The sequence below is a fragment of the Rheinheimera lutimaris genome (assembly GCF_013283795.1).
GTDB classification, from domain to species: domain Bacteria; phylum Pseudomonadota; class Gammaproteobacteria; order Enterobacterales; family Alteromonadaceae; genus Alishewanella; species Alishewanella lutimaris.
In genome coordinates this window covers 115,344-172,619 of the sequence record NZ_JABSOD010000004.1, presented here as the reverse complement: position 1 = coordinate 172,619, position 57,276 = coordinate 115,344, and the positions used below count along the sequence as shown (strand labels likewise).

General features: G+C 49.9%; 53 protein-coding genes and 8 tRNA genes (2 of these 61 running past the window's edge). 35 read left to right on the top strand and 26 right to left on the bottom strand.

Features of this window, described 5'->3' with window-relative positions; translation table 11 throughout:
* The 6 genes in view from HRH59_RS05410 to HRH59_RS05385 are tightly spaced (at most 14 nt apart) and all read right to left on the bottom strand, a layout consistent with a single transcriptional unit that may run on beyond the window.
* Positions 1-1,079, bottom strand: the 5' portion of a protein-coding gene (locus HRH59_RS05410; protein WP_173500252.1) for an XrtA/PEP-CTERM system amidotransferase. Its footprint begins 817 nt before the window's first position; only the first 1,079 of its 1,896 coding nucleotides appear in the window; its start codon is at positions 1,077-1,079; the stop codon falls past the left edge of the window.
* A 4-nt stretch (positions 1,080-1,083) separates the two neighbouring features.
* Positions 1,084-2,271, bottom strand: a complete 1,188-nt coding sequence (locus tag HRH59_RS05405; protein WP_231702403.1) for a TIGR03088 family PEP-CTERM/XrtA system glycosyltransferase — start codon at positions 2,269-2,271, stop codon at positions 1,084-1,086.
* On the bottom strand, positions 2,268-3,803 hold the full coding sequence (xrtA, locus tag HRH59_RS05400; protein ID WP_173500251.1) for an exosortase A: 1,536 nt from the start codon (positions 3,801-3,803) through the stop codon (positions 2,268-2,270). Before xrtA ends, HRH59_RS05405 begins: the two co-directional genes overlap by 4 nt.
* Before the next feature lie 4 nt (positions 3,804-3,807).
* On the bottom strand, positions 3,808-4,836 hold the full coding sequence (locus HRH59_RS05395) for a FemAB family XrtA/PEP-CTERM system-associated protein (RefSeq protein WP_173500250.1): 1,029 nt from the start codon (positions 4,834-4,836) through the stop codon (positions 3,808-3,810).
* 14 nt (positions 4,837-4,850) lie between these two features.
* Complete coding sequence (locus tag HRH59_RS05390) at positions 4,851-5,699, bottom strand: XrtA system polysaccharide deacetylase (RefSeq protein ID WP_173500249.1); 849 nt, start codon at positions 5,697-5,699, stop codon at positions 4,851-4,853.
* 5 nt (positions 5,700-5,704) lie between these two features.
* The gene (locus HRH59_RS05385) at positions 5,705-7,114 is read right to left on the bottom strand and encodes a TIGR03013 family XrtA/PEP-CTERM system glycosyltransferase (protein WP_173500248.1); all 1,410 of its coding nucleotides are present in this window, start codon (positions 7,112-7,114) and stop codon (positions 5,705-5,707) included.
* A gap of 186 nt (positions 7,115-7,300) precedes the next feature.
* On the opposite strand from HRH59_RS05385, the gene HRH59_RS05380 reads away from it, so the two are divergent.
* Genes HRH59_RS05380 through HRH59_RS05365 form a run of 4 tightly spaced genes read left to right on the top strand, consistent with a single transcriptional unit; the run spans position 7,301 to position 12,091 of the window.
* On the top strand, positions 7,301-7,933 hold the full coding sequence (locus HRH59_RS05380) for an XrtA/PEP-CTERM system exopolysaccharide export protein (RefSeq protein WP_173500247.1): 633 nt from the start codon (positions 7,301-7,303) through the stop codon (positions 7,931-7,933).
* Between the two features lie 51 nt (positions 7,934-7,984).
* Positions 7,985-9,580, top strand: coding sequence for an XrtA system polysaccharide chain length determinant (locus HRH59_RS05375; RefSeq protein ID WP_173500246.1), 1,596 nt, complete (start codon positions 7,985-7,987; stop codon positions 9,578-9,580).
* Positions 9,577-10,476: an XrtA-associated tyrosine autokinase gene (locus HRH59_RS05370; RefSeq protein ID WP_173500245.1), complete on the top strand. Its 900-nt coding sequence runs from the start codon at positions 9,577-9,579 to the stop codon at positions 10,474-10,476. Before HRH59_RS05375 ends, HRH59_RS05370 begins: the two co-directional genes overlap by 4 nt.
* Positions 10,451-12,091, top strand: coding sequence for a TIGR03016 family PEP-CTERM system-associated outer membrane protein (locus HRH59_RS05365; protein ID WP_173500244.1), 1,641 nt, complete (start codon positions 10,451-10,453; stop codon positions 12,089-12,091). Before HRH59_RS05370 ends, HRH59_RS05365 begins: the two co-directional genes overlap by 26 nt.
* 22 nt (positions 12,092-12,113) lie before the next feature.
* On the opposite strand, the gene HRH59_RS05360 is transcribed toward HRH59_RS05365, so the two are convergent.
* Entirely contained in the window at positions 12,114-13,115 is a 1,002-nt protein-coding gene (locus tag HRH59_RS05360; protein ID WP_173500243.1) for an ExeA family protein, read from the bottom strand.
* A 343-nt stretch (positions 13,116-13,458) separates the two neighbouring features.
* Between HRH59_RS05360 and HRH59_RS05355 the strand changes: the two genes are divergently transcribed.
* The 8 genes from HRH59_RS05355 to HRH59_RS05320 all read left to right on the top strand — a co-directional run bounded on the left by HRH59_RS05355 (position 13,459) and on the right by HRH59_RS05320 (position 14,275).
* A tRNA-Ala gene (locus HRH59_RS05355) sits at positions 13,459-13,534 on the top strand.
* A 13-nt stretch (positions 13,535-13,547) separates the two neighbouring features.
* Positions 13,548-13,623: transfer RNA gene (locus tag HRH59_RS05350), tRNA-Glu, on the top strand.
* A gap of 34 nt (positions 13,624-13,657) precedes the next feature.
* Positions 13,658-13,733, top strand: a tRNA-Asp gene (locus HRH59_RS05345).
* 34 nt (positions 13,734-13,767) lie between these two features.
* Positions 13,768-13,843: transfer RNA gene (locus HRH59_RS05340), tRNA-Asp, on the top strand.
* A 34-nt stretch (positions 13,844-13,877) separates the two neighbouring features.
* Positions 13,878-13,953: transfer RNA gene (locus HRH59_RS05335), tRNA-Asp, on the top strand.
* Positions 13,954-13,987: 34 nt separating this feature from the next.
* Positions 13,988-14,063, top strand: a tRNA-Asp gene (locus tag HRH59_RS05330).
* A 30-nt stretch (positions 14,064-14,093) separates the two neighbouring features.
* A tRNA-Glu gene (locus HRH59_RS05325) sits at positions 14,094-14,169 on the top strand.
* A gap of 30 nt (positions 14,170-14,199) precedes the next feature.
* Positions 14,200-14,275 (top strand) — tRNA-Glu (locus HRH59_RS05320).
* A 45-nt stretch (positions 14,276-14,320) separates the two neighbouring features.
* Here the strand turns inward: HRH59_RS05320 and HRH59_RS05315 are convergent.
* Positions 14,321-14,929 (bottom strand): arylesterase, encoded by a 609-nt coding sequence (locus tag HRH59_RS05315; RefSeq protein ID WP_173500242.1) that lies wholly within the window; start codon positions 14,927-14,929, stop codon positions 14,321-14,323.
* Here HRH59_RS05315 and HRH59_RS05310 point away from each other — a divergent pair.
* Positions 14,928-15,638 carry an ABC transporter ATP-binding protein gene (locus tag HRH59_RS05310; protein ID WP_173500241.1) on the top strand — a complete coding sequence of 237 codons (711 nt, stop codon included), beginning with the start codon at positions 14,928-14,930 and terminating at the stop codon, positions 15,636-15,638. The genes HRH59_RS05315 and HRH59_RS05310 overlap by 2 nt on opposite strands.
* Positions 15,628-18,111 carry an ABC transporter permease gene (locus HRH59_RS05305; protein WP_173500240.1) on the top strand — a complete coding sequence of 828 codons (2,484 nt, stop codon included), beginning with the start codon at positions 15,628-15,630 and terminating at the stop codon, positions 18,109-18,111. Before HRH59_RS05310 ends, HRH59_RS05305 begins: the two co-directional genes overlap by 11 nt.
* On the opposite strand, the gene HRH59_RS05300 is transcribed toward HRH59_RS05305, so the two are convergent.
* From HRH59_RS05300 to HRH59_RS05280, 5 genes are all read right to left on the bottom strand, one after another.
* Positions 18,108-19,004 carry a TIGR01777 family oxidoreductase gene (locus tag HRH59_RS05300; protein ID WP_173500239.1) on the bottom strand — a complete coding sequence of 299 codons (897 nt, stop codon included), beginning with the start codon at positions 19,002-19,004 and terminating at the stop codon, positions 18,108-18,110. The genes HRH59_RS05305 and HRH59_RS05300 overlap by 4 nt on opposite strands.
* 52 nt (positions 19,005-19,056) lie before the next feature.
* Positions 19,057-19,422, bottom strand: coding sequence for a dihydroneopterin triphosphate 2'-epimerase (folX, locus tag HRH59_RS05295; protein WP_173500238.1), 366 nt, complete (start codon positions 19,420-19,422; stop codon positions 19,057-19,059).
* Between the two features lie 98 nt (positions 19,423-19,520).
* The gene (locus HRH59_RS05290) at positions 19,521-20,828 is read right to left on the bottom strand and encodes an ATP-binding protein (RefSeq protein WP_173500237.1); all 1,308 of its coding nucleotides are present in this window, start codon (positions 20,826-20,828) and stop codon (positions 19,521-19,523) included.
* Position 20,829: 1 nt separating this feature from the next.
* Complete coding sequence (locus HRH59_RS05285) at positions 20,830-21,507, bottom strand: response regulator transcription factor (RefSeq protein ID WP_173500236.1); 678 nt, start codon at positions 21,505-21,507, stop codon at positions 20,830-20,832.
* Positions 21,507-21,764 (bottom strand): PepSY domain-containing protein, encoded by a 258-nt coding sequence (locus HRH59_RS05280; protein ID WP_173500235.1) that lies wholly within the window; start codon positions 21,762-21,764, stop codon positions 21,507-21,509. The genes HRH59_RS05285 and HRH59_RS05280 overlap by 1 nt, the downstream gene beginning before the upstream one ends.
* A gap of 357 nt (positions 21,765-22,121) precedes the next feature.
* Between HRH59_RS05280 and HRH59_RS05275 the strand changes: the two genes are divergently transcribed.
* Positions 22,122-22,436, top strand: a complete 315-nt coding sequence (locus HRH59_RS05275; RefSeq protein ID WP_173500234.1) for a ComEA family DNA-binding protein — start codon at positions 22,122-22,124, stop codon at positions 22,434-22,436.
* Between the two features lie 54 nt (positions 22,437-22,490).
* Here HRH59_RS05275 and HRH59_RS05270 read toward each other — a convergent pair whose 3' ends face one another.
* The 8 genes from HRH59_RS05270 to HRH59_RS05235 form a co-directional block, all read right to left on the bottom strand.
* Entirely contained in the window at positions 22,491-23,711 is a 1,221-nt protein-coding gene (locus HRH59_RS05270; protein ID WP_173500233.1) for an EAL and HDOD domain-containing protein, read from the bottom strand.
* Positions 23,712-23,821: 110 nt separating this feature from the next.
* Positions 23,822-25,294, bottom strand: coding sequence for a sodium/proline symporter PutP (gene putP, locus HRH59_RS05265; RefSeq protein ID WP_231702410.1), 1,473 nt, complete (start codon positions 25,292-25,294; stop codon positions 23,822-23,824).
* 242 nt (positions 25,295-25,536) lie between these two features.
* Positions 25,537-27,198, bottom strand: a complete 1,662-nt coding sequence (locus HRH59_RS05260) for a BatD family protein (protein ID WP_173500231.1) — start codon at positions 27,196-27,198, stop codon at positions 25,537-25,539.
* Positions 27,192-29,009: a VWA domain-containing protein gene (locus HRH59_RS05255; protein ID WP_173500230.1), complete on the bottom strand. Its 1,818-nt coding sequence runs from the start codon at positions 29,007-29,009 to the stop codon at positions 27,192-27,194. The genes HRH59_RS05260 and HRH59_RS05255 overlap by 7 nt, the downstream gene beginning before the upstream one ends.
* The gene (locus HRH59_RS05250; protein ID WP_173500229.1) at positions 28,999-29,991 is read right to left on the bottom strand and encodes a vWA domain-containing protein; all 993 of its coding nucleotides are present in this window, start codon (positions 29,989-29,991) and stop codon (positions 28,999-29,001) included. The genes HRH59_RS05255 and HRH59_RS05250 overlap by 11 nt, the downstream gene beginning before the upstream one ends.
* On the bottom strand, positions 29,984-30,463 hold the full coding sequence (locus tag HRH59_RS05245; RefSeq protein ID WP_173500228.1) for a DUF4381 family protein: 480 nt from the start codon (positions 30,461-30,463) through the stop codon (positions 29,984-29,986). The genes HRH59_RS05250 and HRH59_RS05245 overlap by 8 nt, the downstream gene beginning before the upstream one ends.
* Positions 30,456-31,391 (bottom strand): DUF58 domain-containing protein, encoded by a 936-nt coding sequence (locus HRH59_RS05240; RefSeq protein ID WP_231702402.1) that lies wholly within the window; start codon positions 31,389-31,391, stop codon positions 30,456-30,458. The genes HRH59_RS05245 and HRH59_RS05240 overlap by 8 nt, the downstream gene beginning before the upstream one ends.
* 10 nt (positions 31,392-31,401) lie before the next feature.
* Positions 31,402-32,355: an AAA family ATPase gene (locus HRH59_RS05235; protein ID WP_173500226.1), complete on the bottom strand. Its 954-nt coding sequence runs from the start codon at positions 32,353-32,355 to the stop codon at positions 31,402-31,404.
* Between the two features lie 199 nt (positions 32,356-32,554).
* On the opposite strand from HRH59_RS05235, the gene fadI reads away from it, so the two are divergent.
* The 3 genes from fadI (at position 32,555) to HRH59_RS05220 (ending at position 36,299) form a co-directional block, all read left to right on the top strand.
* Positions 32,555-33,865, top strand: a complete 1,311-nt coding sequence (gene fadI / locus HRH59_RS05230; RefSeq protein WP_173500225.1) for an acetyl-CoA C-acyltransferase FadI — start codon at positions 32,555-32,557, stop codon at positions 33,863-33,865.
* Entirely contained in the window at positions 33,865-35,994 is a 2,130-nt protein-coding gene (fadJ, locus tag HRH59_RS05225; protein WP_173500224.1) for a fatty acid oxidation complex subunit alpha FadJ, read from the top strand. The genes fadI and fadJ overlap by 1 nt, the downstream gene beginning before the upstream one ends.
* Positions 35,995-36,101: 107 nt before the next feature.
* The gene (locus tag HRH59_RS05220) at positions 36,102-36,299 is read left to right on the top strand and encodes a hypothetical protein (RefSeq protein WP_173500223.1); all 198 of its coding nucleotides are present in this window, start codon (positions 36,102-36,104) and stop codon (positions 36,297-36,299) included.
* Positions 36,300-36,325: 26 nt separating this feature from the next.
* Here HRH59_RS05220 and hdfR read toward each other — a convergent pair whose 3' ends face one another.
* The gene (hdfR, locus tag HRH59_RS05215; protein ID WP_173500222.1) at positions 36,326-37,186 is read right to left on the bottom strand and encodes an HTH-type transcriptional regulator HdfR; all 861 of its coding nucleotides are present in this window, start codon (positions 37,184-37,186) and stop codon (positions 36,326-36,328) included.
* 129 nt (positions 37,187-37,315) lie between these two features.
* Between hdfR and maoP the strand changes: the two genes are divergently transcribed.
* Positions 37,316-37,663: a DUF413 domain-containing protein gene (maoP, locus tag HRH59_RS05210; protein ID WP_173500221.1), complete on the top strand. Its 348-nt coding sequence runs from the start codon at positions 37,316-37,318 to the stop codon at positions 37,661-37,663.
* Between the two features lie 59 nt (positions 37,664-37,722).
* Here the strand turns inward: maoP and HRH59_RS05205 are convergent, their stop codons facing one another.
* Together HRH59_RS05205 and HRH59_RS05200 are read right to left on the bottom strand one after the other, a co-directional pair.
* On the bottom strand, positions 37,723-39,972 hold the full coding sequence (locus tag HRH59_RS05205; protein ID WP_173500220.1) for a putative bifunctional diguanylate cyclase/phosphodiesterase: 2,250 nt from the start codon (positions 39,970-39,972) through the stop codon (positions 37,723-37,725).
* Positions 39,973-40,006: 34 nt separating this feature from the next.
* Entirely contained in the window at positions 40,007-42,802 is a 2,796-nt protein-coding gene (locus tag HRH59_RS05200) for an insulinase family protein (protein WP_173500219.1), read from the bottom strand.
* Between the two features lie 205 nt (positions 42,803-43,007).
* Between HRH59_RS05200 and sixA the strand changes: the two genes are divergently transcribed.
* Entirely contained in the window at positions 43,008-43,496 is a 489-nt protein-coding gene (gene sixA / locus HRH59_RS05195) for a phosphohistidine phosphatase SixA (protein ID WP_173500218.1), read from the top strand.
* A 2-nt stretch (positions 43,497-43,498) separates the two neighbouring features.
* Here sixA and smrB read toward each other — a convergent pair whose 3' ends face one another.
* Positions 43,499-44,041 (bottom strand): endonuclease SmrB, encoded by a 543-nt coding sequence (smrB, locus tag HRH59_RS05190; RefSeq protein WP_173500217.1) that lies wholly within the window; start codon positions 44,039-44,041, stop codon positions 43,499-43,501.
* A gap of 53 nt (positions 44,042-44,094) precedes the next feature.
* On the opposite strand from smrB, the gene prmB reads away from it, so the two are divergent.
* The 13 genes from prmB (at position 44,095) to HRH59_RS05125 (ending at position 55,101) form a co-directional block, all read left to right on the top strand.
* Entirely contained in the window at positions 44,095-45,045 is a 951-nt protein-coding gene (gene prmB, locus HRH59_RS05185) for a 50S ribosomal protein L3 N(5)-glutamine methyltransferase (protein WP_173500216.1), read from the top strand.
* An 18-nt stretch (positions 45,046-45,063) separates the two neighbouring features.
* Positions 45,064-46,167, top strand: coding sequence for a chorismate synthase (gene aroC, locus HRH59_RS05180; protein ID WP_173500215.1), 1,104 nt, complete (start codon positions 45,064-45,066; stop codon positions 46,165-46,167).
* A gap of 8 nt (positions 46,168-46,175) precedes the next feature.
* Positions 46,176-47,333, top strand: a complete 1,158-nt coding sequence (locus HRH59_RS05175; protein ID WP_173500214.1) for an MFS transporter — start codon at positions 46,176-46,178, stop codon at positions 47,331-47,333.
* Between the two features lie 96 nt (positions 47,334-47,429).
* On the top strand, positions 47,430-48,560 hold the full coding sequence (locus tag HRH59_RS05170; RefSeq protein WP_173500213.1) for an ATP-NAD kinase family protein: 1,131 nt from the start codon (positions 47,430-47,432) through the stop codon (positions 48,558-48,560).
* Position 48,561: 1 nt separating this feature from the next.
* Complete coding sequence (locus HRH59_RS05165; RefSeq protein ID WP_173500212.1) at positions 48,562-48,852, top strand: YfcL family protein; 291 nt, start codon at positions 48,562-48,564, stop codon at positions 48,850-48,852.
* Positions 48,853-48,954: 102 nt separating this feature from the next.
* Positions 48,955-49,572: an FKBP-type peptidyl-prolyl cis-trans isomerase gene (locus HRH59_RS05160; protein WP_173500211.1), complete on the top strand. Its 618-nt coding sequence runs from the start codon at positions 48,955-48,957 to the stop codon at positions 49,570-49,572.
* Positions 49,573-49,701: 129 nt separating this feature from the next.
* Positions 49,702-50,169 (top strand): GNAT family N-acetyltransferase, encoded by a 468-nt coding sequence (locus tag HRH59_RS05155; RefSeq protein ID WP_173500210.1) that lies wholly within the window; start codon positions 49,702-49,704, stop codon positions 50,167-50,169.
* 129 nt (positions 50,170-50,298) lie between these two features.
* A complete protein-coding gene (locus tag HRH59_RS05150) occupies positions 50,299-51,360 on the top strand; it encodes a hypothetical protein (RefSeq protein WP_173500209.1) in 1,062 nt (353 codons plus the stop codon).
* A 1-nt stretch (position 51,361) separates the two neighbouring features.
* A complete protein-coding gene (locus HRH59_RS05145; protein WP_173500208.1) occupies positions 51,362-51,898 on the top strand; it encodes a hypothetical protein in 537 nt (178 codons plus the stop codon).
* A gap of 384 nt (positions 51,899-52,282) precedes the next feature.
* Positions 52,283-52,852 carry a GNAT family N-acetyltransferase gene (locus HRH59_RS05140; protein WP_173500207.1) on the top strand — a complete coding sequence of 190 codons (570 nt, stop codon included), beginning with the start codon at positions 52,283-52,285 and terminating at the stop codon, positions 52,850-52,852.
* 20 nt (positions 52,853-52,872) lie between these two features.
* Positions 52,873-53,490, top strand: coding sequence for a DUF6602 domain-containing protein (locus HRH59_RS05135; RefSeq protein ID WP_173500206.1), 618 nt, complete (start codon positions 52,873-52,875; stop codon positions 53,488-53,490).
* Positions 53,491-53,683: 193 nt separating this feature from the next.
* The gene (locus HRH59_RS05130) at positions 53,684-53,998 is read left to right on the top strand and encodes an ArsR/SmtB family transcription factor (protein ID WP_173500205.1); all 315 of its coding nucleotides are present in this window, start codon (positions 53,684-53,686) and stop codon (positions 53,996-53,998) included.
* Between the two features lie 47 nt (positions 53,999-54,045).
* On the top strand, positions 54,046-55,101 hold the full coding sequence (locus HRH59_RS05125; protein ID WP_173500204.1) for an alkene reductase: 1,056 nt from the start codon (positions 54,046-54,048) through the stop codon (positions 55,099-55,101).
* 73 nt (positions 55,102-55,174) lie between these two features.
* Here HRH59_RS05125 and dsbB read toward each other — a convergent pair whose 3' ends face one another.
* Complete coding sequence (gene dsbB, locus HRH59_RS05120; RefSeq protein WP_173500203.1) at positions 55,175-55,711, bottom strand: disulfide bond formation protein DsbB; 537 nt, start codon at positions 55,709-55,711, stop codon at positions 55,175-55,177.
* 173 nt (positions 55,712-55,884) lie between these two features.
* Between dsbB and fadR the strand changes: the two genes are divergently transcribed.
* Both fadR and HRH59_RS05110 read left to right on the top strand, forming a co-directional pair.
* Entirely contained in the window at positions 55,885-56,601 is a 717-nt protein-coding gene (gene fadR, locus HRH59_RS05115) for a fatty acid metabolism transcriptional regulator FadR (protein ID WP_173500202.1), read from the top strand.
* A 150-nt stretch (positions 56,602-56,751) separates the two neighbouring features.
* Positions 56,752-57,276: the 5' end (the start) of an aminotransferase class V-fold PLP-dependent enzyme gene (locus tag HRH59_RS05110; protein ID WP_173500201.1), read on the top strand. Its footprint extends 1,716 nt past the window's final position; 525 of the gene's 2,241 nt are visible here — the first part of the coding sequence; it begins with the start codon at positions 56,752-56,754; the stop codon falls past the right edge of the window.

The following is a 57,276-nucleotide window of genomic DNA, read 5'->3' as shown; positions in this document are numbered from 1 at the left end:
GTAACGTGCTGCCTGGCAAGTTGGCATACTCTGTAAGTTGGAATGGCAGAGCTGTCGGCATAGGGTTCATCGTAAAGCCCGGCCAGTTTGTCCACCAGCGAGAAATCATTGCCGTCAACCAACCCGGTGCGGTGATTAGTATGGTATTGGCTTGCTACCTTATTGGCATAATCGCTTTCATCAAAGCGCTTATCATCAAAACCGATAGAGCAGGTATTAACCGCTTTGTCCTGCTGTAATTGTGCCATCAGCGCCACGATGGCACTGGAGTCTACGCCGCCGGATAAAAAGGCACCCAGTGGTACCTCGGCAATTAAGCGGATATCTACTGCTTCTTTCAGCCGGGGGAGCAGTTGCTCCTGCACCTCTGTGGCGGAAAGCGCCGGTGCTGAAAAGTCGACATCCCAGTACTGTTGTTGCTGTATTGTCTGTGGTTGTCGTTTATCCAGCAATAAATAGTGGCCTGGGTTGAGCTTAAAGGCATTAGCATAAATAGTATTCGGTTCGGCGATATAGCCAAAAGTGAAATACTGCTCGATACCCGGGTAATACAGCGCCTTATTAAATTGCGGGTGAGCGGTGATCACTTTTAATTCTGAGCCGAACAGTAACTTATTGCCCGGTAATAATGCGTAAAACAGCGGTTTAATACCTAAACGGTCGCGGGCAAGAAACAATTGTTGTTTATTGCGATCCCAAATGGCGAACGCAAACATGCCGCGAAAATGCTGAACGCAGTCTACGCCCCATTCTTCCCAGGCATGCACTATGGTCTCGGTGTCACCGTGCGTGGCAAAAACATGGCCTTTGGCGGTCAGTTCGGTGGTGAGTTCGGCAAAGTTATATATTTCACCATTAAACACCACGGCGACATCGCCGGTTTCGTTAAACAAGGGTTGATGGCTGCCGGCGATGTCAATAATAGACAGGCGGCGATGGGCCAACCCCAGTCCGGCTTCATAATGGAAGCCATCCGCATCCGGTCCGCGGTGAGACTGTATGGTATTCATCCTGGTCAGGATGTTGCTGTCAACCTGCTCATTATCCTGCAGGTGTAAAATGCCGGCGATACCGCACATAGTGTTAACCTTCCTCTGGTGTTAAAGCTTTCTGGTACAGCGCCTGATAACGGCTAACCATAGACGTAATACTAAACTGTTGTTCTGCTGCTCTGCGTGCGGCGGATGCTGCTGCAGTCAATTGTGCCGGTTGTTGATAACAATGCAGCATCTGCTGTTTTAGCGCCGGTAGATCGTCCGACGGCACCAACCAGCCATTATCGCCATGACGGATTAAATCCGGATTGCCGCCAACGGCGGTGGCGATTACCGGCAGGCCGCTGGCCATGGCCTCAAGCACGGTATTGGAAATGCCTTCAGCCAATGAGGGTAAAACAAACACTGAGCAGCCTGGCAAAATGGCAGCCACATCATCGCGGTTACCCGGTAACCAGCATTGCTGCGCTAATCCGGCTTGCTGCAGCTGCTGCCACAGTGTTTGGCGATATTCACCCTCGCCAATAATCACCAGCGCGGTAGCGGTTGAGAATTGCTTATTTTCAAGGCAAAGCTCTGTATAGGCGTTAACCAACAACGGATGGTTTTTTACCGGCACCATGCGTCCGACACTGACAAAAATAAGCCGTTGGCCGGTGTGTAAAAAGTCAGGCAGGGCGCTGTCGGCCGCGGCCGGGGTAAACTTGTTTGTGTCGACACCGTTGCAAATTAAATTCAGTTTGGCCGGAGCAACCTTAATGCGTTGTTGCAGGTAGCGCAGATTCTCCTGCGACAGGCTGACATACTGGTGGATCAGCGGTTTAAACAGGCGCTTAAGCCAGATATATTTACGGTTAACTCCGGCTAAATCCTTGATATCCCAGCCATGTTCGCCATGGACCCGGTAAGGTACTGCGGCCAGCATTGCGCTGAATTGGTACTCCAGCGCGGCAATATTGCGGCTGTGGCAGATATCGGGCTTTAAGCGGCGTAATAACCGGTAACAGCGCAGGAATGAACCGATATCATGGCCCGGGTTCTTATTCAGCGTATAAATGGCGACATCGTCATGGCTGATGCGCTGAAAAAAGCCGGCGTCGTAGTCGGTCAGGCAAATAATGCTGTGCCGGAATAACTGCCTGTCTAATTGGTTAATCAGGTTAACCACACCATTTTCCAGCCCGCCGGTGCGAAAACTCCAGACAATATGGCAGATATGCAGCCGCTGTGTGGTATTGCTAACGGCCATGCCGGCAACTTTGACCTCAGCTGTCATGGCCGGCTATCCAGAGCCGTGAGTACGGTATGCTGTGCGTTGATGTTATTAGCTTGTTTTATCAGCGGCAATTGCTGCTGTAACTGCAATTGCAATTGTTGTCTGGCATCGGCCACGTCGCTGACATAATTGATACTAAGCGCATAAAAGCTGCCATGCTGACTGATATGGAATACCTTTCCCAGCGCTTGAGCCACAGTAATAAGATAAGGGTTAGCAGAAAAATAGTCACCACTGCCATACCAATACCACAATAGTTTGCGGCTGCCGTCATTAGCGCGTAAGTCAAACTCCTGCACCTGTAGTTGCTGATCCGCTAAGTCGAGCCATTGTCGTTGCTGGCCGGCCGGTGTCCAGTGTGCGCGCTGGTAAGGCTGGTTGTGCCAGCTTACTAACTTAGCATTATCAACATGTTGATAAAAAGCGCTGTAAAACCAGATGTCTTGCTGATTATGCCGCCATTTGCCGGACAGCGATGCTGAGCTGTCGATAAACTGTGGTTGGTTTATATCGGCCGGTACCGCAGTCAGACCATTTTGCAGTACTTGCAGGTTGTATACCGGGGCTGCGGTCAGCGCCGGCCGCAAATAGCCGGCAGTAAAAGGCAGTGACAGTAACAAAGCTGCCAAAGTGGCATGCAGCAAGGGCGAGCCGGTGCGCACAGTGCTGACTGTTTCCGGCGTGGCGGGAGCCCGATCAGCCCAAAAACTGCCGATATAAAACATCAGAAAAATAATTACGCCGAAAAACAGCCAGCCGTAGATCAGATGGTCAACACCGACAGCATGTTTCATGTCTGTCAGGTGAGCAATTAACACGATACCGAAAGCTCTGATGCCGTTGGCAAGGATTGGCACCAATATCGACGCCAGACAAAAAGCCAGCTGTTTGTACCAGCTACGGTAATTAAGGTAGGCATACAATGTCCCCAGAGCGAAAGACGCTATCAGATAACGTACCCCTGAGCAGGCCTCTGCTACCAGAAATAAGCCGGTTGGCGTGCTTAAATACAAACCTTCGCGGTACACAGGAATATTTGCCAAACGCAGCGCCGCCACAGTGATATCGGCGGTGATTAATTGCATTGGTGCCACCAGAGCATCACCCATTGGCACGGCAAAAATCAGGTAAGCCAGAGGAAAGATTAACAGGCTGAGCAATTGACGACCGCAGCATAACCAAACCAGTATCGGCAGCATCAGTACTACAGCCAATTGCTTTACCACATTGACGTTGACGGCATCGGCAAAAAACCACGCCAGCAATAACATGGACAGCGGCAGGGCTGCAACTAACGAGCTGCTCAGTGCCGTGGCGGCAATATGCCGGCGCTTTTGCCAAATCAGATAAGCGCTGATAGGAAAAATCAGAAAGCCATGGGCAAAGGTGTCGGAGCGTTGCCAGATTTCTACCATTGAGCTTAACGTAGACCAAAAGCAGATTAACCATAGCAGCAACAGCGCTGATAAACCGGCGTAATGATGGTTAACGTATGCTTTGGTTGGCGCATTATCTTGCGGCGTTACAGGCATACCGTTATCCCAGATAGCGTGAAAGTTTAGGCCCCAGCCATTGGCTGGCAGCCAGCGGCAGGTGTTGCCACAGCTTAATAAACAGCTGATACTTAGGGTTATTCGGGCTGATGTCCGGCAAAGCCGCAGCTTTAACCAGGTGGTACTGATAGGGCAACTCTACCGGCTGCATACCCCAGTGTCGCTTGTAATGGTAAGCGCCGGAGTCAAGTTTACTGCGGCCGAAATCATAGCTGTTGCAGGCTTTGTCCATCCGCGCGTGACACATTAATTGGTAATACATGTAGTCATTGCTTTTTAATAGCTTGGCATCGGCGGTGCCGCCGCCGTAGTAAGGCAAGACTTCATTTTTAAAGTAAAAACTTAATACTGATGACACCGCTTTGTGTTGTCGTCTTACTGTGAGGATTTCGGTGTGCTGAGGAAATACCTCACTGATTTTGCGGAAAAAAGCTTTGCTGAATACCGGAGTGCCCAGGTTTCGGACACTTTCGGAATAGGTTTGATAAAAGTCGTCGCTATTGCTGTCCAGAGTGAAATTCAGCGGCTCATTCAACGCCTGGCGGATGACAGCCCGCTGTTTCTTTTTAATATTGGCCAATATTTGCTCCGGTGTGTCGGCCAGAGCTGACGCAAAGCAGGCATGTTGGCTGCGGGTGGTAAAGTTATTCTGCTGCGCGGTTTTATAACGCAACTCCAAATGGTGCACATTAAGGGAAGTGGCCAATTCCACAGCAGCTTGTTCTAAAAAGCGCCTCACATCCGGCTCGCCTAAAGCACCGCCATAGACACAGAATGGGGTAGAGACCAGTGCATCGCCGAATAATAAACTTTTTACTCTGGCCAGCGGCAGCACACCAACTATCCGGTTGTGTTGTGTGGCATAAAGGTAATAACAGCGATGACCGGTAGCGGTAATAACCTGCTGCCAGCCGGATAAATGAAAAAAAGTCGCGTCGTCACAGGCGTTGACAAACTTATCCCATGCCACCGCTTGCTCGTCCATGAGCGACAATGTATTCAATTGATACATTAGCTTCCCTTTAGTTAAACAAAATACGCCTGATAAACTTCCCGTACCGTGCGCCACTGATAATCATGCAGCAGCCGGTCCAGCTTCGCACTCATCCGGTGCAAGTTAGTATAGTGGCGTAAGCGTGATTTTAATGGCGCAGCGTTAAACCGCGGTTGCTGCGGGTCAATTTCCCACGGATGAAAATAAAACATATAAGGAGCCGTGCTTTGCTGTAAGTAGCTGTCGATACATTTTTTACTCAGCCAATAAGGCATAAGCCGGAAGTAACCGCCACCGGCTACCGGCCATTGCTTACCGGCTTTATTTAATACCGGCATCGGGCACTCCCAAATGCCTTCCGGCCTTTTGTAAGGTTGCTGTGGCCAGTCCGGGGTGCCGTATAAATCGTGTACTACCGGGTAGGTGCTTGAACTGTACAGATAACCTGCCTCAGCCAGCGCATCGAAGGCCCATTCGTTACTTTTACCGATGGAAAAGCTGGGTGCCCGGTAGCCGGTAACGGCACTACCGGTAATGTCTTCCAGTAAGGCCTTAGCCCGGCTTATATCTGTGGCAAATTCTGCTGCAGTTTGCACTGAGGCTTTAGCATGATTGTAGCCGTGGCTGGCTACTTCATGGCCAGCGGCATGTATTTTCTGCACCAGTTGCGGATAACGCTCGGCAACCCAGCCCAGAATAAAAAATGTCGCTTTAGCCTGACTGTGGTCAAATTGCTCCAATAGCCTTTCGGTATTGCGTTCCACCCGTTGCGGCAATTTAGCCCAATTGTCTGAAGAGACAGTGGTATCAAATGCCGCTACATGAAAATAATCTTCTACGTCGACTGTCAGGGCATTACTTCTTACTGCGGGTAATGTCATCTGCATTAACGCCCTTTACCAAACAGCACTATTTCCACCGTTCTGATTAAGATCATTAAATCGAGGAACAGGCTGCGGTGCTTGATATAGTACAGGTCAAATTTAAGTTTTTCCTGTGCGTCTTCTGCACTTGAACCATAGGGATATTTAAGTTGAGCCCAACCGGTTAACCCGGGCTTCACATTGTGGCGTTGGTTGTAATAGGGGATATCTTTAACCAATTGGTGGACAAACTCGGGACGCTCCGGACGCGGGCCCACAAAACCCATTTCACCGGCCAGCACATTCATCAATTGTGGCAATTCATCTATACGGTACTTGCGGATAATACGACCAACTCGGGTCACTCTGTCGTCATTGGTAGTCGCCCAGCGTGCACCGTTTTTTTCTGCGTCATGTCGCATACTGCGGAATTTGAGGATATAAAAAGGCTTACCATCAAAACCTACCCGTAATTGGCGGTAAAAAATTGGTGCGCCGGTTTTGCGGCCATCTTCCAGATAAATCATTAACGCGGTAATCAACATAATAGGCCAGGTTACCGTTAACAACAGCACGGCAAGGACCAGGTTAAGTTTATAATCAAGATTGGTTTTAAAACGTTGATTTAAATCGAGGCCGTTGGCGTAGATCACCCAACTGGGGTAAATCAGGTTAACTGCAATCTGGCCGGTTTCCCGCTCAATAAAATCAAGTATCTCGATTACATCAATGCCGCGGGTTTTACACTTAAACAAGTGCTCTACCGGCAGCATATTGCGGCGTTCATCACAGGCAATCACTAACTGATCGATGTTATTTTCAGTGACAAATTGGAACAGATCATTTTGATAATCAAACCGGATTAAACGATGCTCCGGAATAGCGGCGTTTTTGTCACCTTCTATCGGCGTAAAACCGACAATTTCAAAATTACGTTTGTCGACATTACGCCGCATGCGACGCTCGATAATAGACGCCCGCTCACCGGCACCTAAGATTAAGATCCGTCGTCTGCTGATACGGGTAATGTCATGGTAATGAAAAAACGCCCTGAAACAGGACAGCAAAAAGGCGGCAATTGCAGAGGCCATAGCCAGATATACCGTGCCGATATGCAAAGCTGAAAACAGCTGAAACACGATAAATTCGAGCAGAATGGCGTTAAAGGCTAAGGTAATAACAACACGCTTGATTATGCCTTTCTGGCTTTCACGCAGCTTTTGGTCATATAAGCCAACTGAAAGCGCACACAGCATAACAGAGGCTGTAAACAACAAAGCGTTTATCAGGCGGTGATCGAGAGGAACAGGGGAAGAATAAAAACTGTAGATATAACTGGCCAACATACTGGAGAGAGCTAACAGTACTAACTCACCCAAGAGAAAGAGCTTATCTGCAATCGTATTTCGTCCATAACGACTTGCTATACTCATAACGACATCCTTGTGCATCCATTGCGTTTAGGCTGTTGCAGACCTGTATTGCATATCCATCTGCAAAATTTAGCTCAGTAATTATACTATTTCTACGGCAAAACAGAAATTATATTTTCTTTTTTTGCCGCACAAGCGTAAATTTTTAAGTTATATTGTCAGGGCATCAGTAAAAGGACCAGTACTATGATGGCGTCATCTGCGAAAGGATATTGCGGTTTAGCATTGATTTTAAGTCTGTTTTTAGCCGGTTGCTCGGTTAATCCGTTACCGCCGGCAACAGTGCAAAACTCCCTCACTACCTCTGTCGACAATTACCAGTACCTGATAGGTCCGGGTGATTCTGTTTCTATTTTCGTTTGGCGCAACCCGGAATTGTCAGGGGGCTTCATTGTCAGGCCGGATGGCAAAATTACCACTTCGCTGGTTGAGGATGTCCCTGTCAGTGGTAAAACGCCAACGCAGCTGGCGCGGGACATGGAAGCCATATTAAGTAAGTACATTCGTGATCCTGTGGTCACGGTGTCGATGACCGGCTTTGTAGGCCCATACAGCGAGCAGGTCCGCGTTATAGGTGCGGCGTCTAATCCTCAGGCAATAAGTTATCGTGAGTATATGACGTTGCTGGACTTGATGATTGCGGTAGGCGGCTTAACCGAGTTTGCTGACGGCAACGCAGCTAAATTGGTTAGGGTAAAAGACGGTCAGCAAAGGACATTTGATTTACAGCTTGATAATCTTATTCGGGAAGGGGAAATCAGCGCCAATGTTGATATCTTACCGGGCGATATTATCATCATACCGGAAGCATGGTTTTAAATAGCAACAATCAGCAGTAAGGGTTCACTGCGTAGGTTCAGGGAGTGATACATGAGAGAGTTACAACAGGCCATTGAGCAGGTATACACCTATGTACAGGGTGTGTGGTTGCGCCGGCGATATGTAGTGATTACCGCTTGGTTAATTTGTCCGGCCGGTTGGTTTTATGTCTACAATATGCCGCCCACCTTTGAGGCAAACGCCAAGCTGTACGTCGAAACCAGCACCGTGTTGCAACCCTTGTTGCAAGGGCTGGCGCTGCGTACTAACAGCGATGACGAAATAAAGCTGATGGCCAGAACCTTACTAAGCCGGCCGAATTTGGAAAAAATCGCCCGTGCCACTGATTTGGATATTCAGGCAAAAGACGACAAAGCCTTTGAGGCTTTAATTGACGGCTTACAAAGCCAAATTAAGATATCGGCATCCGGTCGCGAAAATATTTACGTTATTTCCTACAGTAATCCGCAGCCGCAAATGGCGCTAAAGGTGGTGCAGGAAACGTTAAATAACTTTGTTGAGGGCCAGCTTGGTTCAAGCCGCGCTGACTCACAAACGGCGGAGCGCTTTCTTAACAACCAGATTGCTGATTATGAACGGCGCCTGATGGAGGCCGAAATTCGTTTATCGGACTTTAAAAAGCAACGCATGAACATGCTGCCCGGCAATCAAAGTGATTATTACAGTCAAATCAGCAGTGAAAAAAGCCGGCTGGAGGAAGCCAGACTGGCATTGCGCGAGTTGGAAACAAGATTAAGCTCAGCCAAAAGTCAGTTAGCCGGCGAAGAGCCGGTGTTTGGTGTTATGCCTTTTACCGGCAGCGCTAACCGCCCCGCAACTCAGTTTGACGAGCGTATTAAAAATCTGCAGTCACAACTGGACAACTTGTTAATCCGTTATACCGAGTTTCATCCGGATGTACTGGAGACCAAACGTCTGTTGGCACAACTGGAAACTGACCGTGATGCAGAACTGGAAACTCTGGCGCAGATCTCTTCTGAGAACCCGGGACAGAATGTCAATCTTAATCAGAATGCGGTGTATCAGGAACTGCGGATCAGTGTCTCCAGGCTGGAAACGGAAGTAGCGTCAACCAAGGTGCGGGTCAAGGCATATGAAGATAATGTCGTTGAATTAGAAAGTAAGCTCAACTTAATTCCGGAGATAGAAGCCGAATTTACCGGGTTGAATCGCGACTACGATATTACTAAATCCAAATATGAAGCTTTGCTGTCCCGACGAGAGTCTGCAGAGTTATCCCGCAGAGCCGACGCCTCTGAGCAGGATGTGCAGTTTAATGTAATTGAACCGCCCAGAGTGCCGCTTACGCCGTCAGGGCCTAACCGCGGCTTGTTTTATACGCTGGTGCTGTTTGTTGGTATTGCGCTGGGGATATGTTTAGCATTTTTACGTAGTTTAATATCGCCGGTGTTAACCCGGGCCTCGCAGTTGCAAAGCATCACCGATTTTCCGGTGTTTGGTGTGGTATCACACACGGATAAATACACCATCTTAAAACAGGTCAGAATGCATTTTGTTTATTTTGCCATGCTCAGTGGTGGCTTGTTGCTCTGTTATATTGCTTTGTTAAGTAACGAAGTGTTGTTTGGTCGTTCGGCTGAGTTGTTATTGAGGGTTATCCGGTGAGTATTATTGAAAAAGCCATTAACAAACAAGTACAGCAGTCGGACAGTAAACCGTTAAGCACTGTTGAACGCGCCCAGCAACGGCCACAGCCGGACATCGCTGTTGAAGCCGCTGAACCACTTGCAGCCGCATCTGCAACTGAAACGGCTGAGCCGGCGCAGTATAAAGCCTCTATTGAGCTGAATTTGTCCGAGCTTGAGAAAAAGAACTTTGTGTCATTGTCCAGTGAACGTCGTTTAATTAACGAAGAATACCGCGTTATTAAACGCAAACTGATCAACAACGCTTTTGGCGCATTAAGCAGCACATTAAAACATCCTAATCTTATTCTGGTCACCAGCTCCAGGCCCGGTGAAGGTAAAACTTTTTCGGCTATTAATCTGGCATTGAGTATAGCGCTGGAGCAAGACAAAACTGTGTTGTTGGTTGACAGTGATGTATTGCGGCCAAGCGTATCGAAAAGCCTGAACATAAAATACGATATTGGTTTAACCGATTATTTGCTGTCAGATGAGATCCTGGTCTCTGATATTATGCTCAGCACTAATGTTGAGCGGTTGAAAATTATTACCGCCGGCCGGCCACACCATTTGTCTACGGAGCTACTGGCCAGTGAGCGCATGCTGATGTTGGCTAACGAATTTGCCTCGCGTTACCCGGACCGCATCGTTATCTTCGACGCACCGCCGTTACTCGGTGTAAATGAAACCGCAGTTATGGCGTCTATGTGCGGCCAGGCAGTTGTGGTACTGGAAGAGAACCGGACTAAAATCGCTGAAATTGAACAGGCGGTAACATTACTGCCCAAAGATATCGCTACCGGTTTTCTGATTAATAAAGCACACCGCAACCAGGGTAAAGGTTATGGTTATGGCTACTATTACGGTGCGGGTTAGGGTGGTGAAACAACGTTTTGTCACCAGCGCTATGCTTGCAGGCATTATTGCTGTGCCGATGATTGCTGCATCGGCTATGGCGGCAGACGTAAAGATAACACCTGAACTGGAATTCGGTTCTTATGCCTATTGGTTGCGGGATAACGAGCAATCAGCCGGACTGGACAAAGGCCTGGCGGCATTGGTTACGCCTTCGCTGAATGTCGGCGTGACCGGTAATAACCTGTCCTCATCGTTTTATCTGCAAAATGAAGCGGTATGGTATAAAGATGAACAACGTTCACACAAAAGCCTGACGGAATACAGCTGGCGCAATCTGGCGACGGCGTATGACAAGCGACTTAGCTTCGGTTTAAATGCCGCCGGCAATCACCGGGTGCGCAACTCGCAAAACGGTGTGTTTTCAGACATTATTACCGGCTCTGAAAATTTATCAAAAACAACCAGTTATGGTGCAAATCTCGGTTTTACGACTTTAAGAACGGCAGATGTCAATGCACAGTTAGACTTGTCGTACCGGACGTTGCGCTCTGAGGCTCCCGAGGTTGATGATGGCTCAGGCGATTTTGACAATGACTCTTACACAACGACATTGGCGTTGGGTAGCGCAAAACGTCAATCTACCTTGTTCTGGCAGTTTAACGGCAGTTATCGTAAAACTGAGCGCGATGCCAGAGGAGACTTTGTCAGTAAAAATGCCAATGGCAGTGGTGGTGTGCCTTTGGCGCCGGGCTTATCATTGATTGGTCGTGGTAGTTATGAGCAGAATGACAATACCAGTAATTTTAACAATGAGTTTCGCTCTTATGGTGCAGGGTTAGAATATCAGTTTGGCAGAGCATCACGCATTAACGTGACGCAAAACCGCTATACCACTGGTAATAACGATGCCTCTCAAGCCGATACCAGTGGTACTTATGTTGGCACCGAGATTTTTCTGGCTCCCAGCCGGCGTACTACCTTGTCGTACAATTTAGACCGGCGTTATTTTGGCCGTACAGCGAATTTGCAGGCAAGCTACAATATGCGCTTTGTATCGGTCAGGCTGGCATTGACAGACTCGGTACAAACCTTATCGTCATTAGATGAGGTATTTGAAGATTTGGGTATTTTTGTCTGTCCTGACGGTAGTACACAAATTAGTGAGTGTTTCCGGCCACCTACAAATAATTATCAGCTGGGTACCGGTGAGTCTTTTCGCCAATTGTTTGATGTCGAACTTGAGCTTAGCGAACAGATTATTCAACGCCGCTCTGCTGCGCTGACAGTAGGTTACAGTAAAAATCGACTGACTTTAAGTGCGCTGGCCAGCAGGAGCGAGGATGAATACGTAGAGTCGGCCAGGCTTAACGAACGCGATACCTTGTCGATGCAGGCATCCTGGCAGCTTTCGTCCCATATGCGGTTATTGTTGAACGGCCGTTATTATGAGGTTGATTACAGTGCTGAACAGCGCAGAGATTCCAACAGTTCACTGGAGCTTGGTGTCAACCGTGAGCTGAACGGCAATGCAAATGTCAGTGCCAGTGTGCGGCGACTTACACGTGAATCGACAGTAGATAGCTTTGATGTTGAAGAAAACCGTGTTTGGTTAACTTACAGCCACAAGTTTTGAGTTTACCCGGCTTCGGGCACTGTTAATTATCTTTACCATCACGGTTACTCAGTAGCTGCTGTTGTCTTTTCAGTAATGCATCCAACTCTTTTGCCATCTTTATTTTTTGCTCCAGTTCGCTGTCCAGCATTTGCGACAGCTCGGCACGCAGATTCTGCGTTGTTTGTACTGGCAAAGCCGGGGCGGAAGTGGCAGCGGCGCCGGCAGTCTGATTGGCAATTTCCTGCGATATTTCTTCCAGTACAGTGTTGACGTTGTCGGCGCTTATTACGGCACACTCTTCAAGATAACCAAACAACAGGATCCGGTCCATAATGGTATTTATTTTACGCGGAATACCGCGACTTTGCTGTTGGATCAGCTCGTAGCAGCCGTCTTGCAGCAGCTGCAGATCACCGCCGGCCTGATGCAGGCGATAGCGGATATAAGATTTGGTATCGTCTAACTGAAACGCGGATAAATTAGATGAGGCAATAATGCGTTGGCGGAATTGTTCCATATCCGGCGCTTGTATGATGGCATTGAGTTCGTTTTGTCCAAGCAAGAAACTTTGCAGCAACGGTTTGCCGTTTAACTGAAAGTTAGACAGCATACGCAGCTCTTCTATTGACGCCAGTGGCAGGTTTTGCGCTTCATCGACCAGTAACAGGGCTCTGCGGTGTTGGGCGTGCAAACGTTTCAGATAGCTGTATATCGCATCGAGGTAACTGGCTTTGCTATGGTCTGTTACTACCAGATTAAAGCAGGAAGCAATCATTCGGATCAGATCATCCGGCTCCAGTTTAGAGGTGACGATTTGCTTGGCAATGATCTCATCCTGGTTTAGCTGGCTCAGTAACTGATTGGCGATAGTGGTTTTACCGGTACCGACATCACCGGTAATAACAATAAAACCTTCGCCCTGAGACAGGCCATACTGCAGATAGGCGAGGGCACGTTTATGTAGCTTACTGGCATAGAACCATTGATGGTTTGGTGTAAGCTGAAAAGGTCGTTCCCTGAACCCGTAGTACTTTTCGTACATAATATCTCATCCTGTTGTGATACCGGTTTGACACTTGCTCTAACCCTGAGGTTGTAACCAGTTTATACAAAAACAACCCGGAACACGATGCCGGCTGGCAACGCAAAGAATAGTTTTTTTAATTTTGCTACCGGTCAGGGGTTACAGCAGTAGGTTTTTTTTCCGCTAAGCCGTTATATAACCAGTCTTTTTCAGCATTTTTTGCTGATAAATTCAGCATCACGCCTAAAAAATGGCCGAACAGATCGGCTGGCAGAAAAAACTGTTGACACATTTTCGGTGGCACCCTAGAATGCGCCCCGTGTTCAGCGCTAACGCAAGTTAGTGAAAAGCACAAAAGTGTGGGGCTATAGCTCAGCTGGGAGAGCGCTTGCATGGCATGCAAGAGGTCAGCGGTTCGATCCCGCTTAGCTCCACCAAGATTTTTAGTGCGTCCCCTTCGTCTAGAGGCCTAGGACACCGCCCTTTCACGGCGGTACCAGGGGTTCGAATCCCCTAGGGGACGCCAATATATCTGTACTTTTTAAAATGAATGTCTGTGCGTCCCCTTCGTCTAGAGGCCTAGGACACCGCCCTGTCACGGCGGTAACAGGGGTTCGAATCCCCTAGGGGACGCCAATAAATCTGTACTTTTTAAAATGAATGTCTTTGCGTCCCCTTCGTCTAGAGGCCTAGGACACCGCCCTGTCACGGCGGTAACAGGGGTTCGAATCCCCTAGGGGACGCCAATAAATCTGTACTTTTTAAAATGAATGTCTGTGCGTCCCCTTCGTCTAGAGGCCTAGGACACCGCCCTGTCACGGCGGTAACAGGGGTTCGAATCCCCTAGGGGACGCCAATAAATCTGTACTTTTTAAAATGAATGTCTGTGCGTCCCCTTCGTCTAGAGGCCTAGGACACCGCCCTGTCACGGCGGTAACAGGGGTTCGAATCCCCTAGGGGACGCCACTTCATCATTTATGCTGCATCTGTTTCTGTGTCCCCTTCGTCTAGAGGCCCAGGACACCGCCCTTTCACGGCGGTAACAGGGGTTCGAATCCCCTAGGGGACGCCACTTCATCATTTATGCTGCTTCTGTTTCTGTGTCCCCTTCGTCTAGAGGCCCAGGTCACCGCCCTTTCTCGGCGGTAACAGGGGTTCGAATCCCCTAGGGGACGCCACTTCGCTTTACTTTATCTACTACAACTACACATTTGTTAACACACTCATCCTTGAGTGTTTTGCTGTTGCGTTGCAAAATCTTCTAACAGTTTTCCGACAAACTCGCTGATTAGCGGCTGTGCTTCGCTATTCGGATGTATGCCGTCCGCCAGCATCAGTTCGCTGTTCACTGCGATATCGTCCATAAAAAATGGCCACAGGGTTATTTGGTGCTGTTCTGCCAGTTGCGGATAGATATCACTGAATTGTTGGCCATAACGTGGTCCATAGTTCGGTGGGATACGTATTTGCATCAGTACCGGTGTGGCATTATATTGCTTAACTAAGGTAATGATTTCGCTCAGGTTGGCTTGTACAGATTTAACCGTGAAGCCTCTGAGTCCGTCGTTGCCGCCCAGTTCTATCAATACCGCATCCGGCTTGTGTTGGCGCAGTAATTCCGGTAGCCTGGCTAAACCGCCGGCTGTGGTTTCACCACTGATACTGGCGTTGACAAGTTGCCATTGTTGCTGCTGCTGTTGTAATAAATGTGGCCAACCCTGATGTTGTTGCATGCCGTAGGCTGCGCTTAAGCTGTCGCCGAGAATAAGCAGCTTTTGAGCAACAGCAGCCTGACTGAACAATCCAATTAACAGAAGTAAGATAATACGCATGATAAAAGCACCTGAAGTTCATATAAAAGCGACTAAGCTGGCTAAGAGTGTCAAAGTCACTGATGGTTCCTTAACTATCCTGCATGATATCAGCCTGACGATCAATCGTGGTGAGTCCGTTGCGATAGTGGGGGCGTCAGGCTCTGGTAAGTCTACATTGCTCAGCCTGCTGGCCGGGTTAGATATACCAACGTCCGGTGAAGTCTATCTGGCCGGCAAAGCACTACACAATTTAACGGAAGATCAGCGTGCGGCGATCAGAGCCAGTGATGTTGGTTTTGTATTTCAGTCTTTTTTGCTGTTACCCGGTTTAACGGCGTTAGAAAACGTAACCCTGCCGGCAGAATTGGCTGCAGATAAGCAGGCTAAACAGCGCGGTCTGGCGTTGCTGCAGCAAGTTGGCCTGGCAGAGCGGGCTGATTTTTATCCGGCACAGTTGTCCGGTGGTGAACAGCAACGCGTTGCCATTGCCAGAGCCTTTATTACCAGCCCTGCAGTGTTGTTTGCGGATGAGCCTTCCGCCAACCTGGATGCGGCCACCGGTCAAAAAATAGAAGATTTATTATTTAAATTAAACAGCGATCAGGGCACAACGCTTATTCTGGTTACGCACAATAACGATCTGGCAGCACGGTGTCAGCGTCAGCTACGCATGCAAGCAGGACGTTTTGTCAGCGACGACGTAAAGGATATGGCTGATGTGGGCTAGTATTGCATGGCGCTTGTTCTGGCGCGAGTTAAGCCGCGGTGAGCTGTGGGTTATCGCTTTTGCTCTGTTTTTGGCAGTCGGCTCAGTGGTCAGCTTAAGCGGCATTACAGAAGGCGTAAAAAGCGCACTAATGCAGCGCAGCGCCCAATTTAATGCCGCCGATAAAGTATTGCGCTCCAGTCAGCCGTTTGACCCTGCAGTGATTGAGCTTGCACAGCAAAGTGGCCTGAATACCGCACAACAAATGCAGTTCGATTCTATGTTGTTTGCCGGCGACGTTATGCAACTGGCGACGATAAAAGCAGTTAGCGACAGCTATCCGTTGCGTGGCAGTTTGCAGTTAAAGCGCTCCGCTAATCCGGCAACAGGTGACGATGTACAACCGGAACCCGGCCAGTTGTATTTTGAGGCGCGGTTATTTGATCTGCTTAATATCGGCGTGGGTGATACCGTTGAGCTTGGTGTCGCACGTTTTATCGTGGCCGGGGTCATTGTCAATGAGCCGGATGCACCCTTAAGTGTGTTTGGCGGCGCGCCTAGGGTAATCATGCATTTGGCTGATGTTGCCGCCACACAAATTGTGCAGCCGGGCAGCCGTATTGGCTACCGGTATTTGTTCGCCGGCAATAATGCTGCGCTGGATAGCTTTGAACAGCAAATGAACTCCCAGCTTACAGTGCATCAGCGTTGGCAGGATATGGACAGAGAGTCGGCTATCGGTGGTGCTTTAGAGCGCGCTGAGCGCTTTTTACTGTTAGCCGGCTTGCTTGGCATAGTGTTGGCAGCTTGTGCGGCTGCTGTAGCGGCCGGACGTTATAGCCAGCGACACACTCAGGCTGTGGCCATTATCAAAGCACTGGGCGCCACCAGGGCGCAAATCCGGTTAATTTACGGCAGTCACTTATTGCTGGTGGTGCTGTTCAGCTTATTGTGTGGTGCGCTTGCCGGACAATTAGCTATCGAGGCGGTGCATTGGGGCATTGGTTTTTATTTTGCCGATTACCGCGCAGATTTCAGCTGGCGGCCGTTATGGCTTGGCTGTTTAACCTGTTTTGTTTGTGCATTATTATTTGCCGCCAGGCCAATGTGGCGGTTGGCAAATACGGCTGCCATCGAAGTATTAAAACAGCCGGCGGTTAATCTGCCACTGGATAAGCTGCAGCTGCTGTTTGGCAGTCTGGCGATTTGGGGCCTGATGTGGTTGTTCAGTGGTGAACTGGTACTGAGTATCGGCCTGTTTTTACTCTGCGCTGCATTTGCAGGTATATTGTTAGCCGGGGCAGCTTTGCTGGTGCGGTTTGCCAAACCGGTAGCGGCCGGACAAAGCAGCGCCAGGCGCCTTGCGCTGGCAAATTTACGCCGCCGGCTGTGGGCGAACAGTTTTCAACTTATCACTTTCAGCCTCGCTATTTTTCTGGCCTTGTTGCTGTATTTTTTACGGGCAGAGCTTATCGGTCAGTGGCAACGACAAATTCCGCCTGGCTCACCTAACCAGTTCCTGGTTAATATCACAGAACAACAGCGTACGGTGTTGCAGGACTTTGCAGCCGCGAATAATCTGCAGTTGGGCCGCTACTATCCGGTGGTGCGCGGCAGATTAACTGCCATTAATGATGAGCAGCTGTTACAGGAGGCGACGAAGGAAGACCGCACAGAGCAACGTGTAGGCGTCGGCCGTGAGTTAAATTTAACCTGGTTGTCAGAGCTACCGGACAATAACCAGGTAACGGCCGGAAATTGGCTTAACACTGATAAGGCTCAGGTGTCGGTTGAAGAAGAAATTGCTCAGCGGCTGGATGTAAAGTTAGGCGATACCCTTGCATTTTCAATTGGTGGCCAGCAGCTCAGTGCCACAGTCAGCAGCATTCGCAAAGTAGACTGGAACAGCCTGCAGCCTAATTTTTATATGATTTTAAGCCCGGATCTGTTGGCAGAGTTTCCTGCTACTTATATTACAGCGTTTTACCTTGAGCCAGAGCGCACTATGCTGTTAAATCAGTTGGCACGTCTGATGCCAACGGTAAGCGTGATCAGCGTAGATAATATTATTAATCAGGTAAACGATATTATTGCCCAGGTTACCATAGCGCTGAGTTTTATTTTGCTGATCATTTGTCTTGCAGCAGGCCTGGTGTTGGTAGCCCAGGTACAGGCAACTCTGGAGCAACGTGAGCAGGAGCTGGCAATATTACGTACGTTGGGCGCGCAGTATCCGTTTTTGCGCAATGCCTTGCTGCTGGAGTTTACCTTGCTGGGGGCTATGGCCGGCCTGTTTGCAACCATTTTGGCCGAAGCCATGCTGTTGATCGTACAGCAGCGGGTATTTGAGCTGCCGTTTCAATTGCACTACAACCTGTGGTGGATGGGGCCGGTAATGGGGATGGTATTGGTTACGGCTTTAGGTTGGTGGCAACTACGCCGTTTATTACAGATCCCTGGTGCACAACTGATGCGTAAAGTGCTGCAGGGCTAGTGTGCCTGCAGCGCTCTGAGTGCCGGTTCCAGTTCAGAAAATTGAAACTCGAAACCGGCTTTGATTAAATTAGCCGGAATAACACGTTGGCCGGTTAGCAGTAAATCGGCCATTTCACCGAACATCAAACGCAGCACAAATGCCGGCATTGGCAACAATGCCGGGCGGTGCAGCACTTTGGCCAGAGTTTGACTAAACTGCGCATTAGTCACCGGCTGCGGTGCGGTGGCATTAAAAGCGCCATGCAGGGTAGGGTGTTGCAGTAAAAAATCGGTCAGGCGCAGCATATCGTTAATATGGATCCACGACATAAACTGCTGACCGGAGCCTATTCTGCCGCCTAATCCGGCTTTAAAAGGTGGCAACATTTTTTGCAGCGCACCACCGTTATTGGCCAATACGATACCGGTGCGTAACAGGCAAACCCGCGTAGAGGGGCCGGCAGCTGCTAATGCCAGTTCTTCCCAGTGCTGGCATAAATGCTGTGAGAATTCAGCATGGAAATGGCTGAAATCTTCATTTATCAGCTGGCTTTGCTGCCGGCCGTAAATACCGATAGCAGAGCCGCTGAGCAGCACCTTAGGCGGTGTTTGTGCCGCTTTTATTGCCTCAACCAATTGCTGTGTAATATGCCAGCGGCTATCGCACAGTACTTGTTTTTGTGCGTCAGACCAGCGTTTACCAACTATCGGTTCGCCAGCCAGATTTACCACCGCATCAAGCGTATTAAAATCTACCTCAGACAACGAGGTAACAGCTTGCGCGCGCTCAGAAAACTGGCTTTGTACCTTCGCTGCTGAACGCGACAATACGATAAGTTCATGCCGATCATGCCATTGATTTACCAATGCCGAACCAATCAGGCCGGTACCACCGGTCAGTAAAATCTTCATAATGAATTACCGTTAGCTAAATACACAACGCACAGACATATGAGTATAGAGGCTATTTGTTTACCGACAGCGTCATTGATACTGAGTCAGCAAAACGCAACGCATGTGGTTTATCTATTTCTACTTCGGCATAGCGCACTGATGCATGTTCTGAGGCAATAGCTAACACATCAGAGGTCATTTTCTCCAACAGCGAAAAGCGCTGATGCTCGACCAGGGCAATAATTTTTTTGGTAATAGTGCGATAGTTCAGCGCGTTATCCATGTTGTCAGTGTTAGCGGCATCCGCGGCACTGTAGTGAATTATAGCGTTGATAATGACATCTTGTTTGTTGTTAATTTCATCGTCTTTAATGCCGATAAAAGTACGTAAACGCAGATTTTTAATTTTTATTACTGCCGGGTTTTTTAATTCCATTAAGACAATTCCGCAAAAGTTAACATTCAGAGCAAAGGTTACGTCAGTATGTAGCAGTCCGATCAATCATTATGGCTGCTACTATGACGTGGCGGTGATCAGAACAGCAAGGTAAAGCGTGCACCGCCCAGGTCACTGTCGTCGAGTTTAAGTTGGCCGGAGTACGATTGCACCAGCTCAGCCACTATGGCTAAGCCAACGCCATGGCCTTCGTGGTAAGTATCAAGCCGTGCACCACGTTCAAACAACTTTAAGCGTTGCCCCTGTGGCACGCCGGGACCGTCGTCTTCTATACACAACATCAGTTCGCTGTGCTTAATTACGGTTACTTTTACATTATGCCGGCAAGCTTTGCAGGCGTTATCCAGCAGATTACCGAGAATTTCCATTAAATCGGTTTCATCGCCGCGAAATACGCAGTTTTCGCTGCACTCTATGTTGATAGCAACATTTTTGTCGCGATAGATTTTGCTCAGTGCAGATACCAGTTTATCAAGCAATGGCTTGATATTGATTTGTTTTTTCCACACATCCTGGCCGGAACTCGCCGCGCGTTTTAACTGATGCTCGATCATTGATGTTATACGGTCTAACTGCTCTTTAAGCTCCGGCTGTTGGCTTAGTGCCGAGGTTTGCAATACAGCAACCGGTGTTTTCAGCGCATGGGCCAGATCGCTTAAGTGGTGGCGATAACGCTGCTTTTGCCGGTTCTGGTTAGCCAGCAGCAAGTTTAAGTCTTCTTTGATAATGGCTAATTCTGCCGGATAACGGCCGCTTAATTGTTCCTGGCTGCCATTTTCGACACGGCGGATCTCATGGTCGAGTTTTGACAATGGCTTGGTTGTCCAATAATAAGCCAGCAGCATCAGCAGCAACAGCATCAGGCCAATACCGATAAACCATTGCAGTAACGTGGCCCGAAAAGCCAGTTGCGGCGCCTGTAAGCGCTCATTGGTCTGCACTACATGCACAGTAAGTGGCCGCGTGTAGTCTTCAGCGTCAAATAACAATGCAATAGATAATACCCAAAAATCGCCTCCGGGCTGGTGTAGTGCCCGAAACAGATGCTCGCCCTGTGGTAATGCGGTGACAGGTGGAGTAAATTTTTGATTCAAAGAAGAATCTGATTGCCACACCAGATCCTGCTGATGCGTAATATAAGCACTGAGGCCTGAATCGGGTCGGTAGAAATCGGGCGCCAGTGCGTTGTTAAGTAACTCTACTTTGTCAGCAGATACATTTAACTCAGACAAAATAGCATACATATGTACTTCCAGTTTCTGCTCTGCGCTTGTCAGCAACTGGGTGTAGAAAGCTCTGTCGATAGCAACAAAAGAGCTGGGCAGCAGCAACAGCATTAAAAAAACACTAATTAGCAGTTGCCGCAGCTTTAGCGATAGCGACATATCAGGCGACTGTCAGCGTAAAGCGGTAACCCCGGCCTCTGAGCGTTTCAATCGGTTTGATATCGCCGTCCGGGTCCAGCTTTTTACGTAAACGCAGTACAAAGACTTCTATTACATTACTGTCCAGATCAAAATCCTGGTCGTAAATGTGCTCGGTCAGCTCGGTTTTGGAGATTACTTTATTAGGGTTCAACATAAAGTACTCCAGTACTTTATATTCATAGGCCGTTAAACTTACCTCGTTGTCACCTTGCCATACCTGCTGCGTGCGGCTGTTAAGGGCAATAGGGCCGGCAGAGAGCGTTGGCTCCGGTTGGCCGGCGGCACGACGAATTAACGCATTACAACGTGCCAGCAGCTCTTCTGTATGGAATGGTTTGGTCAGGTAATCATCGGCTCCGGCGTCCAGGCCTTCTACTTTCTCCTGCCAGCTGCCACGGGCTGTCAGCACTATAATCGGCGTTTTCAGCGCTTTTTGTCTGGCGTTACGAATTAAGGTTAAGCCATCCATTTTGGGCAGACCTATATCGATAATGGCTAAATCGTACGGGTATTCTGACAGCTTAAACCAACCGTCATCGCCGTCAACAGCAACATCGACACTAAAGTTCTGCTGCTGTAACTGTTCTTTAATTTGCTGGGCCAGTAAATTTTCATCTTCAACAACAAGTAAACGCATTAATTTCCATCCCTTTGCACACGGCCTGACTGGCCATCAACTAACACTGTAACTACGCGGCCATCTGCCTGCAGCACTCTGATGCGGTAACGCTGTTGTTCAGTTTGTACTTTAACAATCTTGCCGGGGTAACGCTGTTGCGCCAACGCGGCCGCTTGTTCTCTGCTGATCTGTGCTTTGTCGGTAACGTCTTTTGCATCCGACACCGCACTGAACAGGAGTGCTGTTGCTAACAGTAGTACCCTTGTAGCTGGCATTGTTCTCTCCATATGATATCAGCGGTACTTTACCGAACTATTAATTCAGCAGCAATCATTCGTCATGACACTTTTCAAACTAACGTCAGTGTAATTCAGAGTAACGCTTTTTATTGTATTGCCAGAGGGTAGTGCGCTCAGACTTAATTAGCGCTGAATAGCCAACAATAAAGATAAATAAAAAGTTAAATAAAATTTGCATATGTAAATATATTGGCTAATTTAAATAAGTTGGCGATCAAAACTCTCCGCTGCTGATTGTGTGGTTTGCTATTTGGTGCAGCGCCAACCCGATACAGTCAGGCAGTAGTCAAGGCAGTCATCAGCAACCGGAGGCAACACTTTAAGGATGATAAAATGAAAAATATATGTTTTGCACTGGGCATGACAGCACTGACATTAATGGCAAACCAATGTTTAGCCGATACCAAACCAGCAATGGAAATCAGTAAAACAGCGGCTGCGGCAAACAGCATGCAAAAAGTGTCGTTGAACAGTGCGACATTGGAGCAGTTGGATGCAATTCCGGGACTGGGGCAGAAAAAAGCCCAGGCAGTACTGGATTACATTGCAGAAAACGGCCCTATTAAAGATCAGGCGCAATTAACAAAGGTTAAAGGCATTGGCGAAAAACTGGCGGCTAAAATCAGCCCGTATTTAAGTTTTAACTAATCCGCCATTTGCGTTTCAAATGCCAGTGATAATTTGCTTAATGAAGCCCCCGGATTAATCTCCCAGGGCTTTCATTTGTTCATTAGCCCACTGCACTGCAGTATGATAGGCATCCGGTACTTTGTCGGTTGGCAGTTTTAAGTCATTTATCGCCTGGCTGGATTCCTGCCAGCGGGCAGCTTCATAAAACTGGATCAACGTAATGTAGTCGGCCAGCAAACCTTTCTTTTCAACTAAAGCTTCTTTAATCTCTTTTGCCAGTGGCAGCTTGTCCATTACAACATCGATGGGCTCATCTAAAATGGCATCCATCAATGACATTAGTCCGGTAAGAAATGCTTTAGCGGTATCAACTTTACCATGTAAACCGGCAATACCCTCGGCAAAGCGGGCGCGGGTCATAGACATCCGCATTAATTCTGCCGGCTTGTCGCTGCTGATTTGGGCGGTAAACAGCAAGGATAAAAACCGTTTCAGTTCACTTTGCCCAAGCACAACCAGCGCTTGTTTAATAGTTTCAATTTCAGCACGGCGCTTAAACACGGTTGAGTTGCTGTAGCGCAGTAACTTATATGATAAATGCACGTCACGTTCAAATACCTTGGTTATTTTAGCAAGGTCCATGTCGGCTTTAGATGTTTCATACAATAACTCGGCCAGTGTCATTTGTGCCGGTGACAATGATTTACTTTGCATCATTTCCGGCTTGGAAAAAAAGTAACCCTGGAAATAGCTGAACCCCAGCTCCATCGCCGTTTGAAACTCTTCGTTGGTTTCCACCTTTTCAGCCAGCAGTTTAATGTGCGTGAACGGCGCTACCGCTGCTTTTATTTCATTGATGGTGTCGATAGAGGTAGAGCGGAAATCTACTTTGATAATATCAATAAAAGGGTAAAAGTGGCGCCACACCGGCTGGTGGATATAGTCGTCCAGCGCCAGAGTATATCCCAGTTCTTTCAGGTGCTGGCATTCAGCTAACAGGCGCTTACCGGGCTGGACGGTTTCTAAAATCTCTATAACCACCTGCTCTTTGGGTAGCATGCCGGGGTATTTTTTCAACAGGGTGTCGAGAGTAAAATTAATAAAGCCGGGTTTGTCGCCAAGAAAATCGTCCAGACCAAAATTAAACTGGCTGCCCTCTATCATGCGCGACGTTGCTTCGTTGCCGTCTATTTCCGGAAATGCATTTTGCAAGCCATCACGAAACAGTAACTCATAAGCATACAGCTGTTTGTTGCGGTCAAGGATCGGTTGGCGAGCGGCATAAAAATACATAGATGTTCTATCCAAAATGAACACTGAAATACTAATTTAGCAAACAAGCTGAAATATGGGGCACAACTTTTTCTTTTTATTTCAGCTTGTTTACGCCTAACCGGCCGGAACTACGCTTGCTTTAACTTGTGCAGCATCTGTTCAAACATCTGCTGCACCTCTGTTGCCGGTGCGCGTCCCATTTTGCTTACCAACACTATAGCAAGGGTGCTGATAATAACGCCGGGTACAATTTCATACACTACACTGCTTAACTTAGCACCATTTTCCAGTACCGGAGCGTAAATCCAGAATAATACTGTAGCAGCACCACTAACAATACCACTGAGTGCGCCGGCAAAGGTCATGCGTCGCCAATACAGGCTCAGCACAACTAATGGCCCGAAAGCTGCGCCAAAACCCGCCCAGGCATTGCTAACCAGTGTCAGGATCGAGCTATCTCTGTCATACGCCAGAGCAATGGCAACCAATGCAACCAGTAACACAGATAAACGTCCGACAAATACCAGCTCACTTTGGCTGGCATCACGTTTAACGAAGGTTTTATAAAAATCCTCAGTTAACGAGCTTGATGTCACCAGTAATTGTGAAGAGATGGTACTCATAATAGCGGCCAAAATAGCGGCTAACAAAAATCCGGATATCAGCGGATGGAATAAAAATTGTGAAAACACGATAAAAATCGTTTCCGGGTCACTTAAGGTCATTTTGGTATTGGCGACATAAGCAATACCTACCAGGCCTGTGGTAACAGCGCCTAACAGCGTAATAAACATCCAGCTGATGCCGATACGGCGCGCTGTTTTGATATCTTTTACACTACGAATTGCCATAAAACGCACGATAATATGCGGTTGACCAAAATAACCAAAGCCCCACGACAATAGAGAAATAATACCAAGCACTGTCAGCGCCGACGCGTCTTTTGCATCAGTAAATGGGTCTAAATACATCGGATCGATATTGTTAACCTGAGTCATTACTGCACTGATACCGCCTAAGTGGTCCAGCGCCACCACCGGAACCAACACCAGTGAAACAAACATAATACAGCCCTGGACAAAGTCGGTAATGCTAACGGCAAGAAAGCCGCCAAACAGTGTATAGGCTACTACCACACCGGCTGTGACATAAAGCCCAAGCTCGTAACTGAGGCCAAAAGAGCTTTCAAACAGTTTACCGCCGCCGACCACGCCGGATGAGGTATACAGCGTAAAGAAAATAACGATAACTACCGAGGAAACTACACGCAGCACGCGGGTTTTGTCGGCGAAGCGGTTTTCGAAATAGTCCGGAATAGTAATAGAGTCGTTCGCGACTTCGGTGTACACCCTGAGCCTTGGCGCCACGATAATGTAGTTCAGCAGGGCGCCTGCCAATAAGCCTATCGAAATCCAGCCGCTGCTGATGCCGGATAAGTACATGGCACCGGGTACTCCCATTAACATCCAGCCGCTCATATCTGAGGCGCCGGCAGACAACGCGGTTACGCCCGGGCCAAGTTTGCGGCCGCCCAACATATAGCCTGATACATCGCTGGTAGAGGTTCTGTAACCGTAGAAGCCTATACCTAACATAACCATAAAATAAAGCGCGAGTGAAATAATAGTGCCTGTTTCCAAAACAGTTTCTCCTTGTAAAAGCTGCCGGGCTTTGGTTAGGCGCACCCTAACCAAAAACCGGTATAAAAAAATACCCGACACAGGTCAGGTACATAAATATCAGAGTCATGCTAACAAGTTGCGCAGATGGTTACCAGCGCTTCACGCCGGGTTTGCGCCGACAACGTCCTCAACAGCGTTTGCCGGCGCAATAATGCAGCCGTTTAAGTGGGGTAGAGTGGCGACAAGGTTGACGCTTGTTTACTGTTGGCGGCGCTGGGTTGGTGTTGTAACCATTTTTGCCAGAAATCCGCGCCTTGCCAACTGCTATCACTGTTGGCATATAGCGCAGCATTGAGCTGCTCAAGCTCCGGTTTCAGCCCTGCAAAGCCCGGTAGGGCCGCAATTTCGCTTAACGAACTGCAGCGTTGGTCCAACTGTTGATGAGCAAAACGCAGCAGTTCCGCTTTGGCCTGTGCCGCATCGTTGCGCTGGCAAACTTGCTTCAGCTTTGTACTGTTAAATGTAACCCGGCTGGCAGTTGTTACGGCCGGTTGCGAAGCCGGACGCCGTTGCCACAGCCACCAGGCGCTTAACAATGTTACTAACCATAGTGCCAGCAATATACTGCTGATATGGTTCCAACGCCAATTACTGTTATCAGGCTCTGCCGGTGTCAGGTTAACATCGGGCAACGGCTGCACTGTAATCTCATTGACAGGTTGGTTTGCCGCCGCTTCTACGGTTAGCGTGCGGGCCGGTAGGGTTGCCATGGCCAGCTGATTGGTCTGGCTGTTCCACCACGGCAGCTGTACTTCAGGTAGTTCCAGTTCACCGCTTTTATTGGCAATAACGGCGGTAGTGAAAATCTTTTGCGCTACCAGCCGGCCGTTGCGTTCAGCGCTTTTCGCCTGTGGCTGTTCCTGATACAGCCGCAGGCCTTCAGGGAAGCCCTGTGTTAATTCCGGCAATTGGTTCTCTGCTACGTCTACTGCCGACAGGGTAATGGTGCGGGTGACCGGCTCACCTTGTTTAAGTGTGGTGATGTCCGGGCTCCATTCTTCATTTAAGGTGACTAAGCCTGCCACCAACCAATTACCGGGGAAATCTTCCGGTACAGGGCTGACGGTGATATCAATGGCTTCAGCTTGTTGCACCACTGTTTTGGTGCGGGCGAAATAGTTATAACGTGCATTATCGCGGTCAATCATTTCACCGCTGAAGGTTGGCGGGGCAATAGTAAAGTTGCCACTGCGCTGCGGGGTAATGGCATAGCGACGCGTAATAGTGCGGTAGCGTATACCGTTGACCAATTCAGTGCCTTCGCTGTCCTGGCCAACCTGCTGAATATCAGCGCCGTCCAATTGCGGCTCTGACAGCGAGCCACGTTGCAACTCACCGTCAAAGTAGATGGTTACCTGATAATAACTCAGTTGTTGCACATACAGTTGTGGTTGGTCGATGCGGCTTTGTAAAAACAGTTCGCGGCTTTTGCTTGAGGCGCCGGCACCTGCGGCAGCTTGAGTGGCATCCAGCACCTGTAGTTGGATAGGTTTGGTGCTTAGCCCCTGCAATGAAAACGCCGGAATGGTAAAGTCGCCGCTGCGCTTGGGTAGCAGTACCACTTTCCAGCTGGTGCTTTGGCTGGCATTGCCGTTAATAATTCTGGTGCTTTGGCTGACAGACGGCACCATCACGGTAAAGTCCTGCTCTAATACGCGAAAGTTAAAGGCGTCTGCAGCTGCCCGGGTATCGGCCTGCACTTCCAATGTGATGGACTCACCGCGCAGCGCCGGGTTTTTGTCTACCGTAGCCGTTAACTGAGTCAGGGCCTGCAGCGGTAAACACAGCAGCAATGCGGCAAGCAGCAAAATACGGGTTACCATTGTTGCTCAACTCCCTTAGGTAAACGTTGTTGTTGGCGTTTTAAATACTCGAGATACATTTTATTGCGCAGCAATAATGCCGGGTCATCCTGCACTTTGCGCAGCAAATTATCCAGCTGCTGCTGCTCTTCCGGTGTGGCGTTGGGCCAGGCTTCTTTGATGGCTTGCAGTTGTTGCTCTTCAGTCGCGCCGTCTTCCTGCTCAGTCTCTGTTACCGGTTGTGGTGCCTGTTGCTCAGTCTCTGTTGGTTCAGCGGGTTGCTCCCCGCTTTGCTGTTGGGCGTCGCTTTGGTTTTCACTGTTACTGTTACTGTTACTGTCACTTTCGCTTTCGCTCTGGCTATCATTGTCGCCCGGCTCGTCGCTTTGTGATTCGCCGTCAGCGTTTTGATGTTGCTGATTATCTTTTTGCCCGCTGTTTTGTTGCTGTTCTTGCTTCTGCTGTTGCAACAACTGCTGCATCAGATTGGCATTTTGTTCGGCGTTGCTAAAGTCTTTATCGTGCTGTAAGGCTTGCTGATAAGCGGCTAAGGCCTCTTCATAGCGTTGTTGTTGTGCCAGGGCATTACCGAGGTTGTGCAGCGCATCCGCGCCCGGGGTTTGCTCTGCAGCACGGCGAAAGGCTTGTTCGGCACCGACATAGTCACCGCTGCGATAAGCAGCATTGCCTTGCCATAACGGATCGGCAAATTTTTGCTGTGCGGCACTGTAATCACCGGCGGCATAATCTTGTTTCGCCTGTTGTTGCCTGGTTTGCCACAGGTCGCGCCATTCAACAGCATCGGCCGATAGAGGCAGCAGCAATAACACGCCGACACTGAGTAAGCTGCTGTATTTGCGTTGCAGCAGCAACAGCGGTAGCAGCAACCACACCAGATACACAGCGTTATCCTGCCATTGATCGCCCTGAATTTGCTTTGTTTCATCTTTGCTGTTCAACGCGGACAGTGGCGGCAGTTGCAGAATATCGGCCAGTGCATCACCGCCGATACCGGCTTTGCGGTAAATGCCACCACCTTTGGTCAGGCCTGCCAGTTGTTGGTGCGGTACTTTGGGGATCACCACGGCGCCTTGCGCATTCTTTAACAGCTCACCGCTTTCCAGTGTAACAGGCGCTCCATCGTCGCTGCCAAAACCCATTATGGATAAGCGGTGCGGCCAATTGTTCAGCACATCCCTAATCTGCCTGAGGCTGTTGTTATCAAAGCCATCGGTAAATACCACCACGTCGCCTTGCGGATAACCGGCCTGGCGTAATAATTTGTCGGCCTGTTGCAGTGCAGAGGCTAAGTCTGAGCCTTGGGCCGGCATAATCTCCGGCTTTAAATCGGGGATCAGCAAGCGGATATTGTTGTGATCCGGTGTGAGCGGTGAAATAACAAAGGCATCGCCGGCAAAGCTCAGCAAAGCCAATTCGCCTTCTTTTAACTGCTCAGTAAAGTCCAGTGCAGCAAAGCGCAACTGTGTCAGCCGGTCTGGTGCCATATCGGTTGCCCGCATCGACAATGACATATCCAGTACCAGCACCGTGGCTTTTTTTAATGCAAAAGCCGGTTGCGGCAACTTTTGCCAAGCGGGACCGGCCAGGGCCAGTGTGGCCAGCAACCAACACAGCAGTAACAAGGGTAAGGCAAAGGGTTGTTTTTTCAGCAGCATCTGCCCACCCAGTAACACGCCCTGCAGATGCGGCGCAATAAGGGTATGCCACGGGCTCTGGTCGCGGCGGTAGTAGTACAGCAGGGCGCTGAGCACCAGCACCGGTACTAATGCCAGTAACCACCATGGTCGTAAAAAATGAAAATCAGCCAGCATGTTTCACCACTTTGCGCCAATGCACTTGTTGTGCAGCCATAACAAAAGACAGTAGCAGGGCTAACCCTAACGGCCAGTGCAGCAAGCTGCTTTGTGGCCGGTAAGTTACGCTGTCGCGTTCAATCGGTTCCAGCTGGTCGATTAACTGATAAATCTGATTTAGTTCGTTTAAGTCGCGGGCGCGGAAATACCGGCCGCCGGTGTCTTCTGCCAATTGGGTCAGTAAGCGTTCGTCCAGGTCTTGTGACGGGTTAATGGTGCGCCGGCCCAGGATGCTTTGTTGGATCATTTGTTCAGCACCGACACCCACGGTATGAATTTTAACTCCGGCAGCTTTAGCCAGTTGCAGCGCTTCCAGTGGCTGAATATTACCGGCGGTATTGGCGCCGTCACTGAGTAAAATCAAAACTTTATTCGAGCTTTCATAGGTGTTCAGTCGTTTTACCGCCAAACCTATAGCTTCGCCGATGGCGGTGCGGGTGCCGACTAAGCGCAGTACGCTGTCATCAAGCATTTTTTGCACGGTGACCAAATCAAACGTCAGTGGTGTTTGCTGATAAGCTGCATCGGCAAATAAAATCAGCCCGATACGGTCGCCCTGGCGGCGGGTAATAAAGTCGCTTATTACCAGCTTTACTGCATCCAGCCGGTTTATGCTCTGGTTTTGGTACTGCATATCGGCTATTTCCATCGAGCCGGATAAATCCAGCGCCAGCATCAGATCACGGCCCTGCTGCGGCAGGGTTACCGGCTCGCCCATCCAGCGCGGCTGCATAGCGGCCAGTACCAGCATTAACCAGATCAGGGCGGCCGGCACAGCGCGCAGGCTAAACCGGCTGTGCTGAGTTTGTTGCTCAGATGAGGCCAGTTTTGCCAGTGCCGGCAGGGTAAGAGCGGTCTCTGAGGCGGCTTGTCGTTTCAGCCGTAACAACAACGGCACCAGTGCCAGCAGGGCCAGCCACGGATAACCAAAATCAAGCATGGGCCGCCTCCGTATTATCTGCTAAGGCAGGGGCGTTAGCGCGATATTGTGCCAGCCAGGCTTTGGCAAACTGGTAAAATTGCTCAGTGGCGTCACTGTCGTTATCCGCGCGGTACAACAAGCTGGTTAAATCCGGTAGCGGCGCACTGTGTTGTGTCGCCAGCCATGTTTGCCATTGCTGTGTTGGCAGGCTGAGCGCCGGGTGCGCCGGTTGATAATGCTGCAGTACACGCTTGATTAACTGATTAATGCTTATGGCTGCGCCTGGCCTGGCCCATAGCTGCCCCAGCATCTGCTGCGCCTGGCGCTTGGCGGCAAAATATCGCCAACGTGAATAAAGCCGCACCAGCAGGTAAACCAATGCTGCTAAAAGCACGCCTGCCAGCAACCACCATATTGGTGCTAACGCGAAGTTCAGCTGTAAGGCCGGTTCACTGATGTCGGCCAGTTGCGCTAACGCTGTATCAGCCATACCACTTTCTCTCTAATTGGCTAAGTACCGGCTCGGCCGCGCTAACGGGCAACCATTTGCAACCAAGCTGGCTGATATGTTGTTTCAGTTGTTGCTGCTGCGTTTGCTGTTGACTGGCATAACGCTGGCGCAGGGCAGTGCTGTCCAGTTCAATATAACCGGTGTGCCGGCCGTCGCTTACGGCAGCTACGCCACTGCTGAATGCCGGCAGCATTAAATCTAACGGATCGGTTACGGGACAGCAGGTAACTTCGTTATGTTGGCGTATCGCGCGGATATGGCGCAGGCCATCGTCAGTAAAGCCGGCAAAATCGGATAAAATGTACACCAGGCTGCCGGGGCGCACCAAACGGCGTAACTGGCTTAACGCGTCATTCAGGCTAAGGCCACGGCTTCCTTGTATGGTGTGCTGCACCTCAGTCAGGGCATGAAAATAGCGTAATACACCGTGGCTGCGACTTTGCGGCTTTAGCTCAAAATGTTGCTGTTGGCTGAACACCAAACCACCGAGTTTGTCGCCGCGTTGTTTTACATGCCAGGCAATTAACGCGGCTAAATGCGCCGCCTGCACTGACTTAAACAGCAAGGCCGAGCCAAACTGCATACTGCTGCCAAGATCGGTAAGAATAAATACCGGCCGCTCTTTCTCTTCGCGAAACAGCTTGGTATGCACTTTACCGGTGCGGGCAGTTACCCGCCAGTCGATGGTGCGCACATCATCACCGGTTTGGTAATGCCGTACTTCATCAAACTCCATGCCGCGGCCTTTGCTTTTCGCCAGATAAGTGCCGGCCAGCTTGCTGTGAATGGGCATGCGCGGGGTTAAATCCAGTACCTTAGTATAGCGCTGATACCACAACAACTCACTCAGGCCTAAGCTAACGCCGTCAGCCCCGCTTTGTTCAAGCCAGCCAGGTTCAAACCGCATGTTGTCCATATCAGGCAGACGGCACCAGGCGCAGAATTTCGCTCAGCACATCATCAGTGCTGATACCTTCAGCTTCAGCTGCATAGGTAAGGATTAAACGGTGGCGCAGCGCATTATGAAACACCGCCTGAATATCATCCGGTGTGACAAAGTCGCGACCGGCCAACCAGGCTTTGGCCCGTGCACAGCGCTCTACCGCGATAGTGGCACGCGGGCTGGCGCCATAACCAATCCAGGAGGCCAGTTTGCTGCTGTAGGCCGCGGCATTCCGCGTCGCCATAATCAGCTGTACAATGTATTGCTCGAGGCTGTCAGCCATATGCAGTTGTAATATGGCTTTACGGGCAGCAAAAATATCTGCCTGGCTAATCGGTGATACAGCCGCTTGTGTACCTGCCAAAGCTTCACCACGGGTAAGCTGTAATATTGCCAACTCGGTGGCGGCATCGGGGTAATCGACTTTTAAATGCAGTAAAAACCGGTCCAGCTGTGCTTCGGGCAGCGGGTAGGTGCCTTCTTGCTCCAGCGGGTTTTGTGTTGCCATCACTAAGAATAATTCCGGCAGCGGGTAAGTATTGCGTCCTACGGTAACTTGTTTTTCTGCCATGGCTTCCAGCAATGCTGATTGCACTTTAGCAGGGGCGCGGTTAATTTCATCCGCCAGAATAATATGGTGAAACAGCGGACCGCTTTGAAATTCAAACTGGCCGGTTTCCGGACGGTAGATGTCGGTACCGGTTAAATCGGCCGGTAACAGATCCGGCGTAAACTGAATACGGTGAAACCTGCCCTCAACGCCATGAGCTAAAGCATTGACTGCACGGGTTTTCGCTAAACCCGGCGGGCCCTCAACCAATAAGTGGCCGTTTGCCAGCAATGCCAGTAGTATACCTTCAGTAAGTTCGGATTGTCCCAGTACCTGACTGTCGAGATAGGCTTTTAAGCCACTGAACGCGTTCACCATAATATTATCAGTCTTAATTAGTTGGATTTATTGGTTGTTTTATCGCCATATACCGTAAAAACGGTCCAGGCTAAGACGTTATAACCTATATAAGGTTCCGTTTGCATTAAAACAAGTGTTTTAATTTTCAACGACTGTCGTTACAATCGGCCACAATAATACAGGTCTGACCTGTAATTTTGATAACAAGAGGAACACTATGAGCTCGCCAATTAACCTAAGCACCCGCCAGGGCGATCGTATCGCCATTGTCTCCGGTTTGCGTACACCCTTTGCTAAACAAGCTACTGAATTTCATGGTGTATCAGCGCTGGATTTAGGCAAGCTGGTGGTAAACGAATTGCTGATAAGAAGCGAGCTGGACGCCAAATTAATTGAACAACTGGTGTTTGGCCAGGTGGTACAAATGCCGGAAGCGCCGAACATTGCCCGCGAAATCGTGTTGGGTACCGGCATGAATGTACACACCGATGCCTACAGCGTTACCCGCGCTTGTGCTACCAGCTTCCAGTCGGTGGTAAGTGTGGCAGAATCGATGATGGCCGGTATTACTCAGATTGGTGTTGCCGGTGGTGCGGATTCCAGCTCTGTGTTGCCTATCGGTGTCAGTAAAAAGCTGGCGCGGGCCCTGGTCGATTTAAACAAAGCCCGCACTTTCGGCCAGAAGCTGGCGATTTTCCGCCGGCTGGGATTAAAAGATTTACTGCCGGTACCACCGGCGGTGGCGGAGTACAGCACCGGCTTGTCTATGGGCGACACTGCAGAGCAAATGGCGAAAACGCATGGTATCAGCCGTGCCGACCAGGATGCGCTGGCGCACCGTTCGCACACCTTAGCCACTCAGGCATGGCAAAGCGGCGTAATGGCGGCTGAAGTTATGACCGCACATGTTGAGCCTTACTCACGCTTTTTAGATATCGACAATAACATCCGTCAGGACTCGAAATTAGAGTCTTACGCCAAACTCAAACCGGTGTTTGACCGTGTGCACGGCAGTGTTACCGCCGCCAATGCCACGCCGTTAACCGATGGCGCCTCGGCAGTGTTAATGATGACAGAAAGCCGCGCCAAGGCGCTGGGTTATACGCCACTGGGCTATATCCGCAGCTATGCTTTTGCCGCTATAGACGTGTATGACGATATGTTAATGGGGCCGTCTTATGCCACGCCGATCGCACTGGATCGTGCCGGTATGTCTCTAAATGATCTCACCCTGATTGAAATGCACGAAGCCTTTGCTGCGCAAACCCTGGCTAACGTAAAAATGTTTGCCAGCAAAAAGTTTGCTGCAGAAAAGTTAGGCCGCAGTAGTGCTATCGGCGATATTGATATGGCCAAATTTAACGTGCAGGGCGGTTCTTTAGCTTACGGCCATCCGTTTGCTGCTACCGGCACGCGGTTAATCGTGCAAACCTTAAATGAATTAAAACGCCGTGGTGGCGGTATTGGTTTAACCACCGCTTGCGCCGCCGGTGGTTTAGGTGCAGCTATGATAGTGGAGACAGAATAATGAGCAGCAAAACGTTTAATTTACAGGTACGGGATGATCAGGTCGGCGTTATCACTATGGATATTGCCGGCGAGTCGATGAACGTATTAAAAGCCGCTTTTGCTGACGAGATTGCCGCACTGTTAGCCGAAATTAATGCCAATACGGCGCTTAAAGGGCTGGTGTTTATCAGTGGTAAGCCGGACTCGTTTATCGCCGGTGCCGACATTTCTATGCTCGACGGCTGTAAAACTGCTGACGAAGCCGCAGCTATCGGCCGCATGGGCCAGCAAATGTTCGACCGCTTAGAGCAGCTGGCTATTCCTTTGGTGGCGGCTATTCATGGCCCGTGCCTGGGCGGTGGCTTAGAGCTGGCGATGGCATGTCATGCCCGTGTAGCCAGCTCAGACAACAAAACCGTATTAGGTTTGCCGGAAGTGCAGCTGGGTTTACTGCCGGGTAGCGGCGGCACCCAGCGTTTGCCGCGTTTGGTGGGCTTGCAAAAAGCGCTGGATATGATATTGACCGGCAAGCAATTGCGTGCGGCGCAGGCGAAAAAAGCCGGGCTGGTCGATGAAGTCGTACCGCAAAGTATTTTATTAGAAGCCGCGGTAAAGCGGGCGTTAAAAGGCAAGCCACAGCGTGAAGCAGCCAAGCTGAATATGGTGGGTAAAGTGCTGGAGCGTACCGGTTTTGGCCGTAATGTACTGTTTAGCCAGGCGCGCAAGCAAACGCTGAAAAAAACGCAGGGTAACTATCCGGCACCGCTGAAAATTCTCGATGTGATTAAAGCCGGTGTTGATAATGGCATTCGTGCCGGTCTGGAGGCTGAAGCCAAAGCTTTTGGTGAGCTGTGTATGACAAAAGAATCTGCGGCGCTGCGCAGCTTATTCTTCGCCACCACCCAGATGAAAAAAGAAACCGGTGCCGGTGATACCAAGCCAAATAAAGTACGCAAGGCCGCGGTGCTGGGCGGTGGTTTGATGGGCGGCGGTATTGCCAATGTTACGGCAACTAAAGCCGGCATACCGGTGCGGATAAAGGATATAAATGCACAGGGCATCAGCAATGCGCTGAAATACAGCTACTCGCTGCTGGAAAAAAAGTTTAAGCGCCGTTTTATCAGCAAAGCAGACATGCAAAAACAATTGCTGTTAATCACCGGCACCACCGATTACAGCGGTTTTCATGACGCCGATATCGTGGTGGAAGCGGTATTTGAAGATTTAGCCTTAAAACAACAAATGGTGGCGGATATTGAGCAGCACTGTAATGAAAATACCGTATTTGCCAGTAATACCAGCTCTTTGCCAATCGGCCAAATTGCCGCTAAAGCGGCGCGGCCACAAAATGTCATTGGCCTGCACTACTTTTCACCGGTGGATAAAATGCCATTGGTAGAAGTTATTGCGCACGAGACCACTTCGGCGCAAACCATCGCCACCACGGTAGCATTTGCCCGTAAACAGGGTAAAACACCGATAGTGGTAAAAGACGGCGCCGGTTTTTACGTTAACCGCATTTTGGCGCTGTATATGAATGAAGCGGCCAATATTCTGCTGGAAGGCGAGCCGGTAGAAAAAATCGACAAGGCGCTGGTGAAGTTTGGTTTCCCTGTCGGGCCGGTGACATTGCTTGATGAGGTTGGCATAGATGTGGGCGCAAAAATTTCGCCCATTTTGGCTAACGAACTGGGTGAGCGTTTTGTCGCGCCGGCGGCGTTTGACAAGCTGTTAGCTGATGGCCGCAAAGGTAAGAAGACAGAGAAAGGCTTCTACCGTTATGGCAAAAACGTGAAAAAAGGCCAAAAAGTGGTGGATGACAGTGTGTATGCCGTACTGGGCGTAACACCTGCACCACGGCTGAACCGTGATGAGATCAGCAGCCGCTGTATGGTGCAAATGCTGAACGAAGCCGCACGCTGCCTGGAGGAGGGCATTATTGCCTCAGCACGCGACGGTGATATCGGTGCCATCTTTGGTATCGGTTTCCCGCCGTTCCTTGGCGGGCCGTTCCGTTATATCGATCAATTGGGTGCGGCTGAATTAGTTGCGCAGCTGCGCAATCTGCAAAGCCGCTTTGGCGAGCGCTTTGAGCCGGCAGCCTTGTTGGTCAGCATGGCAGAGCAGCAACAAAAGTTTTATCCGTAACGGCGTTTGCCCGCTTGCAGGGGTTAAATTCAACTAACGGTTAACAGTAATCCTTGTCACAGGCCGGTATAATTACCGGCCTTTGTTGTTATTTAAGAGGACATCCCGTGTTTGTGTTACCTGTAGTGTGGCTGCTGACGGCCGCAGGTATTTATATCGCCGCGCTGCGTTGTGGCATGAAAGCGCTGAAATGGGCGCTGGCAGCGTTATTCACCGGCCCCTTACTGTTGCCGTTATTCAACAGCCACAAGCGCTTACTGCTAAGCCGGGTGCGTGGCCGTAATGCGGTATTATTCCGGCCCTGATGGCTCAGTGCTGTTAACCGGTGCGCTTATTTAGCACTGCTGTGCAGCAAGCTGCGTAACCGCGTAACAATATCGCTGATCCGGTTGCGCTGCGCCGCCTTAGGCAAAGACACGGCAAACAGCTCACGCGTCATTACCGGTGCATCTTTAATTAAGCGTAAACCGTTATCGGCCAGCAAACTGCTTACCATGGTTTCGGGCAAGTAGGCTGAGCCACCGCTTTGCTGCATCAGTTCTAATGCAATCCGGGCGCTGCCGGTGCGTAAATAGGGCGGGGCTAAATCAGGAAAGCAGCGCGCATGTTGAATATCAAAAGCGGTACCCCAGTCAACGAGGATATATTGCCGGCGCATGGCTTCTGCGGCGCTGCTGTCGCTGAAAGTGGTTACCGGTAACAGTTTTATATCACCCAGTTTATCAATTTGCATTTCATCTACTTTGGGTGCATCAAACAGAATAGCCAGGTCCAGATGCCGCTCCAGTACCTGGCGGGCTATTTGATCTTTACCCATAGATTCTGCCCGCCATGATAAGCCCGGCAAGGCTTGTTGAATGTTGATAAAGCCCTGTAATAAAAACGCATCCCATACGTTAGCTGTGGCAGCAACAGCCAATTGCACGGCCTGGTCGGCACTAACCGCAACATCTTGTTTGGCGCGTTGCAAGGCCGTTAGCATGGCTTCTGCATGCGGTAGCAGGCGCTCGCCGGCGGCCGTTAACTGAATATTATTGCGATAGCGGCTAAACAGGTTAACGCCAAGTTGCTGCTCCAGCTGACGAATACGAAAGCTGACAGCAGACTGTGTCAGGTAGAGATTTTCGGCTGCTTTACCAAAATGCCTTGTACGCTGAACTTCTATAAAGGTTTTGAGCAGTTCGGTATCCAAATCGAATCCTTGAGTATATTTATGGTGTCGATAAAAAATATTTGTTTTACGACAGGAATTTTGTTAACCATACTCCGCACAGTTTAAACAGGCTGGCTTGATATTCAACGAGATTAGAGGAAAAAAGTGATGCAGCAAAGTTTTGTCGCTAACCGTCGCTTTTTCGATGACCGTAATTTCCCCAAAGGATTTACGCGGTCCGGGCGCTTTACTCTGGCAGAAGGTAATATGCTGGAGAAACATGGGGTGGCAATGCAGGATCTGGAGCAGGGTAGTCGTGCCCCGGTGAATGATGAAGAAAAACGCTTTTTACTGGTGTGTAAAGGTGAAGAGCCTGCTACCACAGCCTATGAAAAAACCTGGCTGAAGTATAAACAACGGTTAGCTGAGAAACGTAAGTTTCATACGGTATTTGGCAAGAAACGCATTGCTGATGGCAGTGACGATTTCTCTTACGTCGAAACCGATTCCGACTAACCAAAAGCCCCTGTACAGGGGCTTTTTTGTCGCTGCTGTATCGCCGCTAAGCTGTGGCGTTACAGTATTGCCGGTACGGCTGCCAGTTTAGTGCGCTGCTGCTTTTGTTGTTGCAGGAATTGATAAAATTGCGCCCCAGACAGCGGCTTGCTATAGAAGTACCCCTGCATTACGTCACAGCGTAACTTGCGTAACATGTCCAGTTGCTCCTGCTGTTCTACCCCTTCAGCTACTACGTTCAGGCTTAAGTTGTGCGCAATAGTCACTATGGTATCCACCATATTGCGGCCACGGGCAGTATTCATGTCGTCAATAAAGGCCTTGTCGATTTTTAACGTGTTAAGCGGAAATTGCTTTAAATAAGCCAGTGAGGAGTAGCCGGTACCAAAATCATCCATCGCCAGATGAATGCCGCGTGCGCGCAGTTTTTTCATGGTTTCAATAGCCTGCGGCGGCGATTGCATAACGGTGCCTTCGGTAATTTCTAATTCCAGATGGTACGACGGTAATTCGGTTTGCTGTAAGGTGTCGTCTATCTGCTCACATAAAAACGGCAGACTGAATTGGTGTGAAGACAAATTTACCGCCACCCGGCCGTGGAATAAGCCCTGATCTATCCATTGTTTTACATCGCGGCAGGCTTTGCGCAGTACCACCTCACCAATTTCGATGATCTGGCCGGTTTCTTCTGCTACCGGAATAAAAATAGCCGGGCTTATTACGCCGCCTTTGGGGGTAATAAAGCGCACCAGCGCTTCCATACCGACTAACTGGCCGCTGACAATATCCATTTTCGGCTGATAGTACACGGCAAAATAATCTTCTTTTAAACCGTGGCGGATCAGGTTTTCAATTTGCAGCCGCTTTACCGCTTGCTTGTTCATTGAGTCATTAAAAAACAGATAGCGGTTGGCACCCTGGCTTTTGGCATGATACATAGCGGTGTCGGCGTTACGCAGCAGTGCCTGGGGATCGGCGCCGTCATCCGGAAATAGCACTATACCGATGCTGCTGGTGATGGCCAGCTCGTGCTGGTTTACCTGCATCGGCTGGTTAATCAGGCCTAACAGTTCTTTGGCCAGGGTAGTAATAAAGTGCAGATCGTTGGTTTGATCCAGCAACACCGCAAATTCATCGCCGCCCAGGCGATACAGTTTATCGCGGTAGCGGCTATAGCTGCTCAGCCGCTGTGATAATGCCAGCAGTAAACTGTCACCCAGCTCATGGCCTAATGAGTCATTAATCTTTTTAAAGTTGTCTAAATCAAACACCAGCAGCGCATGCTCGGTGTTAGTTTGCACCAGCCTGGCCAGTTGTTGCATAAACACCGCGCGGTTGGGTAAACCGGTTAAGGTGTCACTGCTGGCCAACCGGCTGAGTTCTGCTTCACGTTGTTTACGTTCGGTAATGTCGGAAAACACCGCAACATACTGGCTGATATTGCCCTGTTCATCTTTGATCTGGTCAAACGTCAGCCCGGCCTGATAAATATCACCATTGTGACGTTGCTCGCGGATCTCGCCGCTCCAACTACCGTTTTGCTGCAAACTGCGGCGAATATCATGCATAAACGCGATAGGGTACAGTGTCAGTTCAAAGCGTTGTTGCAGCACCTGCTGGCGCTGCTTGCCGGTTAGGGTGCTAAAGGCAGGGTTTACTTCAATAATGTTGAAGTCGGTGTCACAAATGACAACCGCATCGGAAATATTTTGCAAGCAACGGGCAAACAACTGCAGTTGCTCTTCAGTCTGCTTCAGTTGATGGATATTTTTCAGGGTTCCGGTCATCCGGCTGGGTTTGCCGTCTGCGGCAAACGCCACGGCCTTACCACGGTCCAGTACCCAGGTCCAGTTGCTGTCGGTGGTTTTTAAGCGGTAAGTGGCTTCAAAGTGTGCGGTTTTGCCGTCGAGATGGTCTTGCAGCAACTGCGCCACCCTGGCTAAATCCTGTGGGTGAATATGTTGTTGGTTGGGTGGAAAGTCAGACGATTGCGGCACCGGCGCCAACGGATTTTGCCATGAACTGGAGCGATACAGCTCACCGCTGCTGATTTTCCAGTCCCACAGTTCATCACCACTGCCCCATAGCGACAAGCGTAAGCGCTCTTCACTGTGCTCCAGCCGGGTTTGATAGCGGCGCATTTTAACAATACTTACATGGGCCAACATTAATGCCGCAAAAGAACACAGCAACACTGTCGTTAAGACGTAGGGTTGCAAAGTGTCCCAGCCATCAGCGTAAAGGCCAAAAGGCAAAATGCCCAACAGTACAGCACTGATTATTATTATTATTTTTTGTTTTAGTGTCACTTATAACAGCTACTAAGCAATAAGAGACTCCACGTTATATAACTTTATCGGTACTGTCAAAAGCAATTTTAGTTTGCCGCAGCCGTTGCTTTAAACCGGCAGCGTTGCTGAATTGCAAATGGCTGTGCTGTGGCTTGCCGTCGGTGGCGAGGAAAATTGCATCATAGTTTGGCAGTAACAGCTGCTGCAGGAAGGCGATAAAGTGTTGTAATGTCAATTGGCGTAAGGCTTCTGCTATCTGCTCATTTAAAGCAAAGCTGTAGTCTTGTTGGCCCAGCGCTAACCAGTAGCGCTTGGCGCGGGCGCCTAAACTGTTGTCGCGCTCATGCAGCTGTGCCAGTAAACCTTGTTTTATTTCGGTAAATTCAGCGGCACTCAGCATTTCTGTATCAGCCAGAAAACTGCGGAAAAACATGACTGTGGCTTCATATAACTGTTCACAACCGGCGTTGGGTGACTGCACGTAAAACGCCATGCCGGGCAAGGTATTAATCGGCACATAGCCGGTGCCGACCAAATAACCCAGCTGTTGCTCTGTGCGCAGTTGGTGGAAGTATTCCGGTGACAATACATGATTAGCCAGCATAAACAGCGCCATATCATGTGCTTTGGCTTGCTGCGCCGGCAGATAAATGACCAGTGCATGGTCGCTGTGTTCGACATCCAGTTGCAGCCAAACCGGGCCTTGTCCCTGCAGTTTAAAGGCGGGGTTTGTCAGTTGTGGTCCGCTGCTGTGCAGTTGCGCTTGCCAATCCTGCAGTATGCCGGTGAGTTGCCCGGCATGCGCGACTGACCAGTTGCCCAGCAGCAGGCTCTCAATATGCACCTGCTGCAGCAAATTTTGCTGAAACTGCATAAATTGCGCAAAGCTCAGTTGCTCCAGTGCGTCGGCCAATTGGTCAATTTCCGGATTAAGCGGCTGTAGCAGGGCAGACAGTTGGCTGAACAAGCGCGCCACCGGCTTGTTTTTGCTGCTGTTGTGCCAGTGCCGGCTAAGCTGGCGTTTCAGCTCGGCAAAACGCGGCTCAGTAAATTGCTGTTGCAACAATTGTTGTAATAATTCCTGTAGTAATAACAGCTGGTTGGTTGCCAGGCCGCTGGTATGCAGACTGATCCCCTGACGCTGCACATGCAGGTTGTACATCAGGCCAATGGTGGTGGCGGCATAAAACTGCTGGTTAATATTATCCTGAAACAACTCTACCCACAGCCTGGTGGCCGCCAGTTGCCGGCAATCGCCGATACTGTTTGGCAGGCTCAGTTGCACAAATATATGACCTTTGGGGCTGGCAAAATCGGTGTCGGCTTTGTACCAAACACTCAGGCCCGCATCGTAATGCACCCGCTGCGGCGCCTGCATATGCTCTGCAGGCGACAACAAGCGTATATCACCGTCGAGATAAGGGTTTGGCTGTGGCAGCTGAATTGGCTCTGCCGCTTTGGTGTTGTTCAGTTGTTGCAGTAACGCCGCTGGCAGCGGCGAGATGCTGTAAGGCGTATGATACCAGCGCGCTTCACGGTCGGTGGCCACTTGCGGCGCTATCAGCATCAGGCGCATATTATGGCTGTTGAAATAGCCCAGTATTTGCTGATACAGGGCTTCATCCGGCAATTCCATCCGGTAGTCACCGAAAATAACATCCTGTATCGGGTAGTGCTGCATACTTACCGACAAATGGTTGGCGGTTTGTAATGCCGTCGACGGCTCCTGATACAAATAAGCCCAGTGCAATAATTTCTGCCGCTCAGCAAACAGAGGCTGCGGCAAGGGTTGCTGTTTTAAACCGGCTATAGCGCTGAACAGCGCCTGTAAAATGGCATCACGCTGTTGCAGGCCACTGTCGGTTAATTCAAAGGCCACGGTAAAGTCTTTATAATTGCTGCCGTCTATACCACCGCCGGCACTAAGCTGATTAACCAGGCCTTGTTGTTTAAGATAACTCAGTAATGAGCCGTGGCCTTCGTCACCCAATAAATGCGCGATAAAGCTGATTAATTTATGCCGGTACCAGCGCTGAATATCCGGCATAGCAAAACTCACCACTAATTTTTGTGTATGGCGGTGTGGCTGAATATTCAGCTGAATGGCTTGGTGCTCAGGCAGATACAGCGGTACGGTTAACGGCGTTTTGGCCGGTAAATGTGCCGGCAGGGCAGAAAACTGTGCAGCCACCAGTTGCTGTTGCTCTGCCAGGCTTAACGGTGATACCAGACACAGTGTCATGCGGCTGGCGCTGTATTGTTGCTGAAAAAAGTCTTGCAGTGCCTGCTGCAGGGTGCCTTCTGCAGTATCGGCCAGGGTACTGAGGTTGCCGACAGAAAATTTGGCAAACGGATGTGCCGGGTTAATGCTTTCTTTATGTGCCTGATAAATGCGCCGGCCGTCGTCTTTTAATTTCAGTGAAAATTCGGCTTCAATGGCGTGGCGTTCTTTTTCGACATAGTCACTGCTAAAAAGCGGTTGGCTGAACATGTCAGCAAACCGGGCTAAGGCTTCGGTAAAAAATGCCGTATCGATATCAAAGAAAAAGCTGCTGTGCTCAGTACCGGTCCAGGCGTTGTGGCTGCCGCCGTGATGATTGATAAACTGCTGGTAATCGCCGGCTTGCGGGTAATTTTTTGAACCCAAAAACAACATATGCTCTAAAAAGTGCGCCAAGCCTTCACGCGGCAGCGGATCATCGAAGTGGCCGACGTTTACCGTCAATGCTGCTGCACTTTTTTCTACGTCTGCCTGGTGGACTAATAGCACTGCCAGCCCGTTCGTCAATGTCAGATACTGATAGTGCCGATGATCGTTAGGGCTTTGCAAAATTTGACTATTTTCCAATCTGATTACCTTTTTAGGCTATGGTTAAGCGGGCAGACAACAGCAGTGTCATAGCGATAAGTAATAAACAGCTTATGTGTTATGCGTTATTGGCAGTTACTCTTAGCGGCAACTTTCATTATCATAGCGCACAATTTTTACTCGGCGTAATCTTATCTGCCCACATCAGTTAACAGGGAAGCTTGAGCAGTATGGTGTCTATTTAATGGTAAATCTCGTTATCATGCGTCACGGTGAAGCAGAGCCGATGTCAGCACACGACAGTCAACGGCAGCTTACCGCCAGAGGCCGGCATGAAGTAAACCAGATGGCACTGTGGTTGCAGCAACACTATGCAGCCTTTGACCTGATATGGGTTAGCCCCTATTTACGTACCCGGCAAACGGCTGAGCTTATGTTAGCCAGGCAAGCGCCGTTTAGCCAGTTGGAGATTATTCCGGAGCTGGTGCCTGAAGGCGATGCCGCGTTATTTAAATCTTATTTCGATGCCCGTATCAGTGAAAAGCCGGATGCTAAAGTGTTGCTGGTGTCACACATGCCGCTGGTGAGTTTTTTAACAGAAGCTTTTACGTTGCAAGGCCAGGCGCCGGTGTTTACTACCGCACAGCTGGCTTGCATTGATTACCGGCCGGGGCAGGGGGGGCGTTTGTTAGAGCGTTTGTCACCGCAAGAGCTGGCGCTGTTAAGTTTTTAAGCTTAAGCGGCGGTTTTTAATAGCAACAGCAAAGCACCGTGCTTACCCCAGCTTTTCGGTGCGGTATGGAATGCCCGCACATTTGGGTGCTGAATAAGCCAGTTCGGCACTTTTTTCGCTAAAATGCCCAGGCCTTTGCCATGCACCACGCAGGCACAATTAAATTGTTGTTTTTCGCAGTAGGCCAGTAAGCCGGCCAATTCAATTTTGGCCTCGCGGGTGGTCATGCCGTGCAAGTCCAGTACCACTGCCGGCTGCACTTCGCCGCGGCGCAAGCGCCCTGCCAAATGTGGATCATCACCGCTTTGTACCCAGCTCAGGTTGGCACCGTCGGCGACATAACCCTCGAATTCATCCGAGAACCAGAACAAATTTTCATCAAGCTGTTTGCTTGAGACGTCTGTACGTCTTTTTTTCTTGCGGGGGGGCGCAACTGGCGGTATCTTGTCCTGCGCAATAGGCTGTGCGCCCGTTATCGACTGGCGAAACAGCTGGCTGTCTTCGGCACTGATGCCGGTTGATGCTACACTAACTTTCTTTTGCATGGCGCAAGTCTACTTAAACTGACCGGTTATTACAAAAAGAGCTTAAATCCATCATGTCCGACACTGGCGAAAATCTGTTTACCTCTGAGCTGATCAGCGAGGCCCTCGCTGAACTCTTTACTGTGCACGACTGGCTGCGGTTCGCGGTCAGCAAGTTAAATCAGGCGCAAGTGTACCTTGGCCATGGCACTGATAACCCCTGGGATGAAGCGGCAGCGCTGCTTTGCCATGTGTTGCATTTGCCACCGCTAACCGATGAAAAACTGTTTACGGTAAGGTTAACCCACAGCGAGCGGCAAGATTTTGTTCACCTGTTACAACAGCGCATTGAGCAGCGCCTGCCGGCAGCCTATTTAACCCATCAGGCCTATTTTGCCGGTTTACCGTTTTATGTGGATGAGCGGGTATTAGTGCCACGTTCACCTATTGCTGAACTTATCAGCGCCAAGTTTAATCGCCAGCTGCAGGGTAAAACACCGGCACATATTCTGGATTTATGCACCGGCTCCGGCTGTATCGCTATTGCCTGTGCTTATGCGTTTACAGATGCAGAAATTGACGCTGTTGATATCAGTGAAGATGCTTTAGAAGTCGCGCAGTTAAATATTGAAAGCCATGGCCTGGAACACCGGGTGTTTCCGATCTTATCAGATGGCTACAGTGCTTTGACCGGCGCGCAGTACGACTTAATTGTCACTAACCCGCCGTATGTCGATGCTGACGATATGGCCGATTTACCCGACGAGTACCGCCACGAACCTGAGCTGGGGCTGGCATCCGGCGAAGATGGTTTGGCACTGACGCGGCATATTTTGCGCGAAGCGGCCGCGCATTTAACCGATGGCGGCGTGCTGGTCTGTGAAGTAGGCAACAGCATGGTGCAACTGCAGCAGGATTATCCCGACGTGGCGTTTGACTGGCTGGAGTTTTCGCATGGTGGCATCGGCGTATTTGCCATTACTAAAGCCGAACTGCAACGTTGTCAGCATTTATTTAAAGCCTAACAAGATTAAGGAGTAGCTATGGCCGGTAACAGCATAGGGCAATTGTTTAAAGTCACCACGTTTGGCGAAAGCCATGGCCCGGCCATTGGTGGTATTGTTGATGGTTGCCCGCCCGGCATGGCCTTAACAGCAGAAGATTTACAGCTGGACTTAGACCGGCGTAAACCCGGTACGTCGCGCTACACCACAGCACGGCGCGAAGAAGATGCGGTAAAAATTCTGTCCGGCGTATTTGAAGACACAACTACCGGCGCCAGCATTGGTTTGCTGATAGAAAATACCGATCAGCGCTCGCAAGATTATTCCAATATTAAAGAGCAGTTTCGCCCGGGCCATGCCGATTACACCTATTGGCATAAATTCGGTATCCGTGATTACCGTGGCGGTGGTCGCTCGTCGGCACGGGAAACTGCGGTGCGGGTAGCGGCCGGCGCTATTGCTAAAAAATACCTGTTTGAGCAATGTGGCATCGAAATTCGCGGCTATTTGGCCCAGTTGGGCCCGGTGAAAGCGGACTTAGTTAGCTGGGATGAAGTTCATAACAACCCGTTCTTCTGCCCGGATCCGTCTAAGCTGGAAGCGCTGGACGAGTATATGCGTCAGCTGAAAAAAGACGGTGACTCAGTCGGTGCCCGCGTCAATGTGGTGGCAACCAATATGCCGGTAGGTTGGGGCGAGCCGGTGTTTGACCGGCTGGATGCCGATATTGCCCACGCCATGATGAGTATTAACGCGGTAAAAGCGGTAGAGATTGGTGATGGCTTTGCTGTGGTAGAGCAGCGCGGTTCAACCCACCGTGATGAATTAACGCCGCAGGGCTTTAGCGCTAACCATGCCGGCGGCACCCTGGGGGGGATTTCTTCCGGTCAGGATCTGCTGGTCAGTATGGCACTTAAGCCCACCTCCAGTATCAGTATTCCCGGCAAAAGCATTAATACCCGCGGCGAAGTGATAGATATTGTCACCAAAGGCCGGCACGACCCCTGTGTTGGTATTCGCGCTGTGCCCATTGCTGAAGCCATGCTGGCAATCGTATTGATGGATCATTATTTGCGCCACCGCGCGCAAAATATGCATGTGCAGGTCACCACGCCTGACATTGCCCGTAACAGCAGAGATTAACCCGCCGTATGTTCAGTATCTCCGCCCGGCCAGCCTTAGTGCTGGCTTATTTTACTTATTTTGGTGTGCTGGGCATCTTTGTGCCGTATTTCGGCCTGTTTCTCGATGGCCGCGGCTTAAACTCGGCCGATATCGGCCTGCTGCTGGCCATTGTTACTGCCAGCCGGATTGTCGGGCCTTCGGTGTGGGCCTTGGTAGCAGAGCGCAGCGGTAAGCCGCTTACCGTGATGCGTGTTGGCGCGCTGCTGGCGGCCATCGGCTGGCTCAGCAGTTTTGCCGATTACGGCTTTTGGCCGCTGCTTTGTGGTTTTGCCTTGTTCAGCTTTTTCTGGACCGCTATTTTGCCGCAGTTAGAAGTGTCGGCATTTGCATTTTTAAATGACGACACCCGTGCCTATGGCCGCATACGTACCGCCGGCAGCGTGGGTTATATCGTATTGGTTATGCTCGGCGGTTGGCTGTTTGAGCGCTATGGCAGCGAGTTTTTGCCCTTATCGGCACTGTTGTTTTTGTTGTTGTTACTGGCCAGCTTATTTTTATTGCCGAAAGTCAGTGTCAGCGCTGAACTGAGTACTGCAACGGTGCCGTTTAGCAAGTTGATTAAAAACAGCGTATTGCTGCGCTTTATGCTGGCGGCTTTATTATTGCAAATGAGCTTTGCACCGTTTTATGGCTTTTTCACCCTGTACAGCCGTGATCTGGGCTATAGCGGTACGCAAACCGGGCTGTTTATCGGCCTGGCCGTAGCCGCTGAAATCCTGGCGTTCTATTTTGCCGGCAGTTTAATGCGTAACCGCAGCTACCGCTTGTTGTTAAGTGTGTGCTACGGCTTAACCGTGCTGCGCTGGTCTTTGCTGGCAGGCATGGCAGACAATGTCTGGTGGCTGTGCTTTAGCATGTTGCTGCATGCCGGTAGTTTCGCTATTGCTCACAGTTGTGCCATGCAGTTTATCCAGCAGTTTTTTCCGAAAAAACTGCGCAGCCGTGGCCAGGCCATGTATGCCGGCGTGATCTTCGGTGGAGGCGGCGCCATTGGTGCCTATTTCTCCGGTGTATTATGGCAAAACGGCAACGGCGCGGCGTTAACCTTCAGTATCGCCGCGCTGCTGGCACTGGCCGCAACCCTGCTGGCACTCACTTTGCCGGGCATTAAACGGCCGGCGTAGCTTTAAACCCGCACAGGTTTTGCCCTGACAGGGCTGGGAAAGCGCGGGCGAAGGCTTTACAATGGCGGCCATTTTTTCAGGTGATGGAATGGCAGTATGGCGAATTTGTTCCGGCTTGGGCTGATCATTAACCCGCTGGCCGGCTTGGGCGGCAGTGTGGGGTTAAAGGGCTCGGACGGCCAGGCTGAACAAGCTCTGGCATTGGGTGCCACGCCCCAGGCGATGAATCGCGCCAAAACGGCGCTGACAGAATTGCTGGCGCAGCGCGGGCAGTTTGAAGTGTTTACCGTAGCGGGTGATATGGGCGAAAGTGTTTGCGCCGGGCTGGGGTTGCAGCACCAGGTGTTGTATAGCGCTGCGGCCATGCCATCAACTGCGACAGACACCGAAACCGCCGCCAAACTGCTGGCTGAGCATGGCGTTGATTTATTGCTGTTTGCCGGTGGTGATGGCACTGCACGTAATATTTGCGCCGCAGTCGGCGACCAAACCACGGTATTGGGTATTCCGGCCGGGGTTAAAATTCACTCCGGTGTTTATGCCATATCGCCGCAGGCGGCCGGTAAGCTGGTGGCCATGTTAATTGCCGGCGAATTGGTGTCGCTGGCAGAAGCCGCGGTAATGGACATTGATGAGCAAGCGTTTCGCGACGGTGTAGTAAAAGCCCGCCGCTTTGGTGAAATGCGTATACCCGCGCAATTGCGTTATGTACAAAGCGTAAAAATGGCCGGGCGTGAATCAGAAGAGCTGGTGCTGGCCGATTTAGCCGCTTATGTTGCCACACAAATGGAAGAGAACGTGCGCTATGTTATGGGCTCCGGCTCAACTGTAGCGGCGGTAATGGCCGAGCTGGGCCTGGATAACACCCTGTTGGGTGTTGATGTGGTGGAAAACGGTGAGTTGATTGCCAAAGATGTGACCGCTGCGCAATTGCTTGAATTGGTGCAGGGTTACCCCAGCAAATTGGTGATCACCTTAATTGGCGGCCAGGGCCATGTGTTTGGCCGCGGTAATCAGCAATTGTCACCGGCGGTGATCCGCGCCATCGGCCGCGACAACATTATATTGCTGGCCGGCAAAGCCAAATTGCAGCAATTGCAGGGCCGGCCGCTGCTGGCCGACACCGGTGATGCGACGCTGGATAAGCAACTTACCGGACTAATTAATATCGTTACCGGTTATAACGACTATGTAATGTACCGCTTAGGTTACGAGGATGAAATTTAATATGACTGCAGTCACAGCACCGCTGGCGTTTATTGATGCCGTCGCCGGCTTGTTTGATGCCTTAGTGCCGGTAGCCACAGATGATGAACTGTTTGCCTCAGGTTATTTACGCGGCCATTTCGATTTGGCCGTAGGCACGCTGGAAGTTGCCGCCGAACCCTTTACCGCCGCCGATGTGGTGGCGCAGGTAAGCGACACCCTGACGCAAGCTATTGAAAATGGTGAACTGGGCGAGCAAGACCAGCAACACGTTAATGCTATCTGGTTGCAGGTACAGCAATTGGCTGCCTGAGTTGGCAAGACATTCGCGCGTTTTTGCGATAGCATAAGCGCACTTTTAACCTGAAGCCATTGGCAACCCAAAGCATTGGCTTCATCAGCATAAGTGGAACTCATGTCAGATAAATACACAACGCTTGAACAGCACGCCAGCTACGGTATTGGTTTACAAATGGGCCAGCAACTGGCCGATAACCCGTTTGACGGCCTGGATATCGACGCGGTAGCAGCCGGTGTTATCGCCGCCTACACTGAGCAGGAACCTGCGGTAACCGACGAGCAAATCCGTGCAGCCTTTGGCGTGATCAGCGAGCGTATGCAAGCCGAGCAAGCGGAAAAAGCCGAATTATTAGCCGGTGCCGGCGAAGCCTTCCTGGCAGAAAACGCCAAGCGTGCTGAAGTTACCGTAACCGCATCAGGCCTGCAGTACGAAGTACTGGTTGCCGCTGAAGGTGAAAAACCATCACGTGACTCAACCGTGCGCACGCACTACCACGGTACCTTAATCGACGGCACTGTGTTCGACAGCTCTTATCAGCGTGGCGAGCCGGCAGAATTCCCGGTATCAGGCGTTATCGCCGGCTGGACCGAAGCGCTGCAACTGATGTCACCGGGCAGCAAACTGCGTTTATACATCCCGCACAATCTGGCCTACGGCGAGCGCGGTGCCGGCAATGCCATCGCCCCATTCAGTGCGCTGGTATTTGACGTAGAACTGTTAGCTATTCTGTAATAGCGGCTGCTAAGTTAACCAAAGCCCTGCACCGCAGGGCTTTATTGTTTTATAGTGCTGCAAACACATACTGTGTCGTGGCACTTAGCGCAGTAAACCGGCAGCCCGGCACGCAATAACAGGTGAGTTATGTACCAAATCCGTTCTTATCAACCCAGCGAAGAGCCGCTGCTGCGCGAGCTGTTTTATAACACTGTGCACCATGTTAATCAGCGCGATTACACGCCGGAGCAGCGCGAAGCCTGGGCGCCGGTAAAGTATGATGAAAACGCCTGGGTGATGCGCATGCTTGAGTGCGAGCCCTTTGTCGCACTGGATAACGACACTATCGTTGGTTTTGCCGATGTGCAAACAGATGGCTATATCGACTTTTTCTTTTGCCACCACGCCTATCAGGGCAAGGGCGTAGGTAAAGCGCTGATGAAGCATTTACTGAAAGCCGGCCGCCGTTACGGCCTGAAACGCTTTTACGCCAATGTCAGTATTACTGCGAAGCCGTTTTTTCAACACTACGGTTTTGAGGTGGTAAGGCAACAGCAAAAGGAAGTGCGCGGCGTGGTGTTAACGAATTTTTTAATGGAAAAACGTCAGGGCTAAGCCTTGCCAATAGCCGTTATTCGCCGCAATACCATATTCCGTTTGACAATACCCTGCCGGGTTGTAAAAATGCGCTCATTGTAAATTTATTGTTTAGTAAAATAGCATTTTTATAAACAAGGTGGCAGTATGCTGGACAGACACTACGATGGCGTAATACTGGAAGACAAGTGGGGTAAAACCTATTTGTGTAGTAATTGCTTATTCGCTTACGCTGATTTAGGCGAAGACTGCGTCAGCGAAGTAAAAGATCTGCAGTTTGGCCGCTACTTCTTACAAGCGCTGGAACCCCATTGGAACCAACGCGACATTTGGGCAAAGATGTACCAACACGCCAAGCCGTGGCAATTTGATTTATCCAAACTGACTACTTTCCAATTGCGTGATGATTTAATCAAAATGTTCGCCGCCGACGAAATGCGCATCTGGCAGCTTACCGAAGGCTGGGGCCAGCCACCGGAAGACAACGGCATAGGCGAGGGCGGTTTAGCCCCCGCTACAAACAGCAACACCAGCTCGGCACCGGCAGCCAGAACAGCCAAACCAGGCGGTGGTGTAGCCGCAGAGGAAACCACAACAGCCAAAGCTGCAGCGCATGAAGCGAAGCCTGCATTAAAGCCTTATGAAGGTGATAAAGTATTCAAAAAGGCGCATTTGGACGGTTCACCAAGTGATCCATACACTTTAATGGCTGATGGCCTGCCGCAAGGAGCTAAAGAAGGCCAAATGCCAAAGCATGCTGCTGGCTTGGAAGAGTTCCCGGAAGAATACATTCCATTGCTGAAGGAAGGCTTTCCGGATGTGGTCAGTCGCAATGACTTCAGAAACTTTTCCGATATTGAACCTAAAGTTCTACCGCCGGGTAGTAAGATTTATCGCTTAGTGGATGAAGGGTGTAGTGAGGCCAAAGGTGAATCAGGCTGCTACTGGGCAACTGAATTACCGAAAGGGAAAGCTGCATGGCGCGGAGACTATGCAGTAAAAGACTCATGGAATGATAACGGCTACTATGTTGAGCACACTGTCGGAGACGAAGGCTTAAAGGTATGGCAAGGTAAGACAGCTGGACAGGGGTACCGGAAACACAAGGGTAAAACATTTTACCTTGAAGGTGGTGAAACACAGTTGTATGTTGGCTATAACGAAGTACCTAATTTGAAACCTAAATTAACAAACTGGGCGGATGCATAACATGACTCCTGATTTAAAAGAAAAATTACTGCTCCGTTTGTTTTCATCATTTGAATATACAGAGCAATTCGTCAACGACTTCGTTCAGTTTATCGACACTGGTCTTTTAGCACTCGAACATTACGATGCTCTGCCAGTAAAGCCAACAAATGCTTCAAATTACGCCGAAATTAAAAAAGACGCGGATTTATGGCACTTAAAAGTTAAACCAAACTTTTTAGGTATGAGGCAAGGAATGATTGAAGCTTTGGCAGAGGCAAAGCAGGGAGATTTCTCGTATGTCAGAGCAGACGCCGGTAACTTCAGGGGGTTAAGCCGTGACATGGACGGCATTCGTGAAGCCTTTATGGATTACATCGAGCCGGAGATAAAACAGCAATATTTTGAGCTGTGGAAAAAAGCGGACTATGGGGCTACGAACATCTACCTGACTTTTAGTGACTTTTGGGATCCCGGCCAACCATTGAAAGAGAAGATTACCGGGCCAATTGACGAGCAACGGTTACTCAAATATTTGCAACCCGGCGAGCAGCCGTAATATTGAACACAGTGAGTTAACAAGCCGAATTCCTGCTAAAAAGCCGACATCACGTCGGCTTTTTGCTTATAGGCATATCAAATATCGGCCAGAATAATTTTTGCTTATACAGGTTTACCATGCGGGTGACAGGGCGGGTTTTCGGCTCGCGTGGCAGCTAATGCCTGCGAACTTTCTAATGGAAAAACGGCAGGTATAAACATCAAGCTTCATGCTTGAGTTTAGTCGGGCGCAATGTGATGTATCTCTATAAAGTATTGTAAGGACTCGTATTACGGCGTAGTGTTGCACGCACATAATTTACAAAGATAGGTTAGCTCTCGTTGAATATGGGAATACCTGTCGAACAAGCGCTAGGTCCCCGCTCAAATTAGGAATATTGACATGATCACTTCAATAAAGCTGAGAAAGGTAAATAGCAGCGGTCTGGCCGGTGATATCGGAGCCATCATGATGCTTGCAGATTTTTATGGCATTGAAATGTCATCCGCTCTGAAATGGTCTGTGGAGCAGAGGCTTCTCGAACTGTCCAAAGCACGGATGATGGTTTGGTCGGGAGAGTCCGTAATGGTCTTAGCGAATGATTTACACGGCATGCCTCTGGGAATGATTTTGTATACAACAACAGATGATAAAACAATACGGCGTATTGATGCGCTATTCGTGATAGAAAAGTTCCGGGGTAAAGGAATTTCTACGAAGTTACTGCAGGCAATAAAAGAAGATAAAGATTTTCATACTTATGCAACGCCTTCCTCGGTAGGCTGGTACGAGAAAAATGGTTTCCGCGTTTTACGTAATCATCCAGAGGGCACTGTAGAAATGACTACGGCTGGAGGCGAACCAAATTATGAATACACTGTAAGAGTGCCCATCCCATCAGAGATGGATAATAAATTTATTGAAAAAATGAAAAAGTTTGAAGAAGAAAGAGCAAAACTTGGAAAGGTCTGATCCCTGACGCTGGAGGCGAAATGAACAAAACAGCAGAGGTGGCGCACTCTTTTTGGCGGGCGTATGCCACTGCTTTCGTACATCCGCTCAAATCCAACGACTTATTTGGGCAGTTCATCTCGAACCCCAATGTGACTGGTGCATATGCAGAAGCATGGGTTAAAGAACTTTGCCAACAAATGCTGGGTCATCGTTTCCGGATTTCTACAGGCGCAATTATTCGAGCTTGCGATGGCACGCGTGATGTATCGAAAATCCCGCAGTGTGATTTAATCATCTGGGACCCTTCAGAATTACCTGGGATATTTCAAACAGGAGATTTTGCACTGGTACCGTTTTTTGCTGCACACGCTGTGATCGAGATTAAGAGGTCAGTCACAGATATGGCAGCTTTTCGTAAACAACTTAAAGCGCGTCAACTGCTTGTCCCAAATAAACGCGTGTTTGGAGTCGTTGTGACTCACGGCTCAGGTCTTTTTGACCTTCAATGTACTTCTGATTGGTTGCGATACGATGAGGGGCTCCCACATATAACTCGTTTGCTCGATTCTGCAGGTGAACCAGACACTGACGGCGTGATGGCGTTTATATATTTTCTCGCGCAGTTAGCTGGGCATGAGAGCGGTATCGCTAGGTGATAGTGAGCTGCAGAACGGCATTTTACTTACTTGTTTTCGCTGTTGTGCAGCTCAGTCAACGAAAGGTAGATTGTTTAAAATACAGTCTTATGGTTTGTGTTCCATCAATTTAACTTAAACCCGGCCCTTGAAATAGCATTGCTCCAACCAAATATATCGTTTCATCGCGATATATAAATGTAAGTTAGAGCATATGACAGCACTTACCCCGAAACAACTGGATGACATTATTAAGGCGCTGGCGCATCCGGTGCGCCGCGATATTTTGCACTGGTTAAAAACGCCGGAGCAGTATTTTGCTGATCAGGAACATCCGCTTAGCCTCGGTGTTTGTGCCGGCAAGGTAGAGCGTAAAACCGGCTTGTCGCAAAGTACCGTATCAGCGCATTTGGCCACCTTGCAGCGGGCTGGGGTGATAAGCAGCCAAAAAGTGGGGCAGTGGCATTTTTTTAAACGGGATGAGGTTTTGATCCAGCAATTTCTGGCGCAAATCAGCAGCCAACTCTGAATAAAACGTAACGATTAAACCATGGTTTAATAAAACAGGATGAAAATATGTCAACACTATTCGACCCGATAAAAGTAGGCGATTTACAGTTACCCAACCGCATTATTATGGCGCCGTTAACCCGCTGCCGTGCCAGTGAGGGCCGCGTGCCAAATGAACTGATGGCAGAATATTATGTGCAGCGCGCCAGTGCCGGGCTTATTTTAACCGAGGCGACCTCGGTTACCCCTATGGGCGTGGGTTACCCCGACACACCGGGTATTTGGTCAGATGAACAAGTGGCCGGCTGGCGCAAGATAACAGCTGCGGTACATCAGGCCGGTGGCCGTATTATGCTGCAGCTTTGGCATGTCGGCCGTATCTCGGATCCGCATTATTTAGATGGCCAGTTGCCGGTAGCGCCGAGTGCTATTGCTGCTGATGGTCATGTCAGCTTAATGCGGCCGAAAAAAGCTTATGTTACGCCACGCGCACTGGAAACCGACGAAATTGCCGGTATTGTCGAAGCGTATCGGCTGGGCGCAGAGAACGCGAAAAAGGCCGGTTTTGACGGCGTGGAAATTCACGGTGCCAACGGTTACCTGCTTGACCAGTTTTTGCAGGACAGCACTAATAAACGCAGCGACAACTATGGCGGTAGCATTGAAAACCGTGCCCGCTTAATGCTGGAAGTTACCGATGCGGTAATATCAGTTTGGGGCGCCGGCCGCGTGGGTATGCATTTAGCACCGCGTGCCGATGCACACACTATGGGCGACTCACACCGTGCTGATACCTTTGGCTATGTGGCGCAGCAACTGGGTAAGCGCGGCATTGCCTTTATTTGTGCCCGTGAAGCACAAGGCGACGATAGCCTGGGAACACAACTGAAACAGCAGTTTGGCGGGGTGTATATTGCCAACGAGAAGTTTACGCTGGCCTCAGCCAATGCGGCGTTGGCAGCCGGTAGCGCTGATGCAGTGGCTTTTGGTGTGCCTTTTATTGCTAATCCGGATTTAGTGCAGCGCTTTGCTAAAGATGCGCCATTAAATACGCCCAAACCAGAGCTGTTTTATGCCAGCGGTGCAGAGGGCTATACCGATTACCCGGTGCTGGCGCAGTAAAGATTGAGTAATAAACAACACCGGCTGTGGCCGGTGTTGTTTTATGTTGCGTGGGCAAGCCGGTTGGTATTTATCAGCCGCGGTACGGGTTATTGCTGATGCGGGCAAACTGCGACAGCAGCAATACTGCGGCAACAGCAGCATAGCCCCATAGTGCAAACGCACTCCAAAACGCCATACTTTCGCCTAAAAACTGCCAACTGGTATCACCGCAACTGCCGGTGGGTTCAAATATTGCCGGTAGCCATTTATCCAGCGGCAGCCATGTCGGGAACTCGGCAAACAGTGCACAACTGAAAAAACCGCCTTCAGCCAGTAATTGTTCAATTTCAAGCAGTTCGTATGCCTGCAGTATGCCAAACACCGCCGCAGCCAGCATGCCCGCCAGTGCGATAATGCGCAGCAGAGTTGCTTTAGGCGCCAACAAGCCAATAATGCCGGCCAGTAAAACACCGGCAAAGGCAGCGCGTATATAAATACACTTAATGCAGGGTTGCATATTCAAACCATACTGAAAATACAACGCCGTACCAAGTAAGCCAAGGCAAGACAGTACTACCAGGCCCCAACCCCAGGGCTGCATAGATAAACGTTTGATTTTTTGAAGCATTTTATATCCTTCTGACGGGAGTTTTTTATCTGCCAGCGTTAATCTACGGCATTTGTTGGTAATGTACAATCTGGCTGAGCGGGTCGGCTATTTTAAGGGGGTGACTTGTTAACTGGCAGCGCTCTGGTACAATCAGTCCAAATTTTTTTGACCAAGAAGACGGACAGATCCGCATGACTAATCTGATTAAAGCGCAAAGCCCGGCCGGGTTTGCTGAAGAGTATATAGTAGACTCTATCTGGAACGGTAAATTTGCACCCGGGTCTATTTTGCCTGCAGAGCGCGAGCTGTCTGAGTTAATCGGTGTTACCCGTACTACTTTGCGTGAAGTATTACAGCGTTTGGCCCGTGACGGCTGGCTGACTATTCAACACGGTAAACCAACCAAAGTGAACAACTTTTGGGAAACCTCAGGCTTAAATATTCTGGAAACCCTGGCACGCTTGGATGAAGACCAGATGCCGAAACTGGTGGATGATTTATTGTCGGCCCGGACTAATATCAGCGCCATTTATATCCGCGGTGCGATAAAAAATCATGCGCAGCAGGTTATTGAACTGTTTGCCGGTGCTGAAGCATTGGAAGATACACCGGAAGCCTTTGCCGAGTTTGATTACAACCTGAACCATGAACTGGCGCGTTATTCAGAAAATCGCATTTATGTGCTGATTTTAAACGGCTTTCGTGGCTTGTATAACAAAATTGCCCGGTTTTACTTCTCACATCCGACAGCGCGCGAACTGGCCCGTAAGTATTACCACCAGATTAAATTGTATGCTGAAAACGGCAAATTTGATGAAGTGGTGCTTGCAGTGCGCAAGTACGGTAAGGAAAGTGGTTCGGTCTGGTCGGAATTGCGGCCGCAAATTCCTAAAGATCTGGTCGAGTAAACTACCGCACACAAACCGCCTTCGGGCGGTTGGTTGTTTCTGCTGTTTAAGCAAGGCGCATCAGTTTAGCTGCGCTCTTGAGCTTAGCGGTATTGCCGGTTATTATTGCGCGGAATAACATATTCTTTTGAGTTATAACGGGAGCCGGTAATGTCCAGCCAGTCGCATCGTGAAATTTACCTCGACAACAATGCCACCACGCCGGTGTTGCCGGTGGCAGCAGAGGCAGCTATGCACGCGATGCAGCGCGGTTTTGGTAATCCCAGCAGCAGCCATGCTACCGGTATAAAAGCCAAGGCAGAACTAGAGCGCACCCGCGCCTTAGCACGGCAGCTTATCGGCGCGGCTACCGGTGATATCGTGTTTACCTCCGGTGCTACGGAAGGTATTCAAGCCTCTATTGTTTCAGCCTTGCTGGCTGCGCGCGAGCGGGGCCTGGGCGGTGAGGGCACGTTACTGTTATATGGTGCTACAGAGCACAAAGCGGTACCCGAGAGTTTGAAACACTGGAACAAGGTATTGCAACTGAACGCCAGCGTAACCGCTATTCCGGTTAATCAATATGGTCAGCTTGACTACAACTTTATCAAAACGGCGCTGCCACGTGCTGCCATGATTTGTACCATGGCAGCCAACAATGAAACCGGCGTAAAACAGGATCTATGGGCGCTGGAG

Excerpts from the sequence above, each read along its gene's own strand:
- HRH59_RS05405 (WP_231702403.1), bottom strand. The coding sequence starts at position 2,271 with ATGACAGCTGAGGTCAAAGTTGCCGGCATGGCCGTTAGCAATACCACA.
- xrtA (WP_173500251.1), bottom strand. The coding sequence starts at position 3,803 with ATGCCTGTAACGCCGCAAGATAATGCGCCAACCAAAGCATACGTTAAC.
- HRH59_RS05395 (WP_173500250.1), bottom strand. The coding sequence starts at position 4,836 with ATGTATCAATTGAATACATTGTCGCTCATGGACGAGCAAGCGGTGGCA.
- HRH59_RS05390 (WP_173500249.1), bottom strand. The coding sequence starts at position 5,699 with ATGACATTACCCGCAGTAAGAAGTAATGCCCTGACAGTCGACGTAGAA.
- HRH59_RS05385 (WP_173500248.1), bottom strand. The coding sequence starts at position 7,114 with ATGAGTATAGCAAGTCGTTATGGACGAAATACGATTGCAGATAAGCTC.
- HRH59_RS05380 (WP_173500247.1), top strand. The coding sequence starts at position 7,301 with ATGATGGCGTCATCTGCGAAAGGATATTGCGGTTTAGCATTGATTTTA.
- HRH59_RS05375 (WP_173500246.1), top strand. The coding sequence starts at position 7,985 with ATGAGAGAGTTACAACAGGCCATTGAGCAGGTATACACCTATGTACAG.
- HRH59_RS05365 (WP_173500244.1), top strand. The coding sequence starts at position 10,451 with ATGGCTACTATTACGGTGCGGGTTAGGGTGGTGAAACAACGTTTTGTC.
- HRH59_RS05360 (WP_173500243.1), bottom strand. The coding sequence starts at position 13,115 with ATGTACGAAAAGTACTACGGGTTCAGGGAACGACCTTTTCAGCTTACA.
- HRH59_RS05310 (WP_173500241.1), top strand. The coding sequence starts at position 14,928 with ATGATAAAAGCACCTGAAGTTCATATAAAAGCGACTAAGCTGGCTAAG.
- HRH59_RS05315 (WP_173500242.1), bottom strand. The coding sequence starts at position 14,929 with ATGCGTATTATCTTACTTCTGTTAATTGGATTGTTCAGTCAGGCTGCT.
- HRH59_RS05305 (WP_173500240.1), top strand. The coding sequence starts at position 15,628 with ATGTGGGCTAGTATTGCATGGCGCTTGTTCTGGCGCGAGTTAAGCCGC.
- HRH59_RS05300 (WP_173500239.1), bottom strand. The coding sequence starts at position 19,004 with ATGAAGATTTTACTGACCGGTGGTACCGGCCTGATTGGTTCGGCATTG.
- folX (WP_173500238.1), bottom strand. The coding sequence starts at position 19,422 with ATGGAATTAAAAAACCCGGCAGTAATAAAAATTAAAAATCTGCGTTTA.
- HRH59_RS05290 (WP_173500237.1), bottom strand. The coding sequence starts at position 20,828 with ATGTCGCTATCGCTAAAGCTGCGGCAACTGCTAATTAGTGTTTTTTTA.
- HRH59_RS05285 (WP_173500236.1), bottom strand. The coding sequence starts at position 21,507 with ATGCGTTTACTTGTTGTTGAAGATGAAAATTTACTGGCCCAGCAAATT.
- HRH59_RS05280 (WP_173500235.1), bottom strand. The coding sequence starts at position 21,764 with ATGCCAGCTACAAGGGTACTACTGTTAGCAACAGCACTCCTGTTCAGT.
- HRH59_RS05275 (WP_173500234.1), top strand. The coding sequence starts at position 22,122 with ATGAAAAATATATGTTTTGCACTGGGCATGACAGCACTGACATTAATG.
- HRH59_RS05270 (WP_173500233.1), bottom strand. The coding sequence starts at position 23,711 with ATGTATTTTTATGCCGCTCGCCAACCGATCCTTGACCGCAACAAACAG.
- putP (WP_231702410.1), bottom strand. The coding sequence starts at position 25,294 with ATGGTTATGTTAGGTATAGGCTTCTACGGTTACAGAACCTCTACCAGC.
- HRH59_RS05260 (WP_173500231.1), bottom strand. The coding sequence starts at position 27,198 with ATGGTAACCCGTATTTTGCTGCTTGCCGCATTGCTGCTGTGTTTACCG.
- HRH59_RS05255 (WP_173500230.1), bottom strand. The coding sequence starts at position 29,009 with ATGCTGGCTGATTTTCATTTTTTACGACCATGGTGGTTACTGGCATTA.
- HRH59_RS05250 (WP_173500229.1), bottom strand. The coding sequence starts at position 29,991 with ATGCTTGATTTTGGTTATCCGTGGCTGGCCCTGCTGGCACTGGTGCCG.
- HRH59_RS05245 (WP_173500228.1), bottom strand. The coding sequence starts at position 30,463 with ATGGCTGATACAGCGTTAGCGCAACTGGCCGACATCAGTGAACCGGCC.
- HRH59_RS05240 (WP_231702402.1), bottom strand. The coding sequence starts at position 31,391 with ATGCGGTTTGAACCTGGCTGGCTTGAACAAAGCGGGGCTGACGGCGTT.
- HRH59_RS05235 (WP_173500226.1), bottom strand. The coding sequence starts at position 32,355 with ATGGTGAACGCGTTCAGTGGCTTAAAAGCCTATCTCGACAGTCAGGTA.
- fadI (WP_173500225.1), top strand. The coding sequence starts at position 32,555 with ATGAGCTCGCCAATTAACCTAAGCACCCGCCAGGGCGATCGTATCGCC.
- fadJ (WP_173500224.1), top strand. The coding sequence starts at position 33,865 with ATGAGCAGCAAAACGTTTAATTTACAGGTACGGGATGATCAGGTCGGC.
- maoP (WP_173500221.1), top strand. The coding sequence starts at position 37,316 with ATGCAGCAAAGTTTTGTCGCTAACCGTCGCTTTTTCGATGACCGTAAT.
- sixA (WP_173500218.1), top strand. The coding sequence starts at position 43,008 with ATGGTAAATCTCGTTATCATGCGTCACGGTGAAGCAGAGCCGATGTCA.
- smrB (WP_173500217.1), bottom strand. The coding sequence starts at position 44,041 with ATGCAAAAGAAAGTTAGTGTAGCATCAACCGGCATCAGTGCCGAAGAC.
- prmB (WP_173500216.1), top strand. The coding sequence starts at position 44,095 with ATGTCCGACACTGGCGAAAATCTGTTTACCTCTGAGCTGATCAGCGAG.
- aroC (WP_173500215.1), top strand. The coding sequence starts at position 45,064 with ATGGCCGGTAACAGCATAGGGCAATTGTTTAAAGTCACCACGTTTGGC.
- HRH59_RS05175 (WP_173500214.1), top strand. The coding sequence starts at position 46,176 with ATGTTCAGTATCTCCGCCCGGCCAGCCTTAGTGCTGGCTTATTTTACT.
- HRH59_RS05170 (WP_173500213.1), top strand. The coding sequence starts at position 47,430 with ATGGCGAATTTGTTCCGGCTTGGGCTGATCATTAACCCGCTGGCCGGC.
- HRH59_RS05165 (WP_173500212.1), top strand. The coding sequence starts at position 48,562 with ATGACTGCAGTCACAGCACCGCTGGCGTTTATTGATGCCGTCGCCGGC.
- HRH59_RS05160 (WP_173500211.1), top strand. The coding sequence starts at position 48,955 with ATGTCAGATAAATACACAACGCTTGAACAGCACGCCAGCTACGGTATT.
- HRH59_RS05155 (WP_173500210.1), top strand. The coding sequence starts at position 49,702 with ATGTACCAAATCCGTTCTTATCAACCCAGCGAAGAGCCGCTGCTGCGC.
- HRH59_RS05150 (WP_173500209.1), top strand. The coding sequence starts at position 50,299 with ATGCTGGACAGACACTACGATGGCGTAATACTGGAAGACAAGTGGGGT.
- HRH59_RS05145 (WP_173500208.1), top strand. The coding sequence starts at position 51,362 with ATGACTCCTGATTTAAAAGAAAAATTACTGCTCCGTTTGTTTTCATCA.
- HRH59_RS05140 (WP_173500207.1), top strand. The coding sequence starts at position 52,283 with ATGATCACTTCAATAAAGCTGAGAAAGGTAAATAGCAGCGGTCTGGCC.
- HRH59_RS05135 (WP_173500206.1), top strand. The coding sequence starts at position 52,873 with ATGAACAAAACAGCAGAGGTGGCGCACTCTTTTTGGCGGGCGTATGCC.
- HRH59_RS05130 (WP_173500205.1), top strand. The coding sequence starts at position 53,684 with ATGACAGCACTTACCCCGAAACAACTGGATGACATTATTAAGGCGCTG.
- HRH59_RS05125 (WP_173500204.1), top strand. The coding sequence starts at position 54,046 with ATGTCAACACTATTCGACCCGATAAAAGTAGGCGATTTACAGTTACCC.
- dsbB (WP_173500203.1), bottom strand. The coding sequence starts at position 55,711 with ATGCTTCAAAAAATCAAACGTTTATCTATGCAGCCCTGGGGTTGGGGC.
- fadR (WP_173500202.1), top strand. The coding sequence starts at position 55,885 with ATGACTAATCTGATTAAAGCGCAAAGCCCGGCCGGGTTTGCTGAAGAG.